This window comes from Phyllobacterium sp. 1468 (assembly GCF_031455525.1).
GTDB lineage: Bacteria > Pseudomonadota > Alphaproteobacteria > Rhizobiales > Rhizobiaceae > Phyllobacterium.
The window spans coordinates 1029429-1086722 of record NZ_JAVDSX010000001.1; the positions used below are offsets into that span (position 1 = coordinate 1029429).

General features: G+C 57.4%; 53 protein-coding genes and 1 riboswitch (1 of these 54 cut by a window edge). Of the genes, 34 read left to right on the top strand and 19 right to left on the bottom strand.

What is annotated here, in order from left to right; translation table 11 throughout:
* The first annotated feature begins 301 nt into the window (after window positions 1-301).
* From gyrB to thiD, 12 genes are all read left to right on the top strand, one after another.
* Window positions 302-2743 carry a DNA topoisomerase (ATP-hydrolyzing) subunit B gene (gyrB, locus tag J2X72_RS04910; RefSeq protein ID WP_209998325.1) on the top strand — a complete coding sequence of 814 codons (2442 nt, stop codon included), beginning with the start codon at window positions 302-304 and terminating at the stop codon, window positions 2741-2743.
* A gap of 704 nt (window positions 2744-3447) precedes the next feature.
* Window positions 3448-4503 carry a dipeptidase gene (locus J2X72_RS04915; RefSeq protein WP_209998323.1) on the top strand — a complete coding sequence of 352 codons (1056 nt, stop codon included), beginning with the start codon at window positions 3448-3450 and terminating at the stop codon, window positions 4501-4503.
* A gap of 36 nt (window positions 4504-4539) precedes the next feature.
* Complete coding sequence (locus J2X72_RS04920) at window positions 4540-6150, top strand: ABC transporter substrate-binding protein (protein WP_209998322.1); 1611 nt, start codon at window positions 4540-4542, stop codon at window positions 6148-6150.
* Between the two features lie 31 nt (window positions 6151-6181).
* Window positions 6182-7234 carry an ABC transporter permease gene (locus J2X72_RS04925; protein WP_209999784.1) on the top strand — a complete coding sequence of 351 codons (1053 nt, stop codon included), beginning with the start codon at window positions 6182-6184 and terminating at the stop codon, window positions 7232-7234.
* 130 nt (window positions 7235-7364) lie between these two features.
* Window positions 7365-8282, top strand: a complete 918-nt coding sequence (gene nikC / locus J2X72_RS04930) for a nickel transporter permease (RefSeq protein ID WP_209998321.1) — start codon at window positions 7365-7367, stop codon at window positions 8280-8282.
* Window positions 8279-9112 carry an ABC transporter ATP-binding protein gene (locus J2X72_RS04935; protein WP_310069025.1) on the top strand — a complete coding sequence of 278 codons (834 nt, stop codon included), beginning with the start codon at window positions 8279-8281 and terminating at the stop codon, window positions 9110-9112. Before nikC ends, J2X72_RS04935 begins: the two co-directional genes overlap by 4 nt.
* Window positions 9109-9885 carry an ABC transporter ATP-binding protein gene (locus tag J2X72_RS04940; RefSeq protein WP_310069027.1) on the top strand — a complete coding sequence of 259 codons (777 nt, stop codon included), beginning with the start codon at window positions 9109-9111 and terminating at the stop codon, window positions 9883-9885. Before J2X72_RS04935 ends, J2X72_RS04940 begins: the two co-directional genes overlap by 4 nt.
* 144 nt (window positions 9886-10029) lie before the next feature.
* Complete coding sequence (locus J2X72_RS04945; RefSeq protein WP_209998318.1) at window positions 10030-10992, top strand: TadE/TadG family type IV pilus assembly protein; 963 nt, start codon at window positions 10030-10032, stop codon at window positions 10990-10992.
* A gap of 57 nt (window positions 10993-11049) precedes the next feature.
* A riboswitch (TPP riboswitch) is annotated at window positions 11050-11152 on the top strand.
* Between the two features lie 118 nt (window positions 11153-11270).
* A complete protein-coding gene (locus J2X72_RS04950) occupies window positions 11271-12014 on the top strand; it encodes an ABC transporter permease (RefSeq protein WP_310069031.1) in 744 nt (247 codons plus the stop codon).
* Window positions 12015-12076: 62 nt separating this feature from the next.
* Complete coding sequence (locus J2X72_RS04955; protein ID WP_310069344.1) at window positions 12077-13003, top strand: ABC transporter substrate-binding protein; 927 nt, start codon at window positions 12077-12079, stop codon at window positions 13001-13003.
* A 25-nt stretch (window positions 13004-13028) separates the two neighbouring features.
* Window positions 13029-13688 carry a thiamine phosphate synthase gene (gene thiE / locus J2X72_RS04960; RefSeq protein WP_310069034.1) on the top strand — a complete coding sequence of 220 codons (660 nt, stop codon included), beginning with the start codon at window positions 13029-13031 and terminating at the stop codon, window positions 13686-13688.
* Window positions 13685-14485: a bifunctional hydroxymethylpyrimidine kinase/phosphomethylpyrimidine kinase gene (gene thiD / locus J2X72_RS04965; protein ID WP_310069036.1), complete on the top strand. Its 801-nt coding sequence runs from the start codon at window positions 13685-13687 to the stop codon at window positions 14483-14485. The genes thiE and thiD overlap by 4 nt, the downstream gene beginning before the upstream one ends.
* Here the strand turns inward: thiD and J2X72_RS25045 are convergent.
* Window positions 14427-15209, bottom strand: a complete 783-nt coding sequence (locus tag J2X72_RS25045; protein WP_405044641.1) for a transglycosylase SLT domain-containing protein — start codon at window positions 15207-15209, stop codon at window positions 14427-14429. The two genes, thiD and J2X72_RS25045, sit on opposite strands and share 59 nt — an antisense overlap.
* 512 nt (window positions 15210-15721) lie before the next feature.
* Here J2X72_RS25045 and J2X72_RS04975 point away from each other — a divergent pair.
* The 9 genes from J2X72_RS04975 to J2X72_RS05015 all read left to right on the top strand — a co-directional run bounded on the left by J2X72_RS04975 (window position 15722) and on the right by J2X72_RS05015 (window position 23484).
* Complete coding sequence (locus J2X72_RS04975; RefSeq protein ID WP_209998311.1) at window positions 15722-16471, top strand: FadR/GntR family transcriptional regulator; 750 nt, start codon at window positions 15722-15724, stop codon at window positions 16469-16471.
* A 23-nt stretch (window positions 16472-16494) separates the two neighbouring features.
* Window positions 16495-17472: a sialic acid TRAP transporter substrate-binding protein SiaP gene (locus tag J2X72_RS04980; protein WP_209998310.1), complete on the top strand. Its 978-nt coding sequence runs from the start codon at window positions 16495-16497 to the stop codon at window positions 17470-17472.
* Window positions 17473-17541: 69 nt separating this feature from the next.
* The gene (locus J2X72_RS04985) at window positions 17542-18114 is read left to right on the top strand and encodes a TRAP transporter small permease (protein ID WP_112531077.1); all 573 of its coding nucleotides are present in this window, start codon (window positions 17542-17544) and stop codon (window positions 18112-18114) included.
* Between the two features lie 3 nt (window positions 18115-18117).
* Complete coding sequence (locus J2X72_RS04990; RefSeq protein ID WP_209998309.1) at window positions 18118-19524, top strand: TRAP transporter large permease; 1407 nt, start codon at window positions 18118-18120, stop codon at window positions 19522-19524.
* Window positions 19521-20567 carry an L-idonate 5-dehydrogenase gene (locus J2X72_RS04995; RefSeq protein WP_310069043.1) on the top strand — a complete coding sequence of 349 codons (1047 nt, stop codon included), beginning with the start codon at window positions 19521-19523 and terminating at the stop codon, window positions 20565-20567. Before J2X72_RS04990 ends, J2X72_RS04995 begins: the two co-directional genes overlap by 4 nt.
* A 153-nt stretch (window positions 20568-20720) precedes the next feature.
* A complete protein-coding gene (locus tag J2X72_RS05000; protein ID WP_405044653.1) occupies window positions 20721-21578 on the top strand; it encodes a D-alanyl-D-alanine carboxypeptidase family protein in 858 nt (285 codons plus the stop codon).
* Between the two features lie 175 nt (window positions 21579-21753).
* Window positions 21754-22335: a hypothetical protein gene (locus tag J2X72_RS05005; protein WP_310069048.1), complete on the top strand. Its 582-nt coding sequence runs from the start codon at window positions 21754-21756 to the stop codon at window positions 22333-22335.
* A complete protein-coding gene (locus J2X72_RS05010) occupies window positions 22236-22916 on the top strand; it encodes a hypothetical protein (RefSeq protein ID WP_310069051.1) in 681 nt (226 codons plus the stop codon). Before J2X72_RS05005 ends, J2X72_RS05010 begins: the two co-directional genes overlap by 100 nt.
* A gap of 1 nt (window position 22917) precedes the next feature.
* Complete coding sequence (locus J2X72_RS05015) at window positions 22918-23484, top strand: hypothetical protein (RefSeq protein ID WP_310069054.1); 567 nt, start codon at window positions 22918-22920, stop codon at window positions 23482-23484.
* Here the strand turns inward: J2X72_RS05015 and J2X72_RS05020 are convergent.
* The gene (locus J2X72_RS05020; protein ID WP_310069056.1) at window positions 23474-24736 is read right to left on the bottom strand and encodes a hypothetical protein; all 1263 of its coding nucleotides are present in this window, start codon (window positions 24734-24736) and stop codon (window positions 23474-23476) included. The genes J2X72_RS05015 and J2X72_RS05020 overlap by 11 nt on opposite strands.
* 73 nt (window positions 24737-24809) lie before the next feature.
* Window positions 24810-25994, bottom strand: coding sequence for an MFS transporter (locus J2X72_RS05025; protein ID WP_310069057.1), 1185 nt, complete (start codon window positions 25992-25994; stop codon window positions 24810-24812).
* A gap of 145 nt (window positions 25995-26139) precedes the next feature.
* Between J2X72_RS05025 and J2X72_RS05030 the strand changes: the two genes are divergently transcribed.
* Window positions 26140-27057 carry a LysR family transcriptional regulator gene (locus tag J2X72_RS05030; protein ID WP_310069059.1) on the top strand — a complete coding sequence of 306 codons (918 nt, stop codon included), beginning with the start codon at window positions 26140-26142 and terminating at the stop codon, window positions 27055-27057.
* Window positions 27058-27242: 185 nt separating this feature from the next.
* Window positions 27243-28109 (top strand): methyltransferase domain-containing protein, encoded by an 867-nt coding sequence (locus J2X72_RS05035; RefSeq protein WP_310069060.1) that lies wholly within the window; start codon window positions 27243-27245, stop codon window positions 28107-28109.
* Between the two features lie 56 nt (window positions 28110-28165).
* Here the strand turns inward: J2X72_RS05035 and J2X72_RS05040 are convergent, their stop codons facing one another.
* The 7 genes from J2X72_RS05040 to J2X72_RS05070 all read right to left on the bottom strand — a co-directional run bounded on the left by J2X72_RS05040 (window position 28166) and on the right by J2X72_RS05070 (window position 37422).
* Entirely contained in the window at window positions 28166-30373 is a 2208-nt protein-coding gene (locus J2X72_RS05040) for a xanthine dehydrogenase family protein molybdopterin-binding subunit (protein WP_310069063.1), read from the bottom strand.
* 3 nt (window positions 30374-30376) lie between these two features.
* Window positions 30377-30832: a (2Fe-2S)-binding protein gene (locus J2X72_RS05045; RefSeq protein ID WP_209998296.1), complete on the bottom strand. Its 456-nt coding sequence runs from the start codon at window positions 30830-30832 to the stop codon at window positions 30377-30379.
* 161 nt (window positions 30833-30993) lie between these two features.
* A complete protein-coding gene (locus tag J2X72_RS05050; RefSeq protein ID WP_209998295.1) occupies window positions 30994-32544 on the bottom strand; it encodes a SpoVR family protein in 1551 nt (516 codons plus the stop codon).
* Window positions 32545-32557: 13 nt separating this feature from the next.
* Window positions 32558-33880: a YeaH/YhbH family protein gene (locus tag J2X72_RS05055; protein ID WP_310069065.1), complete on the bottom strand. Its 1323-nt coding sequence runs from the start codon at window positions 33878-33880 to the stop codon at window positions 32558-32560.
* A 22-nt stretch (window positions 33881-33902) separates the two neighbouring features.
* Window positions 33903-35852 carry a PrkA family serine protein kinase gene (locus J2X72_RS05060; RefSeq protein WP_114427936.1) on the bottom strand — a complete coding sequence of 650 codons (1950 nt, stop codon included), beginning with the start codon at window positions 35850-35852 and terminating at the stop codon, window positions 33903-33905.
* Between the two features lie 271 nt (window positions 35853-36123).
* A complete protein-coding gene (locus J2X72_RS05065) occupies window positions 36124-36957 on the bottom strand; it encodes a DMT family transporter (RefSeq protein WP_310069071.1) in 834 nt (277 codons plus the stop codon).
* 51 nt (window positions 36958-37008) lie between these two features.
* Window positions 37009-37422 carry a VOC family protein gene (locus tag J2X72_RS05070; protein ID WP_310069074.1) on the bottom strand — a complete coding sequence of 138 codons (414 nt, stop codon included), beginning with the start codon at window positions 37420-37422 and terminating at the stop codon, window positions 37009-37011.
* 175 nt (window positions 37423-37597) lie between these two features.
* Here J2X72_RS05070 and J2X72_RS05075 point away from each other — a divergent pair, with 175 nt between their 5' ends.
* The gene (locus J2X72_RS05075; protein ID WP_209998290.1) at window positions 37598-37759 is read left to right on the top strand and encodes a Thivi_2564 family membrane protein; all 162 of its coding nucleotides are present in this window, start codon (window positions 37598-37600) and stop codon (window positions 37757-37759) included.
* A 38-nt stretch (window positions 37760-37797) separates the two neighbouring features.
* Here the strand turns inward: J2X72_RS05075 and J2X72_RS05080 are convergent, their stop codons facing one another.
* The gene (locus J2X72_RS05080; RefSeq protein ID WP_310069077.1) at window positions 37798-38679 is read right to left on the bottom strand and encodes a LysR substrate-binding domain-containing protein; all 882 of its coding nucleotides are present in this window, start codon (window positions 38677-38679) and stop codon (window positions 37798-37800) included.
* Between the two features lie 118 nt (window positions 38680-38797).
* On the opposite strand from J2X72_RS05080, the gene J2X72_RS05085 reads away from it, so the two are divergent.
* A complete protein-coding gene (locus J2X72_RS05085) occupies window positions 38798-39037 on the top strand; it encodes a hypothetical protein (RefSeq protein ID WP_310069079.1) in 240 nt (79 codons plus the stop codon).
* A gap of 8 nt (window positions 39038-39045) precedes the next feature.
* Here the strand turns inward: J2X72_RS05085 and J2X72_RS05090 are convergent, their stop codons facing one another.
* The 3 genes from J2X72_RS05090 to J2X72_RS05100 all read right to left on the bottom strand — a co-directional run bounded on the left by J2X72_RS05090 (window position 39046) and on the right by J2X72_RS05100 (window position 40205).
* Window positions 39046-39234 carry a hypothetical protein gene (locus J2X72_RS05090; RefSeq protein WP_112526856.1) on the bottom strand — a complete coding sequence of 63 codons (189 nt, stop codon included), beginning with the start codon at window positions 39232-39234 and terminating at the stop codon, window positions 39046-39048.
* 197 nt (window positions 39235-39431) lie between these two features.
* Window positions 39432-39833 carry a cupin domain-containing protein gene (locus tag J2X72_RS05095; RefSeq protein ID WP_310069083.1) on the bottom strand — a complete coding sequence of 134 codons (402 nt, stop codon included), beginning with the start codon at window positions 39831-39833 and terminating at the stop codon, window positions 39432-39434.
* Window positions 39834-39836: 3 nt separating this feature from the next.
* Window positions 39837-40205, bottom strand: a complete 369-nt coding sequence (locus J2X72_RS05100) for a helix-turn-helix transcriptional regulator (RefSeq protein WP_310069086.1) — start codon at window positions 40203-40205, stop codon at window positions 39837-39839.
* A 122-nt stretch (window positions 40206-40327) separates the two neighbouring features.
* Here J2X72_RS05100 and J2X72_RS05105 point away from each other — a divergent pair, with 122 nt between their 5' ends.
* Window positions 40328-41500 carry an MFS transporter gene (locus J2X72_RS05105; protein ID WP_310069090.1) on the top strand — a complete coding sequence of 391 codons (1173 nt, stop codon included), beginning with the start codon at window positions 40328-40330 and terminating at the stop codon, window positions 41498-41500.
* Window positions 41501-41523: 23 nt separating this feature from the next.
* On the opposite strand, the gene J2X72_RS05110 is transcribed toward J2X72_RS05105, so the two are convergent.
* Entirely contained in the window at window positions 41524-41976 is a 453-nt protein-coding gene (locus J2X72_RS05110; RefSeq protein WP_310069093.1) for a pyridoxamine 5'-phosphate oxidase family protein, read from the bottom strand.
* A gap of 291 nt (window positions 41977-42267) precedes the next feature.
* Window positions 42268-43299: a fatty acid desaturase gene (locus J2X72_RS05115; RefSeq protein WP_209998278.1), complete on the bottom strand. Its 1032-nt coding sequence runs from the start codon at window positions 43297-43299 to the stop codon at window positions 42268-42270.
* Window positions 43300-43721: 422 nt separating this feature from the next.
* Here J2X72_RS05115 and J2X72_RS05120 point away from each other — a divergent pair, with 422 nt between their 5' ends.
* The gene (locus J2X72_RS05120) at window positions 43722-45893 is read left to right on the top strand and encodes an adenylate/guanylate cyclase domain-containing protein (RefSeq protein WP_310069096.1); all 2172 of its coding nucleotides are present in this window, start codon (window positions 43722-43724) and stop codon (window positions 45891-45893) included.
* Window positions 45894-45903: 10 nt separating this feature from the next.
* On the opposite strand, the gene J2X72_RS05125 is transcribed toward J2X72_RS05120, so the two are convergent.
* Both J2X72_RS05125 and J2X72_RS05130 read right to left on the bottom strand, forming a co-directional pair.
* Window positions 45904-46947 carry a FecR domain-containing protein gene (locus J2X72_RS05125; RefSeq protein ID WP_310069099.1) on the bottom strand — a complete coding sequence of 348 codons (1044 nt, stop codon included), beginning with the start codon at window positions 46945-46947 and terminating at the stop codon, window positions 45904-45906.
* A 229-nt stretch (window positions 46948-47176) separates the two neighbouring features.
* The gene (locus tag J2X72_RS05130) at window positions 47177-47563 is read right to left on the bottom strand and encodes a DUF6632 domain-containing protein (RefSeq protein ID WP_310069102.1); all 387 of its coding nucleotides are present in this window, start codon (window positions 47561-47563) and stop codon (window positions 47177-47179) included.
* 440 nt (window positions 47564-48003) lie between these two features.
* Between J2X72_RS05130 and J2X72_RS05135 the strand changes: the two genes are divergently transcribed.
* From J2X72_RS05135 to J2X72_RS05150, 4 genes are all read left to right on the top strand, one after another.
* Window positions 48004-49239, top strand: coding sequence for an MFS transporter (locus J2X72_RS05135; RefSeq protein WP_310069104.1), 1236 nt, complete (start codon window positions 48004-48006; stop codon window positions 49237-49239).
* 150 nt (window positions 49240-49389) lie between these two features.
* Window positions 49390-50184 (top strand): type 1 glutamine amidotransferase domain-containing protein, encoded by a 795-nt coding sequence (locus J2X72_RS05140; RefSeq protein WP_310069107.1) that lies wholly within the window; start codon window positions 49390-49392, stop codon window positions 50182-50184.
* 58 nt (window positions 50185-50242) lie between these two features.
* Window positions 50243-50998 carry an alpha/beta hydrolase gene (locus J2X72_RS05145; protein WP_310069109.1) on the top strand — a complete coding sequence of 252 codons (756 nt, stop codon included), beginning with the start codon at window positions 50243-50245 and terminating at the stop codon, window positions 50996-50998.
* A gap of 19 nt (window positions 50999-51017) precedes the next feature.
* On the top strand, window positions 51018-51326 hold the full coding sequence (locus tag J2X72_RS05150) for a putative quinol monooxygenase (protein ID WP_310069115.1): 309 nt from the start codon (window positions 51018-51020) through the stop codon (window positions 51324-51326).
* A 24-nt stretch (window positions 51327-51350) separates the two neighbouring features.
* Here J2X72_RS05150 and J2X72_RS05155 read toward each other — a convergent pair whose 3' ends face one another.
* A complete protein-coding gene (locus J2X72_RS05155; protein ID WP_310069117.1) occupies window positions 51351-54128 on the bottom strand; it encodes a winged helix-turn-helix domain-containing protein in 2778 nt (925 codons plus the stop codon).
* 527 nt (window positions 54129-54655) lie between these two features.
* Here J2X72_RS05155 and J2X72_RS05160 point away from each other — a divergent pair.
* From J2X72_RS05160 to J2X72_RS05170, 3 genes are all read left to right on the top strand, one after another.
* Complete coding sequence (locus J2X72_RS05160; RefSeq protein ID WP_310069120.1) at window positions 54656-55084, top strand: heme-binding protein; 429 nt, start codon at window positions 54656-54658, stop codon at window positions 55082-55084.
* A gap of 303 nt (window positions 55085-55387) precedes the next feature.
* Window positions 55388-55849 carry a 2Fe-2S iron-sulfur cluster-binding protein gene (locus J2X72_RS05165; RefSeq protein ID WP_310069123.1) on the top strand — a complete coding sequence of 154 codons (462 nt, stop codon included), beginning with the start codon at window positions 55388-55390 and terminating at the stop codon, window positions 55847-55849.
* 1 nt (window position 55850) lies between these two features.
* On the top strand, window positions 55851-57294 hold the 5' portion of the coding sequence (locus tag J2X72_RS05170) for a molybdopterin cofactor-binding domain-containing protein (protein ID WP_310069126.1). It continues 815 nt past the right edge of the window; the window shows 1444 of its 2259 coding nt (coding positions 1-1444); the start codon lies at window positions 55851-55853; its stop codon lies off the right edge, out of view.

The window sequence follows — 57294 nt, forward strand, 5'->3', positions numbered from 1 at the left end:
TGCGGGAATTGCCGGCTGCCCGTGCGCCTTAGGGGAACTGCCGGGCGGTAGGGGATACCGTTTGCCGCGAAATGAGACACACGCCAGGAAGTGCCAGTCTGCTTTCATGCGGTGTGGCCTGAAGGCACGTCGCGCCGCCCTGGGCAAAATCCCGCCATCATCCGTGGATATCAAGCCCTCCAGAATTGGAAAAACCTGCATTAATCACTATATCTAATGCGGTAATGGGGCCATGATTCGCCCAAGCTATGCTATAAGGACGGGCGCGCCAGTTCAGGCGTCAGGAAAGATTGAATTTTATATGAGTGATACACCCGAGATGACAGTCGAATCCTCACCGGAATACGGTGCGGAGTCCATCAAAGTCCTCAAGGGGTTGGATGCTGTACGCAAACGCCCTGGAATGTATATCGGTGATACGGATGACGGATCCGGCCTTCACCACATGGTCTACGAAGTCGTCGACAATGCGATAGACGAAGCCCTCGCGGGCCACGCGACGCGTGTCACCGTCACATTGAATCCGGACGGTTCCTGCACGGTGACCGACAACGGCCGCGGCATCCCGACCGATATGCACTCGGAAGGTGTCTCGGCGGCCGAAGTCATCATGACCCAGCTGCACGCCGGCGGTAAGTTCGACCAGAACTCCTACAAGGTTTCCGGTGGTCTGCATGGCGTTGGCGTTTCCGTCGTCAATGCGCTGTCTGTCTGGCTGAGACTGAAGATTCGCCGCCAGGGCAAAATCTACGAGATGAGCTTCACCCATGGCGTCGCCGATGCGCCATTGAAGGAGACGGGCGATTCCGATGGGTTGACCGGAACGGAAGTTTCGTTTCTGCCGTCGACCGACACATTCACCATGGTGGAGTTCGATTTCAAGACACTCGAACACCGGCTGCGCGAACTCGCTTTCCTGAATTCGGGTGTGCGTATCCTGCTCTCCGATCGCCGCCATGCCGATCCTGTCGATCTCGAACTTTTCTATGAGGGTGGACTGACAGCCTACGTCAAGTATCTCGACCGCGCCAAGAAAGAGCTGATCAGCGAGCCGATCTATATTCGCGGCGAGCGTGACGACACGGTGGTTGAAGTCGCTATGTGGTGGAATGACAGCTATCACGAGAATGTTCTCTGCTTCACCAACAATATTCCGCAGCGCGATGGCGGCACACACCTTGCCGGTTTTCGCGGTGCTCTGACCCGTCAGATGACCGGCTATGCGGAAAACACCGGCCAGGCCAAGAAGGCCAAGGTGACGCTCACTGGCGATGATTGCCGTGAGGGTTTGACTGCAGTTCTTTCCGTCAAGGTTCCAGACCCGAAGTTTTCCTCGCAGACCAAGGACAAACTTGTTTCGTCGGAAGTGCGCGCAGTGGTTGAGGGCCTCGTCAACGAGGCGCTTTCGACTTGGCTCGAAGAACATCCGGCCGAGGGCAAGGTGCTCGTCGAAAAGGTCATTCAGGCTGCGTCCGCTCGCGAGGCTGCTCGTAAAGCCCGCGACATCACCCGCAAGAATTCGCTGAGCATCAGCTCGCTGCCGGGCAAGCTTGCCGATTGCCAGGAAAAAGATCCGGCCAAGTCGGAAATCTTCATCGTCGAGGGTGACAGCGCCGGTGGCTCCGCCAAGGGCGGGCGTTCGCGCCAGAACCAGGCGATCCTGCCGCTGCGTGGCAAGATTCTCAATGTCGAACGCGTCAAGCTTGACCGCATGTTGTCATCCGACCAGATCGGGACGCTGATCCTGGCACTCGGCACCAGTATCGGCAAGGACGAGTTCAATCCTGACAAGCTGCGTTATCACAAGATCATCATCATGACCGATGCTGACGTGGATGGCGCGCATATTCGTACATTGCTCTTGACGTTCTTCTTCCGCCAGATGCCTGAGCTGATCGAGCGCGGTCATATCTATATTGCGCAGCCGCCGCTCTATAAGGTTTCGCGCGGGAAATCCTCCCAGTACATCAAGAACGAAGTCGCCTATGAGGAATTTCTGATCGATTCCGGGCTGGAAGAGGCTGCGCTGGAGCTGGACTCCGGCGAGGTTCGCACGGGTCCCGACCTGCGCTCCGTCATCACCGATGCATTGGCTGTTCGTCATCTGCTGCAGGGTTTGAACACCCGTTATGATCGCGCGGTCGTTGAACAGGCGACGATTGCCGGTGCGCTCAACCCGGAAGTCATTTCCGACACGGCGAGAGCCCAAGCGCTCGTGAACGAGGTTGCCGGGCGTCTTGATCTAATCGCAGAGGAAACCGAAAAGGGCTGGAGCGGCCGTCTGGCGACGCCAGACGACGGCGTCGACGGTTACGTCTTCGAGCGTTCGCTGCGCGGCGTCAAGGAAACTGTCACGCTCGATATGGCGCTGATCGGTTCGGCCGATGCGCGCCAGCTCGACCGCTATTCGGCGCGTCTGCATGACATCTATTCCAAGCCGCCGGTTCTGCGGCGCAAGGAGAAATCGGACTCCGTTGCAGGACCGATTGCCCTGCTGGAGGCTGTGTTTGCCGCCGGGCGCAAGGGTCTCTCCTTGCAGCGTTACAAGGGCCTCGGCGAGATGAATGCAGACCAGCTCTGGGAAACGACGCTGGATCCCAATGCGCGCTCACTGCTGCAGGTGAAGGTGAATGATGCCACCGACGCCGACAGTCTGTTCTCAAGATTGATGGGCGACGATGTCGAGCCCCGCCGTGATTTCATTCAGGATAACGCACTGAGCGTGGCTAATCTTGATGTCTAGAGCCTTTCATAGTTAGCTGGAAGCAGTTCTGTTTCCCGGATGGCGAGACAAACCACGCGGAACGTGGCGAGGTCGATGTCGTTCCATCGTCCGACGCCGCCTGACAAAGTGGTCGGCCGCCAGCCGGAAACCCGTCCGTTGGTTTGCTTTGCAAACCAACAAGCTTTCAAACCCCGCTGGTCGAATTACCCGCATTTCGAGCGAAATGCGGTTCGACCAGTGGGCCGGGTGAATTTGACCCAAATCCTTCGGCTTCGGCATCGCCCGATGGAAAGGCATCGCCCTCGCCAAATCCCTCGACCTTGAACCAATTTCCCTCCGGCAGAACGTTTCCATCCAGCTATGGAAGGCTCTAAGTGACATCGTAAGTTTGAGACGGCCTCGAGAGATTCTTGCCTATCTTTCCCAAGGAGAGATGAGGTCCAGGCCGGTTGTGCTGAAATCGGCACATTCCGGGCGGCCAAACGGCCGCCATTCACCCGGACAATGGCTTCGATGCAGGCCCACGACGATCTGTAAGTTGCGCCAGTTGGGCGTCGGCCTCGGCAAGCGCCTTTTTATTATACTTTTGTACAACAACTCTCTTGCCTGTTCGCGGGCATCATGATCTTTTGTCGAAAAAGGGCGATGGGCGCCGACGGGTAGACAGAAGATTACCCGGCGAACATGGGACCTTTTTCAAGTCAATCTGATCGGGAATTGAAATGCAGCCTGTCTTCGATGGTCACAACGATGTGCTTTACCGGTTGTGGAAACATTCGAAAGACGGAGCAGATCCGGTTCAGGAGTTCATCGAAGGCACCACCTCCGGGCACATCGACAAGATCAGGGCGCTCAAAGGCGGGTTGTTTGGCGGGCTCTGCGCCATCTATGTTCCATCCGGTGATCTCGCTTTCAAGGCGCCAGACGCCAATGGCCATTATTCTACGCCGCTCGCCGCGCCGTTGGAGCGGGCCCCATCCCTCGACATTGCGCTGGAAATGGCCTCGATAGCGCTGAAGCTTCAGCGGTCCGGCGGTTGGAAATTGTGCCGCAGCACGGCCGAGATTACCGAGTGCATGGAAAGCGACATGTTCGCTGCGGTGCTCCATATGGAGGGCTGCGAGGCGATTGGCGCTGATCTTGCCGCGCTCGATGTGTTCTACGCCGCCGGCTTGCGTTCGCTCGGTCCTGTGTGGAGCCGCAACAATATCTTCGCCCATGGCGTGCCCTTCGCCTATCCGATGAGCCCGGATACGGGACCCGGACTCACCGCGGTCGGCGAAGAGCTGGTCAAGGCCTGCAATCGTCTCGGCATCCTCATCGATCTCGCGCATATCACCGAAAAGGGATTCTGGGATGTGGCGCGGATCAGCGATCAGCCGCTTGTCGCCAGTCACTCCAATGTACACGCGCTGACGCCTGTCGCGCGCAATCTGACGGACAAGCAGCTCGACGCCATACGAGACAGCCGGGGTCTCGTCGGGCTGAACTATGCGGTCGCCATGCTGCGCCCCGACGCGCGTGAGAACGCCGATACGCCGCTGACCGATATGGTCCGCCACATCGACTACATGGTCAACCGCATGGGTATCGATTGCGTAGCACTTGGCTCTGATTTCGACGGTGCTAAAATCCCCGGCGAGATAGCCGATGCGAGCGGCAATCAAAACCTTGTCGCGGCGTTGCGGGACGCTGGTTATGCCGGAGATGACCTGGCAAAAATATGCCGCGAAAACTGGCTGCGGGTCTTGCGGTCGGCGTGGCACGAAGAAAACTAAAAAAATCGAATTGCTCATAAACAGGGAACCAGAACAATGTTGATGAATCAGATAAACCCGAAATTCCGGCTTCTGCTCGGCAGCGCGGCGCTGTCCACGATGTTGCTTTCCGGCGTACCGGCCTGGGCCGAGACGCCAGCCGATACCCTGGTCGAAGCCTTCGCCATCGACGATGTGATAACGCTCGATCCCGCTGAAGCCTTCGAGCTCACCACCGGTGAGATCAACGGCAACACTTACGACAAACTGGTCCGGCTCGACATCAACGATCCTTCGAAGATCATTGCCGATGTCGCCGAAAGCTGGACGGTTTCCGACGATGGCCTGACCTATACTTTCAAATTGAAGCCGGGTCTGAAATTCGCGTCGGGCAATCCGGTAACGGCCGACGATGTCGCCTGGTCGTTCGAGCGTGCCGTCAAGCTCGACAAGAGCCCGGCGTTCATCCTGACCCAGTTTGGCCTGAAGCCCGACAATGTCACCGAAAAGGCCAAGGCAACCGATCCTTCGACCTTCGTGTTCACAGTTGATCAGCCCTACGCACCGAGCTTCGTCCTGAACTGCCTGACGGCGACAGTCGCCTCGGTTGTCGACAAGAAGCTGGTTTCCGAGCATGTGGTCAATGATGATTTCGGCTGGGCTTGGCTGAAGACCGCCTATGCCGGTTCGGGGCCGATGAAAATCCGCGACTGGCGGGCCAACGAAATCATCGTGCTTGAACGCAATGATAACTACTGGGGCACCAAGGCGCCTCTCATGCGGGTCATCTACCGGCACGTCAAGGAAAGCGCGGCGCAGCGTCTGCTGCTTGAGAAGGGCGATATCGACATTGCCCGCAATCTCGAGCCCAATGATCTGGAGCAGGTGGTCAAGAACAGCGACATCGCGACCACCAACGCGCCGAAAGGCACCGTCTATTACATCAGCCTTAACCAGAAAAACGCGGATCTTGCCAAGCCAGGCGTGAGCGAGGCGCTGAAGTATCTCGTCGACTACGACGCTATCGGCGAAAAGCTGATCAAGGGCATTGGTGAAATCCACCAGACATTTTTGCCAAAGGGCATGCTTGGCGAACTCGACGAGAATCCTTACAAGCTCGATGTCGCGAAGGCCAAACAACTGCTTGAGAAGGCAGGCCTGAAGGATGGTTTCACCGTTACCATGGACGTGCGCAACAATCAGCCGGTGACGGGCATTGCCGAATCCGTGCAGCAGACATTCGCGCAGGGCGGCGTCAAGATGGAGATCATTCCGGGCGATGGTAAGCAGACGCTGACCAAGTATCGGGCTCGAACCCATGACATGTATATCGGCCAGTGGGGCGTCGATTATTGGGATCCGAACTCGAACGCGGACACCTTCACCAACAACCCCAACAATTCCGACGAAGGCACAAATAAGACATTGGCGTGGCGCAACGCCTGGGATGTGCCGGACCTGACTAAGGAGACCAAGGCTGCGCTGCTTGAGCGAGATGGTGCCAAACGGGCAAAAATGTATCAGGAGCTGCAGAAAAAGGTTCTCGCAACCAGTCCCTTCATCATGATTTTCCAGCAGATCGAGGTCGCGGGCTATCGTTCTAACCTCAAGGGCTTCAAACTCGGACCGTCATTCGACACGAACTACGTTTTCAATATCTCGAAGTGATCCGGGGTTCGGACCGTTGACCAATCCCGACATGCAACTGGAGTCCAGGCGCTCGGGCGCCTGGGCTTCGAACTTCGCTTTGGCCGCCGGCAGATTCGTTCTGATCGGCATCATCACCTTTCTGGGGCTCATTGCCGTCACATTCTTTATCGGACGGGTCATTCCGATCGATCCGGCTCTGGCCATAGTTGGCGACCGGGCGCCTGCCCACGTGGTCGAACGGGTGCGAGAAGAACTCGGTCTTAATCTGCCGCTTTACCGGCAGTTCTTCATCTATATGCAAGGCGTGTTGGAAGGCAATTTCGGCAGTTCGGTTTTGACTACCAACCCGGTCATGCAGGACATAAGACGCGTCTTCCCCGCCACGATGGAGCTTGCCACTTTCGGCACGCTCATCGGGGCGGTTTTTGGGGTGCCGCTAGGCGTTCTTGCGGCGGTCAAACGCGGCAGCATTATCGATCAGATCGTTCGCGTCATCGGCCTCATCGGCTATTCCGTCCCGATCTTCTGGCTTGGAATGATCGGACTAGTCGTGTTCTACGCCAAGCTCGGCTGGACTTCCGGTCCAGGCCGCATCGATGTCGTCTATGAATATACTTTCACGCCGATCACGGGTTTCTACCTGCTCGATGCGGTTCTGCAGCAGAACTGGGAAGCGTTTCGCAACATTTTCAGCTTCATCATTCTGCCCGCCTCGCTGCTCGGCTACTTCTCACTGGCCTATATCAGCCGGATGACGCGATCATTCATGCTCAATGAACTGGAGCAGGAATATATCGTGGCGGCGCGAGCCAAGGGTCTTTCCGAAACGCGCATCATCTGGGGCCATGCCCTGCGCAATGCCGCGGTGCCGCTGGTAACCGTGATCGCGCTGTCCTATGCCGGGTTGCTCGAAGGTTCGGTGCTGACCGAGACGGTTTTCTCATGGCCGGGGCTCGGGCTCTACATCACCAATTCATTGCAGAACGCCGACATGAACGCAGTGCTGGGCGGCACAATCATCATTGGCACTGTCTTCGTCGCCATCAACCTTTTGTCCGATCTTTTGTATCGGGCGCTTGACCCACGGACGCGCGCACGATGAAAAATTTGCCAGAGCGGGTCGCCAACGTCAATTTTCTGTGCTCCGGTGCACACGTACCCAGACGTACTGCGTTCCGGTGCTATAAAATCCATGTTTTCGCCACCCTCTGCCCAATTGCATGGGTATTGAGATGACAGCACGTCCCCTTTCTCGCCGCGAATGGCTGATGAGTGACCGGCCGCAATCGCGCATGCAGGCACGACTGGGCCGGGCCTATCTGGTCTGGAGCCGCTTCGCCAGCAACAAGCTGGCGGTCGTTGGTCTCGGTATCATCATTGCGCTTCTGCTTGTCGCAGCTTTTGCAAATGTGCTTGCGCCGCATTCTCCGGTGGTCGGCGATTTGCGCAATGCGCGCCTGTTGCCGCCGGGAGGTGAATATCTGCTCGGCACCGACGACCAAGGCCGCGATATTCTTTCGCGGTTGATTTATGGCTCGCGGCTGACGCTCTATGTGGTCATCCTGGTTGCCATCATCGCAGCGCCTATCGGGCTTCTGGTTGGAACCATCGCGGGCTATGCCGGGGGCTGGACCGATTCAATCCTGATGCGCATCACCGATATCTTCCTGGCGTTTCCCAAGCTTATTCTTGCCTTGGCCTTTGTCGCCGCGCTCGGGCCCGGTATCGAGAACGCCGTCATCGCCATTGCGATCACCTCATGGCCGCCTTATGCGCGTATCGCGCGCGCCGAAACGCTGACCGTGCGCAACTCCGACTACATTGCCGCGGTGCGGTTGATGGGTGCGTCGCCGATCAGGATCGTGCTGCGTCACATCATGCCGCTGTGTCTCTCATCACTGATCGTGCGCGTAACGCTGGACATGGCGGGTATCATCCTGACTGCCGCCGGGCTTGGCTTTCTCGGCCTCGGTGCGCAGCCGCCCTTGCCGGAATGGGGTGCGATGATCGCATCAGGACGCCGCTTCATCATGGATCAGTGGTGGGTTGCGGCAGCGCCGGGCTTTGCCATCCTGATCGTCAGCCTCGGCTTCAATCTTCTAGGCGATGGCTTGCGCGATGCACTCGACCCGCGGGGCAGCACCCAATGAGCACGATGCTGACCGTAGAGGACCTTCGCGTGCAGTTTCCAACCCGCACCGGCACCATCGATGCGGTGCGCGGCGTTTCCTTCACGCTTGGCCGCGAGCGGCTCGGGATCGTCGGCGAGTCCGGTTCAGGCAAATCCCAGACCGGCCGCGCCATCATGGGGCTGACACCACCACATGCGAAGATCACTGCACAGAAGCTCAACTTCGACGGCATCGACCTGCTTGACGCGTCGGTGAAGCAGCGGCGGAGTCTTCGCGGCAACCGCATTGCCATGATCCTGCAGGATCCGAAATATTCGCTCAATCCTGTCATGAGTATCGGCCGCCAGATCGTCGAAACGCTCAGGACGCACGAGAAGGTCAGCAAAGCCGAGGCGCGCAAACGGGCGCTCGACATGCTTGCCGCCGTACAGATCCGTGATGCGGAGCGGGTCTACGATTTGCATCCGCATGAGGTTTCGGGCGGCATGGGGCAGCGCGCAATGATTGCCATGATGCTGATCACCGGGCCGGAATTGCTGATCGCCGATGAGCCAACCTCGGCGCTGGATGTTACCGTGCAACTCGACGTGCTGAGGATTCTCGACAATCTGGTGCGGGATCGCGGCATGGGGCTGATCTTCATTTCGCATGATCTGCGGCTCGTTTCATCGTTTTGCGACCGCGTCATCGTCATGTATGCGGGCCGGATCGTTGAGGAAATTGCCGCCACCGACTTGCACAATGCCAAGCATCCCTACACGCAAGGCCTGCTCAATTGCATGCCGCAGATCGGGGCCGACCGGCATCCGCTGCCAGTACTCGACCGCAAGCCGGAGTGGACCGCATGACACCAACCCGGTCCCAGGCATTGGTCATTGAAAAGCTTGAAGTGAAATTCGACCGCTTTCTCGCCCTGCGCGGCGTCAGCCTCGATGTGGCACCGGGCGAATCCTTCGGTCTCGTCGGGGAATCCGGTTCGGGAAAATCCACATTGCTGCGCGCTGTCGCAGGTCTCGCGCCGGTCAGCGCCGGAACGATTACCGTCAACGGCAAAACGCTGGGTTCGTCCCGCACCAAGACGTTCTACCGTGAAGTGCAGATGGTATTCCAGGACCCTTACGGCTCGCTGCACCCACGCCAGACCGTGGATCGGTTATTGTTGGAACCGCTGGTGATTCATGGTTTCGGTGATATCGAAAAGCGCATCTTGCGCGCACTCGATGAAGTGGGATTGGGATCGAGCTTCCGTTTCCGCTATTCCCACCAGCTATCGGGCGGTCAACGTCAGCGCGTCGCCATCGCCCGGGCGCTTATCCTCGAACCGTCGATCCTGCTGCTCGATGAGCCCACCTCGGCGCTCGATGCCTCGGTTCAGGCTGAGGTATTGAACTTGCTCGAGCAGATCAGGCGCGACCGCAAACTGACTTTCCTCATGGTAAGCCATGATCTGGCCGTGGTCACCCATATGTGCGACCGGCTGATGGTCATGCAGAATGGTGCCGAAGTGGAGCGGCTGACGGCATCAGAACTTGCCAAACGCAAGGTCACGCAGGACTACACACGCAATCTTCTCGTCGCGAGTCAAGGTTTCGTCCGGCCGGATATCCAGCCTGGGCTCTAACAATCTTCATTGGTTTTTTACCATTCCGACAATCATTTTACACAAATCGTGCTGCCCCAGCATGATCGTGAAAATGTGAACGAATTTCCTAAGCACGAATTTACGCCGCAGATTCAAAGGTCCATGTAACGACGGAGTGGGCCAATGAAAAAAATTCGAGATTTCCTGAAAGACCGCAGCGGGGCAACAGCGCTAACCTTCGGATTGCTGCTGATACCCATCATGGGGATGACCGGGCTGGCCGTGGATTACAGCCTCGCGAGCAATGAGCGGTCCAAATTGCAGAACGCCGCTGACTCAGCAGCATTGGCCGGCGCTTCGGTTTTCACCGGGTCGAATTCTGCGGCGGCAGAAGCGCGTGCAAAAGCCTACCTCAAGGCCAATCTCGGTGCGGAAGCGGACAAGGTTACCATCAAATTCACTGCGGCCGATCAAAAGGTCAACGTCGCAATCAGCGGCGGAACAAACACAGTGTTCATGCATCTGCTGAAGCAGGACAAGGTGGCGATCGGTGTGAATGCAACGGCTTTGGCGCCATTGAAACCGACAACGGCGAAATTTATTCCCGGTGACATGTACGGCTGGTACTTCAAGAAGGTTTCCATTGTGGTCGTGAAGAACGGCCAGGAAACCGTGGTGGGAACCATAACCTACACTAGTGCCTACAGAAGTGGACCCAACAGCGCGAATGGTCGTGGTACGGGTGTCAAAACCCAGGTGCCGCCAGACAATACGACCATTAATCTTGGAGATTACGACAAGTTGTATCTCAAGATGGAAGTCAAAAACGATGGTTGCGACATTGGATACAAGTACACAGCCGATCCTGCGGACTCCAATCATACTCTTTGCGTACCGAGCGCTTCCTCCAGCAGTTATAACCTGACGTTGCGAACCGACGATCCAAATACGGTAGATTATCTGTTCGTCGAGGGCGTGCAGCTAAAGAAGGGTTCCACGCCTCCACTGGACTCGTTGTTCAACTGCGGTGGCAAGCAAGATCACGCCTGGGAAGATGGTGGTGGCTTTGCACAGCAGGACTTTTTCTACCAGGTTGAGGCCGCCTGTAAATCCGTGGATGGCGAGAACGTCCGTCTGACAAACTAGGTTCGTAAACAACCACAGCGGCGCAATTGACTTTGTCCTTGCGCCGCTCCATCATGATTTCATTCCGAGGGGGGCACTGTACAGTGCTGAGATAGCGTCGAGCTGGACCCTTGAACCTGATCCGGGTTATGCCGGCGTAGGAACGGGAATTGAGCTTTCTTCGCACATCTCAAGTCTTGTCTTCGCACATATCCGGATCTCCGATCATGATGGAGTCCAGACCGTGCCCGTTCCCTTAAATACGCTCCGGCAGAAACGGTAGTGGCGTGAACAGCGCCATGCGCCTGGTTTTACAGATAACCGCAGCTTTGCTGGCGGTGGTCCTTTGCTGGCAAGTAATCGTCTGGGTGATGGTGCCTCCGCGTTTCATCCTGCCGGGACCATTGACGGTTATTGCTACGCTGGCCGACGAGCAGAACTATCTGCTGGCCAACGCTGTCATCACCCTGATGGAAATCGTCCTCGGGCTGATGTTCGGGGCGCTGGCAGGCATCCTTACCGCGCTCCTCGTCAGTGCCCTGCCCGGTTTCCGGCAGATCGTCTGGCCTCTGATGCTCGTGCTGCAGGCCCTGCCAGTTTTCGCGATCGCGCCGCTGCTGGTGCTGTGGTTCGGGTTCGGCCTTGCCTCCAAGGTCGTCATGGCAAGCCTCATCATCTTCTTTCCAGTCGCCTCGGCCTTTGCTGACGGTCTGCAGCGTACCAATCAGGATCTGCTCGACGCGGCAGCGCTGACACAGGCATCTCCCCTCGCGACACTGTTCCTTGTACGTGTGCCGAGCGCCTTGCCCGCACTGGGTTCCGGCTTGCGCGTCGCGGCGGTTTTTGCCCCGATCGGCGCTGTCATCGGCGAATGGGTCGGCTCGTCGCGCGGTCTCGGCTTCGTCATGCTTCAGGCCAATGCACGCATGCAGACGGATACGCTGTTTGCTGCCCTCATCATTCTCGCCACGCTGACTATCGCCCTGCGCTTCCTTGTGGATGCGCTGGCAAAACGGCTGACGCCATGGGCGCGTGAGGCATGACAATTCCCCATTCACAGCATGTAAAAGGACCTTCGATGTTTCGCATTCATCCCCTGATCTTCATGATCTGTCTCGCCATTTCTGCGATCGGCATTTCCGGCCCGGCCATCGCGGCCGACAAGCTGACGATTCTTCTGGAATGGTTCGTCAATCCCGACCATGCGCTGCTGGTCATCGCCAAAGAGAAGGGCTACTTCGCGGAAGCCGGTCTGGATGTCGAGCTGATCCCGCCGGCCGATCCGGCAGCACCGCCGCGCCTCGTTGCGGCAAAGCAGGCGGACATCGCCATCCATTATCAGCCCACACTTTTTCTTGACCATGATGAAGGCCTGCCGCTGGTTCGGTTCGGCACGCTGGTCGAAACACCCCTCAATACGGTCATGACGCTGGCGGATGGGCCAATCAAGAGCCTGAAGGATTTGAAAGGCAAGAAGGTTGGCTTCTCGGTCGCAGGCTTCGAAGATACCATGCTGGGCGCCATGCTGAAGGAGGAAGGCCTGTCGACCAGGGATGTCGAGTTGATCAATGTCAACTTTGCCCTCTCCACCGCGCTGATTTCTAGGCAGGTCGACGCGACCGTCAGTGCCTATCGCAATTTCGAGCTGACGCAGATGGCGCAGGAAGGGCACAAGGGGCTCGCCTTCTTCCCGGAAGAACATGGCGTGCCTCCCTATGACGAGCTTATTTTCGTTACGCACCCGGACTTGCTGAAGGACGACCGGTTACAGCGCTTTCTCGCTGCCGTGGAGAAGGGCGCGATCTTTCTGACCAACCACCCGGACGAATCCTGGCAGCTTTTTATCCAGGCCTATCCGGACCTGGACAATCCATTGAACAAGCAGGCCTGGATCGACACGCTGCCGCGCTTTGCCAAGCGGCCGGCTGCGCTGGATCGGCGCCGCTACGAACGGTTCGGCGGCTTCATGCACGATGCGGGGCTGATCAAGAGCGTCCCAAAGATCGAAGACATCGCTGTGGAATTAAACTGAATATTGCAACTCAAAGAGAGAACTTATGCCAAAAGTAGATTACCGGCTGAACGCCATTGTCGATGTCGATGCTATCGGCGGGAGCAGGGACCTGGGCCAGCTTGCGCTTAGCGCTGCGCGTGGTGGCGCTACGATCATCCAGTATCGTGACAAGAACTCGCCGACGCGCCTTATGGTCGAGCGGGCGAGAACGATCCACGCGGCTTTGAACGGGACCGGGGTGCCGCTTGTCGTCAACGACCGTATCGACGTGGCGCTCGCCGCCGGCGTCGAAGGCGTGCATGTCGGGCGCGAGGACATGCGCGTGGCAGACGTGCGTCGTCTGCTAGGACCGGACGCGATCATCGGCCTGACGGTCAAAGACGAAGCAGACGCCCAGGCGGCCATCGAGGCTGACATCGACTATGCCTGTATTGGCGGCCTGTTCGAGACACCGGCAAAGCACAATCTGCAACCTATCGGCTTTGAAGGATTCAGCCGTCTGGCACCAATCATTCGTAAGGTAAAGCCCGACCTGCCGATCGGCGCGATCGCCGGCATCGATCTTGCGCGAACGCCGCCGGCCATTGCCGCGGGAGCCGATGGCGTCGCGGTAATTTCGGCTATCTTCCGGCAGGACGATCCGCAAGGCGCAACCGCTGCATTGCTGGCGGCGGTCGATGAGGCGTTGAAGGAACGGGCATGACTGCAATTGCATTGACGATTGCCGGTTCGGACAGCGGCGGAGGCGCAGGCGTCCAGGCGGACTTGAAGACATTCTCGGCGCTTGGCGTTTATGGCACCAGTGTTTTGACGGCGATCACCGCCCAGAACACACGCGGGGTGACTGCTATAGAGAACCTCTCGCCTGGCATCGTCCGCGCGCAGATCGATGCTGTCCTGTCGGATATCGACGTGCAGGCGATCAAGATCGGCATGGTCGGCGTGGTCGAAACGATCGAGGCAATCTCCGGCGCGCTGGAGCATTGGAACCGCAGGGTGGTACTGGACCCGGTTATGGTCGCTACATCAGGCGACCGCCTGTTGCAGCCGGAGTCTATTGAAGCATTGCGGCAGCTGCTTCTGCCGCGCGCCTTGATATTGACGCCCAATCTGCCGGAAGCGGCGTTGCTGACGGGTGAGTCCATGGCAGAGGACGAAGCCGCGATGGCCCGGCAGGCAGAGAAACTGCTGGCGCTTGGCGCCGCGGCGGTGCTGGTCAAGGGCGGCCATGCGAAATCCGAGATGAGCACCGACCTGTTGTTCGACGGTGCCGCGATGCGGCGCTTTTCAACCCCGCGCATCATCACGAAAAATGACCATGGCACGGGCTGCACTCTGGCCGCTGCGATAACCGCCGGATTGGCCAAAGGTCTCAGTGTAGGTGAGGCTGTAACTGAAGCGAAAGACTATCTGACGGCGGCGATTGCCGCGGCCGAAACACTTAAAGTGGGGCGGGGCCGCGGACCTGTGCACCACTTCCACCGCTGGTGGCCGGCATGACGGCGTCGATCATTTCGGGCCGCTCGAACGGCAAGGGGACCATCGCGGGGAGAACGACTTGATCGCTCGCATAAGCGAGTTGCGCGGTGGCCGGAGATGCTGGTGGGGACGGTTGGGTTGCCGTTGGAGCTGTCACAGCCACCGCAGCATTGCCCGCAACCGGAGCAGGATCGGAAGCGGCAGCGGTTTGAACCGGCGATGCCGGCTCGAGCACGTCGAGCATGCCCTTGCGCTTGGCCTGGAAATAATAGCCGCGTGAATAGAGCCGCACAGCCTGGTCCGGATTGTAATCAGCGACCTTGTAGGCCCCGGCCAGATATCTCACGCCATATTTGAGATTCGTCTCGGCATCGAGAAGATCCTTGGCGCTGCCGTCATGTCCCATACCGCGCGCGGTCGCGGGCAGCATCTGCATCAAGCCCCAATACGGACCGTTGCGGGCAGCCGGATTGAATCGGCTCTCGCGCTGCACGACACGGCGTACCAGCGATTCCGGGACGGCATAGGCGACGGAATATTTCGAGATCAGACCGTCGACGGACGACCTGTCCGAAGATTTCGGTAGTGGCTTGGCGTCTACGGCATTTGCAAGCCGCGGCGATGGTTCGGGAAGCGGAATGGACGCTGCATTGGGCAATTTCGGATCGGCTGTCGTGCAAGCGCCGAGTACCAAAGCCAGGCTCAGGCAGGCAAAGGCGCGCGGCAATCGAATATCAAAAAGCATTGGTCACCGAATGGACGAGGCAGATGTTAAGCTGTCATAGCTTGTTCGCAGGCGCGTGGGGCAATCACTTTCCAATACAACGAGTAACAATATGATACAGCACTCCATTTTACAGTGCACCTTTGGAGTTTTCGTCGAATCAAGCCTGCCTTGACTCCAGCATATATATCAATGTATCAGTTGTATATTGGTAAGGCCAGTTTACCAGTCGAGTGCGGAAGGGAGAGCCGTGCGGGGAGGACTAGGCCGTGAACTCATAAATCTGATGGAAATGGTATGAGGCCATCTTTTCGGATACGAGGAGCAAGGGCGAAGACAATGTTTATCCACTTTCAAGTCCCTTGCGACGCTGTTGCCGGGAAGATGGACCATATCCTGCGGACACTGATCCGGCTGCAAGCTGCAGTGTCGAACCGCTCGGCCGGGGGAAAGACCCCGCCCTTCGCGCTTCTCCTCGCATCTTCTTGCCGTATCAGGCGCCATTTCTACCAGATTTGTGAGTTTACGGCCTGATGTTTGCAGCGATCCAGCCGCGCCGCTTGTACCGGCAGGTGGCAGACCAGATACGCACGCTGATCGAAAGCGGCGAGTTTGCCGTGGGTGAGCGGCTGCCCGGTGAGCGCGAACTTGCGGAAAAACTAGGCGTATCCCGTCCGACCATCCGCGAAGCGCTGATTGCGCTTGAGGTTGAAGGGCTTGTGCATATTCGCATGGGTTCTGGCATCTATGTCACCCGCCGGCCCGAGAAGCCTGCACCTGCACAAGCGGAAGATCTGGAAGGACCATTCGAACTGCTGCGCGCCCGTGCGTTAATCGAATGTGCGATCGCGGAAGAGGCGGCCAAGGCAATTATGCCCGCCCATATCGATGCGCTGGATGATGTGCTGACGAAGATGGCGAGTACCTTCAACGATCCACGCACATCCATCGCGCTTGACCGGACTTTTCACACGACGATCGCCGGTATTATCGAAAATGCCGCGCTCAATCGATTTGTCGGTGAGCTCTTCGATCAGAGGATGACGCCCTATTTCGAGAAGCTTGCTAGCTATTTCGAAAGCCCCGCTTCCTGGCGCGAAGCGTTCGAGGAACACCGGGCCATCCGCGACGCCATCGCTTCGGGCGACCCGGCGCGCGCCAAATCGGCGATGCAGCATCACCTGCTGCAATCGCAAGTGAGATTTTCCAAGAGCTTCGATGAGGAATTGGAAAGTGAGAAGGGCCATCCCGCGGGAGGCCGGAGCAGAAGTACCAAGATCTGAATTCAATCTGGGAGGACTAGGATATGAAGATCAAACTGACGACAATTCTGGGGGCGGTTGCCGCTCTCGCGCTATCGGCCGTGGTGGCGCAGGCGCAAACGACGCTCAAATGGGCGCATGTGTACGAAACGTCGGAGCCGTTCCATACGGAGTCCGTCTGGGCGGCCGAAGAGATCGCCAAGCGGACCAATGGACGTTACAAGATCGACGTTTTCCCGGCTTCACAGCTGGGCAAGGAAGCCGATATCAATCAGGGGCTTAAGCTTGGCACCGTCGATATCATCATTTCCGGATCGAGCTTTGCCGCCCGCGACTACAAGCCGATCGGCGTCACCTATTTCCCCTATATCTTTCGCGGGCCTGATCATCTGATCGCCTATACGAAAAGTGACGTCTTCAAGCGTCTTGCTGCTGGCTACGAGGCAAAGTCCGGCAACCACATTGCGGCGGTCAGCTACTATGGAACGCGCCACACGACTTCTAACCGGCCGATTGCCAAGTGTTCGGATATGCAAGGTCTGAAGATCCGCGTGCCGGATGTGCCTGCCTATCTCGCCATGCCGCGTGCCTGCGGCGCCAACACCACGCCGATTGCATTCGCGGAAGTCTATCTGGCGCTGCAGAACGGCACAGTCGAGGCGCAGGAAAACCCGCTGACGACGATCGAAGCCAAGAAGTTCTTCGAGGTGCAGAAGAACATCATTCTGACCGGTCACATCGTCGATCATTTGAACACGGTGATTTCCAAGCAGCTCTGGACCAGTCTTTCCGATGAAGACAAGAAGATCTTCGGTGACGTGATGCAGGAAGCTGCCGAACGCACGACCAAGAAGATTGCCGAAAAGGAAAAGGAACTCGTCGCGACATTCAAGGAAAAGGGCCTCAACGTAACGGAAGTCGACAAGGCCGACTTCGAAAAGAACGTGGTGGAAAAGGTCAAGTTCGAGGATTTCGGCTATGAGAAATCCGATTGGGAAGCCATTCGCGCGATCAAGGAATGATCCGACGGGGCCGGGCGGTGATGCTATCGCCCCGCCCCCTCCCATGCTGACGCCAACCGGAGACGGAACATGTCAAATGAAATTCATACCCCGGTAACCGCCGAAGAGCTTGCCCATTCCTTTGAAGATGCTGCGCCGGTGGCTGATCTGTCGGATTATGCCATTGAAGATTGGCTGACGCTGATCGTCTTCTGGCTGATGACAGGATGCGTCTTCCTTCAATTCTTTACGCGATACGTCATGAACGACAGCTATGCCTGGACCGAAGAAATCGCGATCAATTGTCTGATCGGTGTCGTGTTTCTCGGTTCTGTGATGTGCGTGCGCGTCTCGCGGCATATTCAGGTGGACGTGCTCTATCATTACCTGCCGGCAGGTGTCGCTCGCGCGCTGTCAAACTTCGTCGATATCGTGCGCATCGGCTTCTTTGCCTATGCGGTCTGGTTGATGTGGCGATACGTCGAGATCGTTGCTGAAGAACGCATGGTGACAGTCGATCTTCCGCGCAACATCGTTTTTTACAGCGTGCTCGTCGCATTCATATTGATGCTGATCCGCGCCGTTCAGGTTTTCATCCGCAATGTTCGCCGGGGCTATTCCGTCCTGGAGCGTCCCGAAGAATTCCAGAAGATCGAGGACTGATCAATGTTATTGCTTGTTGGAACTTTCCTTATTCTTATGCTCGTCGGTGTGCCGGTCGCCATTTCCATGGCCGTCGCCTCGGTGCTCTATCTCGTTTTCTTCGGAGTAGCCCCGGATATCATCGTGGCGCAGCGCATGATCGCCGGTGTCGAGAGTTTCCCGCTTCTTGCGGTGCCATTCTTCATCCTTGCCGGCAATCTCATGAATTCAGCGGGCGTCACCGGCCGCATCTATTCGTTCGCCGTCGCGCTCGTCGGCTGGATGAAGGGTGGTCTGGCGCAGGTCAATATCATCGGCTCCGTGATCTTCTCGGGAATGTCCGGAACTGCTCTCGCGGACGCGGCAGGTATCGGCACTATCGAAATCAAGGCGATGAAGGACCACGGCTATCCCGTCGAGGCGGCTGTCGGCGTTACCGCGGCTTCCGCGACGCTCGGACCGATCTTCCCACCGTCATTGCCCTTCGTCATCTATGGAATGATGGCCAACGTCTCCATCGGCGCACTCTTCATGGCTGGCATCCTGCCCGGCATCGTCATGACCGTGCTGATGATGGTCACCGTTGCCGTCTTTGCCTATGTGAAGCGCTGGGGCTCCGACGCACCGTTCGAGATAAAGCAACTTCTGGAAGCTTCGCTCGAGATCGTGGTGGTCGCTTGCGTTCCCGTGGTCATCTATCTGCTGATGCTCACCGGCCTTTCCATCAACGCATCAGTCGGTATCGCGCTGGTGCTGCTCCTCGCCGCCGACTGGTATTTTGATTTCTCCGCCGTTATGGCGTTGATGACGCCGGTCATCCTCATCGGCGGCATGACCATGGGCTGGTTCACACCGACAGAAGCGGCGGTCGCGGCCGTCCTTTGGTCGCTGTTCCTCGGCTTGGTGCGCTACCGGACAATGACCTTGAAGAGCCTTGCCAAGGCGAGTTTCGATACAATCGAGACAACCGCTTCGGTATTGTTCATCGTGACGGCGGCCTCTGTCTTCGCATGGCTTTTGACCGTGAGCCAGGCGGCTCAGCTCCTGTCGACGGCAATCCTGTCGATTACCGAGAACAAATGGGTGTTTCTGATCCTGGTAAACTTGCTGATGCTGTTCGTCGGCTGTTTCCTCGATACGATTGCCGCCATCACCATCCTCGTCCCGATCCTGCTGCCACTCGTGCTCAAATTCGGCATCGATCCTGTGCATTTCGGCTTGATCATGACATTGAACCTGATGATTGGCCTGCTGCATCCGCCGCTTGGCATGGTATTGTTCGTCTTGTCGCGCGTTGCGAAGCTCTCGGTCGAGCGCACGACAATGGCAATCTTGCCCTGGCTCGTTCCACTGTTCATCGCGCTGATCGCCATCACATTCATTCCGGCCATCACCCTCTGGCTGCCAACACAACTGGGTCTGATCAAATGAGTACCATGGGCATTGCTGCAACTCTCTTCGGCCCCGAAGATCTTCGTGTCGTCGATATCGAACTTGGCGAGCTCGCGCCGAACATGGTGCGGGTTCACTTCGGAGCTGCCGGGATATGTGGCTCCGACATGCATTATTTCCGTCATGCGAGAACCGGCGATTTCGTCGTTACCTCGCCGCTCATACTTGGTCATGAGGTAGCGGGTGAGGTCGTCGAGATCGGGAGCAACGTGACCGGAGTAGCGGTTGGTGAACGGGTTGCGGTCAATCCGTCGCGCTGGTGCGAACACTGCGCCTATTGCCATGAAGGTAGGCCAAACCTTTGCGAGAACATTTATTTCATGGGCTCGGCTTCGAAAACCCCGCACATGCAGGGCGGGTTCGCCAGTCTGTTCGATGCGACTGCATCGCAATGCGTCAAGGTCCCAGCGGACCTGCCCTATCAGGCAGCGGCCCTCGCCGAACCGCTGGCCGTCTGCCTGCACGCCGTACGCCGTGCCGGCCATGTCAAAGGAACGTCGACCATCATATTCGGTTCGGGCCCCATCGGTCTGTTGACCATGCTGGCACTGAAACATGCGGGTGCAGGTTCGGTCGCCATGGTCGACGTTGCCGCCGCACCCTTGAAATTCGCAGAAGAACTTGGCGCTGACCAGACGATAGACCTGTCACAAGGCGAGGAACAGCTGGCGACGTTTGCAGCCGCCACGCCTTACGATATCGCCTTCGAAATTTCCGGAACGGCGGCGGGACTGGCCTCAGCCATTCGCACGGTCAGGCGCGGCGGAACAGTGGTTCAAGTCGGTAATCTTGCGGGCGGATCTATTCCCGTTCCTGCAAATGCAGTGATGTCGAAAGAGCTCGATCTGATCGGGACATTCCGCTTTGGCGAGGAGTTTTTCGAAGCGGTCGAACTGATCGTCGAGGGCAAGATCGATGTGCTGCGGCTGGTAACCAGCGAGTTCAAACTCGCGGATGCCCCTGAAGCGTTTGGTGTGGCTCTGGACCGCTCGCGCAGCGTCAAGGTGGTGCTCACTGCGTAGAACGCGACAATTTGGTGTGAGAGACTACGCTTGGCCGATGCACGCAAATCGGCTAACAAGCGGGCTAAGCTGAATTATTAACTTCTCCTGCGCTAGACATCTTCTCTTTCGCATAAGCATTATGTCCGGAATTTAAACGTGCCGCGAGTTCTTATGTCGTTCTATTCGTTTTCGAAAGTAGTGGCGTTGATAGGGGTGATCCTTGGCACTGCCAGCGGTTGTACTACCGCTGCAACGCTGAGCACGGTTACCCCGACGGTTGCTCCGGTGTCAGAAAAATCCGCATCCATCGTGGTCGATGGCAGCACGGGCGCGGTTCTTTATCAGGCAAGCGCCGATCTACCGCGGATACCTGCCTCGCTGACCAAGATGATGACTCTCTACCTCACTTTCGAGGCGCTTAAATCCGGTCGGATCTCCAAGACGACTCTCCTGCCGGTCTCCGCTCATGCTGCATCACAGGCGCCGAGCAAACTCGGTTTGAAGCCGGGTCAGACGATCGACGTCGATACTGCGATCAAGGCGATCGTTGTCAAATCCGCCAATGATGTCGCCGTGGTTCTAGCCGAATATCTCGGCGGCACGGAAGACCAGTTCGCAGCGCAGATGACGGCAAAGGCACGTCAACTCGGGATGCGGGGCACGAACTTCCACAACGCTTCCGGTCTGCCCGACCCGCAGCAGATCACGACGGCCCGTGACATGGCACTGCTTGGTATGTCGCTGCGCAGGCACTACCCTGAACAATACTATTATTTCATCACCCAGGATTTCGTCTATAACGGCAAGTTGATCCGCGGGCATAACCGCGTTCTAGCGCAGTTGAACGGCGCGGATGGCATCAAGACCGGGTATGTGCGGGCTTCCGGCTTCAATATCGTCACATCCATCAGCGACAATGGACGGCAGCTTGTGGCAGTGGTCATGGGCGGAGAGACGGCACGAAGCCGCGACGCACAAGTTGTAAGTCTGGTCAACGCTTACCTACCTCAGGTTGCCTCACGGTTCTGAGGGACGTGACGCGATTTCCTTCACTCACCTAGCCTGCGGGGACGCGCGCTTGCCTTCAACAAGTTGCCGCGCGTTAACTCCCAAGACTTGAAATTCTCCCCGCAAACATTGCATGGTGCGTGGCGACAGCGACTCATCATTGAATCCGAAGATCGTGAGGAGAACGACCGGGCCGATGCGATCCCGTTTCCTGAACCTGCGCACCAAAGCAATCGCCTGGCTGACGGCGGGCATCGGCTCATTTGCAGCACTGGCAACTGCATTCGCCCTCGGGGCATTCGAGGCAGCGGACAAACCGGAACTGCCGCAAATCACTGCCGGCGAGTCGCTCGATGCGGGCAAATGGCTGATCAAACCCTTGAAAGCTTGGGTGACCGACCAGAAGATCTTCAGTGTAACGCCGAAGGAAGGGCAGAAGGCCGTCGTTTTCGCAGTCGAATTGATGAACCGTACGATCCAGTCCGACAGCGGCTATGCCAATACGTTTCATCTGCTTGGGAAATTGCAAGCAATCGCCGAGCAGCCACTTGCCTATCTTGATCGGGATGGATCGTCGTTGCCCGATTTGCAGCCCGGAATGCCCGAGAAGATTACTTACGTCTGGGTGGTGCCAGCCGATGCCGTTCCGACCGGCACGATTGAACTTGGTATCGAGGCATGGAAGTTCAAGCTGCGCAACAATCTGACCGGCACGCCGGGCTGGTGGAGCAAGGCTCCGGCGGGCACCGTAAGCCTGCCGCTCTCGGAGGAAGGCTAGTGCGCCGGCTCGCCAATATTTTCGCCTTGATCCTTGCGGTCGCCGTACTTTACGGCATGCAACAAACCAAGCCGCGCTTCGGTGAACTGACGGCGCCGATTCCCGTCTACGGCAAGATGCACGACCGAGTTCATACTCGCGAGTTCGATGTGACGCTGGATCAGGTCGTTTTCGCGCGCCAACTGGACTTCACCCGGTATGGCGAGAAGAAAACGCTGACGACTTCGGGTCTTTGGGTGATTGTCACCGCGCAGCTTGCGGCCACGACCAGCAGTACAAGCGTTGCAGCGGCGACCTGGCTCGGGCCGACAGGTTTGAAGTTCACAACGTCCGGCCGGATCGGCTGGGCGCCGGGCATGCCGCCGCACCTGCTTGCTCCGGGATTGCCCAAGAAGGTGCGATTCATCTTTGAGACAACGCCGGATCAGGTGAACGGGGCAACGCTGGTTCTTTCGGGCAAGGTAGAGCCGGCATTGGATTCCGAAGCGCGCATTTCGATCGATGATCTCAAGACGTTCAATGATGGGCAGCCTCTGGTTATCGACAGTTACGATCCGCTGCGGCCGCTAACAGGAACATGAGATGTCGGACTTGATTGAGGAAAAGCAGACTGCTTTGGAGCGGCGATGGCGCAAGCGCAGCCTGTGGGCCCTGCTATTCCTCGTTCCGATTTCGCTGTTGTCTATCTCGTACAGAGACATTGATGAACTCATCCGGTACCGCGATATGCTGCCTGTCGACGTCGCTGCAGGAGAGACCAAACGCTATGGCGGCAGCGACTGGCAGTTTCAGGGATTGCGCAGGGTGGAAGGCATAAGACCCGGCCGCCTTCCCGCCGGTTCAGTGCCAATCATCGCGCGTTTTGTGGTCGAGATCGGTGATCCCGACCTTCAAAATCTCTGGCTTATGTGTGCTATCAAGCTGACAGATCGTGCGGGACGCACCTGGTATCCCTCCAGCGTGCCGGGAATACCTTCGCCCCAACCGGGCATTGAAACGTGCAGTTCCACCGCGTTTTCCGGGGCGCAGAAGGGGGAGCGTAGAGTGATCGAGGAGAATTATCTCGTTCCAGCAGATGTCGCAGACGAACTCGTCCCGACGTTAGGGATGCACAGCGAGCGGCCCTTCTATCTCAGGTTTACGACCTAGCTCTCTTTGTCATCGAAAAGGCTGTTTCGAGGACGGCCGCCAGAAAACAGATACGCAAGGGTTCTACGAGAATTCCGGTTGATGAATCCTGGAGCGGACTGCCAAACAGGAAAGTTACCCCATTCGCAAGGACTTCCCACACGGCGATCGAATGCGGGCCTATCAGGTGCGCGGTGCCGAGCCATAACCAGGCCGCAGCCCATTCGATGAAACGGTAGCCGAGTATCAAGGTGATAATGAGCAGCAGTCCGGAATTCAGCGTGAGCCTTACACCATTCGCGATGGGCAAATATCTTGAGCGATAGCCGCTGATGAAATGCTCGATGAAATCGCGCAGGAATTTCGGAATGGCCTGATATCGCTCGCCAAAGCGTTCGACGCGATGGTGAATGCGCATGAGTTCTTTTTGATCGCGGACGTCATAGCCGTAGACAAGCGCGACCATGACCAGCCAGATCACCGGCAGGAGTGCGTGGAAGAACAGATTGACCACGACCGCACCGAGGTTCTCCGGAACCTGTTCGACCGGGATCAAGGTGGCGGCAAAGGCCGATGAAACCGGCAAGGCGAGTGCCGCGAAGAATTGTTCGAACCACGACCACAACCGCCCTTCGACCAGTGCCTGCAACCAGTCATCCTTCCAGCGGCTGATGATATACAGACCGATGAATATCCAGTTGGTCTCGCAAACGACCATGATGATATCCCAGACCGAGCGCTTGGTGCGTTCCTTCATGGCCTTTGCGAAACTGCGCACGATCCACGAAATGGCAACTGACAGAAGGATCCATTTCGAGTCGAGGACATCGAGCACGCTGCCGCCGCCACCTTCAAATGGCCGCAGCTCAAGTGCGAGGCGCGAATATTGGCGTACGGTGTCGCCAAGAAAACCCCAGGCTGCGTAATAGGCAAAGAACGGGAGCAGCGCGACGGCAATGATCGTGGTGAGGCGAGACAGGCCGAATTCGCTCTTAGCCGCTTGCTGATCCGCCCGGGTTTGTGCGGCGTTGACGGAGGGCAGCCCCGGTCGCACGATCTGGATCATGGAAACCGTCGTTACGAGCTGGGTGAGCGCAACGAGGGTCAACAGTCCAAGACCGGCATAGTGGTTGATATAGGCGGCTTTGACCGCCACCCACATCAGCAAATCCGAAAGGGTGAGCCCTAGGAGGACCACAGCGACGAGCTGTGGCCAGAAGCGCAACCAGAGCCTGAATGTCAGCTTGATGGGCAATGCCACTTCGGCCAGCATGGAAAACCTTTCGCGAATCTCATGCCGACCTTAGCAAATTATCCTGTTCTGTCACCCGCCCATCATTTTCCCTTTAGCAGGCGGCTACCGCTTGGGTCGATGCGCGGCGGTCGAGCATCTGACTCCAGAGCGTCAGGCCGAGTGCGCCAGCCACCAGCAGCGAACCAACCCATGGTGTTGCTCCGAGCCCAAGCGGCGAGGCGACGATGATACCACCGAAGAAGGCGCCGCCAGCGATGCCGAGATTGAAGGCGGCGATGTTCAGTGCCGAGGCAACGTCGACCGTTTCAGGCGTGTGGATCTTGGCCAGTTGCACGACATAGAGCTGGAGGCCGGGGACATTGGAAAAGGAGAGCGCACCGAGGGCGGCAAGCGTCACCAGAGACCAGAGAGGCGAGACCGAGGTGAAGGTGAAAATCGCCAGCACTGCCGCTTGCAGCGTGAACATGACCGCAAGGGCACCGACAGGATTGCCGTCGGCGACGCGCCCGCCGACCATGTTGCCCACAGCAATGGAAAGACCGTAGAGAACAAGGATCAAGCTGACGGTCGAGCCGGCATAGCCTGTGATTTCCTGCAGGACTGGCGCAAGGAACGTGAACATGACGAAGGTGCCGCCATAACCGAGCGCAGTCATGGCAAAGGCGAGAAGCAGGCGGCCACTGGCGAGCACTCGAAGCTGATCGATAAGCCGCGCAGGTTCTGCTTTGGCGATCTTCGACGGTAACAGGAATGCGATGGCGAGCAAGGCGATGACACCCAGTCCGGATACGGCCCAGAATGTCGCGCGCCAGCCAAGCTGCTGGCCTATGAAGGTGCCAAGCGGTACCCCGGTAACGATCGCGACGGTCAGACCAAGGAACATCATGGCAATGGCGGAAGCGCGGCGGTTTGGCGCCACCAGATCGGCAGCGATGGTGGCGCCGACCGAGAAGAATACGCCATGGGCAAAAGCGCTTAGCACGCGGGCGACGAGCAAGAGTTCATAGCTCGGCGAGAGTGCGGCAGCGGTATTGCCAATGATGAAAAGCCCCATCAGACCAAGCAGCAGCGGCTTGCGCTCGATACGGCCTGTCAGAGCGGTGAGGATCGGCGCGCCGAAGGTAACGCCGAGTGCATAAACGCTGACGATAAGACCGGCGAGCGGCAGCGTAATGTGGAGATCGTCGGCGACTGTGGGCAAAAGACCAACGATGACGAACTCCGTGGTTCCGATGGCGTAGGCGCTGATAGTCAACGCCAGAAGAGCGAGAGGCATTGTCTTGTCCTTTGATTTGCGGGCTGCTCGGGAGTCAGCCGGAGAATTGATGAAAGCTGACGGGAATATGGCTCATCGTCATTACCTTGATAATCGCCGCATACTGCTCAATACTTATGAAACGAATTCATAGGTGGCAGCGAACATGGACAATCGAGCCGGTGAAATGGAAGTTTTCGTTCAGGCGGTCGACCTCAACAGCTTTTCCGCCGCGGGGCGACGCCTGGGCCTTACGCCATCAGCCGTCAGTAAAATCATCAGCCGTATCGAAGAAAGGCTTGGGACCCGTCTGCTCGTGCGCTCGACCCGCACCCTCAGACTGACGCCGGAAGGTGAAATATATCATCAGCGAGCGCTGCGTATTGTCGCCGAGATTGACGAGGCGGAACGGGCCGTCGCTTCAGGGGCATCGGCGGCACCGCGCGGATTGTTGCGCGTGAACTCTTCCGTGCCCGTCGGGACGATGTGCATTTTGCCGCTCGTTCCCAAGTTTCTGCGGCGCTATCCCGAGGTGGAACTCGACGTTTCGCTGAGCGACGGTGTGGTCGATCTGATCGAGGAGCGGGCGGATGTCGCCATTCGCGTCGGTCCCATGCGCAGTTCGAGCCTGAAGGCGCGCAAGCTCTTCGAGAGCCGGGTGGTTGTCATCGCTTCACCAGCCTATCTGGCCGAGTACGGGACCCCGGTACACCCGCGCGACCTTGAGCATCACAACTGTCTCAATTTCAATTTTCGCCGAATACTGAATGAGTGGCCGTTTCGAGACCCCGAAACCGGGGAGATCGATACGACCGCGGTCGCCGGAAATTTCCTTTCGAACAATGGATCGACCGCACAGCAGATGTGCGTGGCGGGGCTTGGTATCGCCAGACTGGGCCTCTTTCATGTCAGAGCCGACATTGAGGCCGGGCGGCTGGTCCCGTTGCTTGAGGACTACAACCCGGGTGATATTGAACTCGTCCATGCGGTGTTCGTCGGTCATGAGTACCTTGCAGCGCGTGTCCGGAGCTTCGTCGATTTTTTGACCGAGAATTTAGGAACGCAAACGGGACCGCGTGAATGACTTTCCCTTGACGTTATATCAAAAATATAACGAATGAGCGCGAGCCCGATCATCGGGCGAAGCCCGAAATGCCGTGCCGACAAGCATTTACCGGCGCTGGCCAACGAGCTGTGATCATTGAAGTTGAACCTTCCGGCATGACAAGACTACAATAGCTATGTCGTAGTCCAACCGGAATGCAATGGATGACCGATCCTGACGAACTGAAGATCGTTCGCCGCTCATTCGCCAAGCAGATATTGGCGAGCGTTGGCGTTGAGGATCACCGTATCGAAAATGCCTTTGCGGACGTTCCGCGTGAGGATTTTCTCGGACCCGGGCCGTGGCCGATGCGCCGTTTCGGTATTGGCTATGTCGATACGCCAAACGCCGATCCCGTTTACCTCTACACGGACGATCTGGTCGGGATATCGCCGGAGCGGCACATCAACAATGGTGAACCGTCATTGCATGCGCATCTATTATGGTGCGCCCATCCAGTTGCAGGCGAACACATTGTCCATGTCGGCGCGGGGGTCGGCTATTACACTGCGATCATGGCACATCTGGCGGGGCCGTCCGGGCACGTTACGGGAATTGAGTTGGAGACTGACCTCGCGGCACGCGCCAAGTCCAATCTTTTTGCCTACCCAAATGTCGAAGTGATTGAAGGCGACGGTACGAAAGTCGAGTTCGAACCGGCGGACATAATCTATGTCAACGCGGGGGCAACGCGCCCCGCCGATATTTGGCTGGACCGGCTCAAAGATGGCGGGCGGCTGATTCTGCCCATGACCACCGACGATGTATATTCCAGCCAAGGCCGGCGCAGCAGGCCGCGCGGTGCGGTGTTCGTTATCACGCGTGAAGGCGAAAATTTTGCGGCGCGTTGGGTGTCAGGCGTCGCCATCTATCCATGTGCCGGACTGCGCGACGAAGAATCGGAAGATGCACTCGCAATGGCCTTTGCGAATGGCGGCTGGGATCGCGTCACGCGCCTCCACCGTAGCGGCGACATCGAGGATGATCGCTGCTGGCTCAAGGGTGCCGGCTGGGCATTGGCCTATGATTGAGTAACATCTTGTCAATGCATCGGGAGAATTACCCCCGATGCATTTGTGCAGTCGTTCTAGCTGGATGATTTCAGCATTTCCGGATCGACAGGCAGTGTGCGGACACGCTTGCCGGTGGCGGCAAATATGGCATTCGTCACGGCCGCGCTGACAATGGAGGTCGGCACTTCACCAATACCGCCAGGCGCCTCCGAGCTTTTGATGAGATGGGTCTCGACCACAGGCACCTCATCGATCCGCATGGGAAGGTAATTGTCGAAATTACTCTGCTCCACCCGGCCATCCTTTATTGTGATCAAACCGTGCAGGGCCGCGGTAAGGCCGAAGATGGAGCCGCCCTCGATCTGCGCTTTGATCGTATCGGGGTTGACCGACATACCACAATCGAGTCCGCAGACAATGCGATGGACCTTTACGGCTCCGTCAGGGCCGACTTCCACCTCGGCCACCTGGGCCACATAGGAGCCGAAAATGAAGGCTACCGAAACGCCGCGGCCTTGGCCATCGGGCAAGGGCGTGCCCCATCCGGCTTTCTCTGCAGCCAAGGTCAATACGCCGAGCGCACGCGGGTTGTTTGCGAGCAGCGCCTTGCGGTATGCAACCGGATCCTGTTTGGCAGCATGGGCGAGTTCATCCATGAAACTCTCGACCACGAACACATTGTGGGTAGGGCCAACACCCCGCCAGAACGCGGTAGGTACACCGGGAGGCTCCACCTGAACATAGTCCACATGGATATTCGGCAAGGCATAGGGCGGTTCGGCTGCCGCCTCGACGGCGTCGGGGTCAAGCCCGTTGACGAATAGTTGCGGGACATAGCGCGCAAATATGGAGGAACCGGCGATACGATGGGTCCATGCGACCGGCTTGCCATCAGCATCCAGTCCGGCTGACATCCTGTCATAGTAATACGGGCGGTACATGTCGTGCTGGATATCCTCTTCGCGACTCCAGACGACCTTGACCGGGCCATCCACATGCTTTGCAATCTTCACGGCCAACACCGTACCATCGGGCTCGAGACGCCGGCCGAACCCTCCACCGAGGAGATGGTTGTGGATCCGGATTGCTTCCTTTGGGAAACCTGTCACGCCGGCGACGAACATCTGCGTTAATGTTGGAACCTGTGTCCCGACCCAGATATCGCAGCTGTCCTTTTGCATATGGACTGTGCAGTTCATCGGTTCCATTGTCGCATGGGCAAGGAAAGGCACCTGATAGATGGCATCGATGCGCTGTGCCGCCGATCCAAGTGCCTTTTCCGCATCGCCTTCATTGCGTGCGACCGCGCCGGGCTGTTTCGATTTTTCTTCGAGCTCCTTGACGATGTCCGCACTGTTTACCTTGGCATGGGGCCCGTCATCCCATTCTATGGCAGCGGCTTCCAGCCCTTTCTTGGCCGCACCCAGATGATCGGCGACCACCGCTACAGCCTCGTCGATCTTGACGACCTGGTGCACGCCCTTCACGGCGAGGGCCGCCTTTTCGTTGACCGCCTTCACCTTGCCGCCAAACACAGGGGAAATTGCAATTGCCGCGACCTTCATACCAGGCAATTTGGTATCGATGCCATAGATAGCCCGCCCGTCGACCTTCATGGGCGTGTCGACTCGCTTGGCAGGTGTGCCGATCAGGGTGAAATCTTTTGGTTCCTTCAGCTTGACGCTGTCAGCCGCCGGTACGGGCAGCTTCGACGCGGCCTCCGCCAGTTCGCCATAGCTCAGGTGCTTCGAGCCGGATGCATCTGTGACCACGCCATGTGCCGCTTTACAGGTCGCAGGTTCAGTGCCCCATTCCTTGGCCGCAGCGGCGATCAAAAGCGTGCGGCCGACGGCGCCCGCCTGACGAAGGGGTGTCCAGAACGCTCGCACCGATGAAGAAAGGCCCGTTGACTGGATATGCAAGATCGAATTGGCGTAGAGCGCGTCATTGGGCGGTGCATGCTGCACCTGGATTTGATCGAGATCAACTTCCAGTTCCTCGGCCAACAGCATGGCGAGGGAGGTATATGTACCCTGGCCCATTTCAACCATCGGCATGATCAGTGTGACCGTACCTTTGGGGTCTATACGAATGAAGCCATTCGGCGCGAAGGGTGCCTTTACTTCATCTTCGGTCACTTGCGCCGGGTTTGCTGCAAACACCGATGTCGTCGTGCTGCCAAGCAGGGCAAAGCCGAGAAGCAGTCCGCCTCCTTTCAGGAAGGTGCGGCGCGAGGTGGTGTTCTGTCCGGAGGTTGGTGCGTCGAGATTAAGGGTATCCATGGCTCAGGCCTCCGCTGCTTGCTTGATGGCGGCGCGAATGCGCTGATAGGTGCCGCAACGACAGACATTGCCCGACATGGCGCTATTTATGTCCTCGTCGGTGGGCTTAGGGGTTTCCGTCAACAGGGCGGCGGCCGACATGAGCTGGCCGGACTGACAGTAGCCGCATTGAACGACCTCAAGGTCTAGCCAGGCTTTCTGCAATGCCGCTCCTTGCGGCGTTTCTCCGATCGCTTCGATTGTCGTGATGGCGCTGTCGCCGATGCTGTCGACGGTGGTAATGCAGGATCGTGTCGCTATGCCGTCGATATGGACAGTGCACGCACCACAAAGGGCAGCGCCGCAGCCGAACTTTGTGCCGGTCATGCCGAGCACGTCGCGTATTACCCACAGGAGTGGAGTGTCGTCATCGACGTCCACGCTGTGAGCGGTTCCGTTAATCTTAAGACTATAGGCCATGGCTTCCTCGAGGGTGGCTGGGGCAGGGGGAAAGATGGAGCTGACACGAGCTAAAAAGTCGGGGGAGAGCATCTGCGCTCTCGTCAAATCCTCAGCGAAGATACGCCGGATGTTTCGCCGTGTCCACGGGTTGCAGTCGAGGTCACGACCCGGTCCTGACCCTACTCCGCGAGCTTGGCAGAGGAGGTTTCGTAAAGGATCTTATCCGAGCCCGCTTCGACCCCGGAAAGACTGACATCATAACCCCAAAGGCGGCGGACATGCCGCAAGGTGGCGCTGCGCGCGTGCTCGTCGAGAACAATGCCATCTCGCACCGTGTGTTGCAGGTGAAGATGCCGGTTGCCGCGGAAATCCACATCAACGACCTGGATGTTCGGCTGGTTCACGCCAATGTCATAGCTCCGCGCCAAGGTGCTGCGGATACTCTCATAACCACGTTCATTGTGGATGGATGCGACCCTGTAGTGATTTTCCTTGGTCTCGTCCTCAAGAGCAAACAATCGAAACTTGCGGATGAGCGCCGGGCTCAAATATTGCAGGATAAACGATTCGTCACGGTGATTGGCCCAGGCGTCGAGCAAAGTCCCGCGCCAGTCGCCATTGCCGGCAAACTCTGGAAACCAGTCGCGGTCCTCCGCAGTGGGCTGGGTGCAGATCCGTTCAATATCCTGCATCATGGCAAAACCAAGCGCATAGGGGTTGAGACCGGAAAAGCGCGGGTCATCGAAACCGGGCTGGAATACGACGTTGGAATGGCTGTGCAGCATCTCGAGCAGATTGCCCTCGCTGAGCTGTCCCTTGTCGAACATCATATTCATGATCGTGTAGTGGACGAACGTGGCACAGCCCTCGTTCATCACCTTGGTCTGGCGCTGCGGGTAAAAATATTGCGCGACGACACGAACAATACGCAGGATTTCCCGCTGCCAGGGTTCGAGGACAATGCTGTTTTTCTCGATGAAATAGAGAAGGTTTTCCTCTGGAAGATTGAGTGTCTTCTTGCGCTCGGATAGGTCCCGCTCTGTTTCGGTAGGATCCTCGTCGGCCTTGCGCTGCGGCAGGGTGCGCCATAGGTCGCTGAAGGCGCGCTCCTCATACTCCAGCCGGTCGCGGACCCGCGCACGCTCTTTCATGGGCGAATTGCGCGGAGGCCGGTTATACCGGAACACCGCCTGTTCCATGAGTGCATGGGCGGCATCGATAATGGGCTCCACCGCGGCGAGGCCGTATTTTTCCTCGCAGCGTGCGATATAGCCTTTGGCAAACTCCATGTAATTCAAAATGGCATCGGCATCCGTCCACTGTTTGAAAAGATAGTTGTTCTTGAAAAAATGATTGTGGCCGAAGGCGGCATGTGCGGTCACCAATGTCTGCATCGACATGGTGTTTTCTTCCATCAGATAGGTGATGCAGGGATTGGAATTGATCACCAATTCGTACGCAAGTCCACGATGCCCCTTGCGATAGTGATGCTCTTCATAAACGAAATGTTTGCCGAACGACCAGTGCCGATAAATCAGCGGCATGCCATTGGAGGAATAGGCATCAAGCATCTGCTCGGATGAAATGATCTCCAGCTGGTTGGGATAGACATCAAGATTGAGCTCATCCAGCGCGATTTCCTTGATCGCGTCATAGGTGCGGTACAGCGTGTTGAAATTCCATTCGGAACTCTGAAACAGAAGGTTCGAAGTGTCTGCGCGCTTGTTCATCCGCCGTCGCCCTTTAACCGCTTTTCGCTGTTTTTGGTTGCTTGGCAAAAAGCTGATGGAACACCGGATATATATCCCCGGGCTTGGCTATTCGCGTCATCTGGAAGTTGCGCCAGTTTTTTCCGACAAGGCGATACGAGCGCCAAAGCGAGGTACCATTATCGGTCGATCTGAAAATCGCGCTTTCCCTTTCATCGAGAATCTCGACATAGGCATAATATTGGCAAAGTTTCATCAGCTCGTTATTCAGAAGATTGACGCAATTTTCGGAATCGCCCGTCAGATTATCTCCATCCGAGGCCTGAGCCGCATAAATGTTCCAGTCCCTGCTGGGATAACGTTCCTCGATGATACGCTGCATCTCCTCCAACGCTGTGGATACGACCGTTCCGCCGCTTTGTGTGCTGTGGAAGAATGTCTCCTCATCGACTTCATGGGCCTGATGGGTGTGACGGATGAAGACGATGTCGATGCGCTCGTACCGCCGCTTGAGGAACAGGTGCAGGAGGACGAAAAATCGCTTGGCGAGGTCCTTTTCGCGCTCGCCCATGGAACCGGAAACATCCATCAGACAAAACATGACCGCATTGGCGTTCGGCACCGGCATGGGCTCGAAGCGGTTGAAGCGAATATCGACGGGATCGATATAGGCCACCAATTTGCGTCGCCGTTGCAGGACCTCAAGGTCTTGGCGCAGTCCCGCGAGGCGTTCGCTTGATACCGCACTAGGTTTAGCCTCCGCCTCCAGTACGGCTATCTCGTCTGCGATGGCGTCGAGATCGGCTTGCTTCGGTCTCCTTAGGGCAATGCGCCGGCCGAAACTGTTGCGCATGGACCGTCCGACATTGATGTTTGTCGGTGCTCCGGCGGTCGTAAAGCCAGCACGCCGAGGCTTGAATGCGATGGCTTCCTTCAGGCTCGACTTGACCATGTCCGGCAGTTCCAGGTCCTCGAAAAACAGGTCGAGGACCTCCTCGCGCGACAGCACGAAACGAAAATCGTCTTCGAGTTCAAGATCGGCCGCGCCGCCTTTGCCTGCACTCGCGCCGCCACCGGCGCCTGGCTTTGGCAAGCGATCGCCTAGAACGAACTCCCGGTTGCCTGGCAGGACATATTCGCGTCGGCCGGTAGCACGGTCCGGTGCGAAGCTCGGTTCACTTGTGCCGCTCACCGGCAGAGAAATAGCGTGCCCGGCATCGACATCCGTTATCTTCTCAGTCGATATCTTCTCGTTGATGACCCGCTTCAGCTCCACGCGCGCGCGCCTCAGAAAGCGCTGGCGATTGCTCAGGCTCTTGTCTTTCGGGTTCAGGCGGCGATCAATGAAGTTCGGCATTCACGCACCTCTCTTCGGCGGGTCAGCCGGCCTTGTTTACCCGCATATACCAATCGACCAGACGGCGAACCTGCCGCTCCGTATAACCGCGTTCGACCATACGCTGGACGAATTCCGTGTGCTGCTTCTCGGTGGCGCCGTCCTTCTTCGAGCCGAAGCTGATAACCGGGAGCAAATCCTCCACCTGACCGAACATGCGTTTCTCGATGACTTCGCGCAATTTTTCGTAGCTTGTCCACGATGGATTGCGGCCATTGTTCTTGGCTTTGGCACGCAGGGTGAACTTTACCACTTCATTGCGGAAATCCTTTGGATTGGCGATGCCCGCAGGCTTTTCGATCTGCGACAATTCGCTGTCGAGAATGCCCCGGTTGAGTATCTGACCCGTGTCGGGATCCTTGTAGTCCTGATCTTCGATCCACGCATCGGCATAGGCGATATAACGGTCAAACAGGTTTTGGCCGTATTCACTGTAGGATTCCAGATAGGCTTTCTGGATTTCGTGGCCGATGAATTCGGCATAGCGCGAGGCGAGTTCAGTTTTGATGAAATCGAGGTAGTTCGCCTCGATCTCTTGGGGAAACTGCTCCCGTTTGATTGCCTGCTCCAGCACATACATGAGATGCACCGGATCGGCTGCCACCTGCTTGGTATCGTAATTGAAGGTTTCCGAAAGTACCTTGAAGGCAAATCGCGTGCTGATGCCATTCATGCCTTCGTCGACACCGGCCGCATCGCGATATTCCTGCACGGATTTGGCCTTCGGATCGGACTCCCTCAGGTTCTCGCCGTCGTAAACGCGCATCTTCGTGTATAGCGGCGAGTTTTCATGCTCGGCCATGCGGGTGGAGACCGTAAACCGACTAAGTATCTCCAGCACTTCCGGCGCACATGGGTTGTTCAAGAGCTCGCTCTCACGCAGCAGCTTTTCGTAGATCTGCTTTTCCTCGGTGACCCGCAGGCAATAGGGAACCTTGACCACCGACATGCGATCAAGGAATGCTTCGTTGTTCTTGTTGTTCTTGAATTGCAGCCATTCGGATTCGTTCGAGTGGGCAAGAATGATACCCTGGAACGGGAAGGCACCGAAATTCTCGGTCCCGTTGTAATTACCCTCCTGCGTCGCCGTCAGCAAAGGATGCAGCACTTTGATCGGCGCTTTGAACATTTCGACGAATTCAAGCATGCCCTGCGTCGTCCGGTTCAACCCGCCACTGAAGGAATAGGCGTCAGGATCGGCCTGGCTGAAATTTTCGAGCTGGCGAATATCGACCTTGCCGACCAGCGAAGAGACATCCTGGTTGTTGTCGTCGCCGGGTTCCGTCTTGGCAATGCCGATCTGGCGCAATCGCGACGGCATGATCTTAACGACGCTGAATTTGGAGATATCGCCGGCAAACTCGTCAAGCCGCTTCGTGGCCCATGGCGAGATCAGACCATTGAGACGACGACGGGCTATTCCATATTTGTCTTCGAGCAGGCCGGACATTCGTTCCGGGTGGAAAAGACCCAGCGGAGATTCGAAGATGGGGCTGATCTGGTTTCCGGCCTTCAGCGTGTAGATGGGCCGGTGTTCCATGAGTTGCTTGAGCCGCTCCGCCAGCGAAGACTTGCCGCCCCCGACGGGGCCGAGCAGATAAAGTATCTGCTTGCGCTCCTCGAGACCCTGGGCAGCATAGCGGAAATAACCGACGATCCTTTCGATCGTATCTTCCATGCCGTAGAAATCGGCAAAGGCTGGATAGATCTTGATGGTGCGGTTGAGAAAGATCCGGCCGAGGCGTTCGTCGTCGCTGGTATCGACCAGGGTCGGCTCGCCAATAGCGTCCACCATTCGTTCGGAAGCGGTGGCAAACATCTTTGGATCATTGCGGCAAGCAAGGAGATATTCCTGCAGGCTCATTTCTTCCTGCTTCTCGCTGCTATAGATCTCAGAGAAGAGGCTAAATACGTCAGAAGCTTGCGTAGTCATGTTTACCTCCAGCCACGTGCAAATTCAGTGGAATCTGAGCTGAAGGGGCCGCCCCTCGCTCAGAGGATTGCATGCCGAATGGACACAGTGTCGGATGAGTCGCTGCACTGCGCAAGACACTGATTGCTATAATATTGTATATATCAATCAAGATATTGAGATGTGTCCGCCGTCGAACGATTATCATCCCGCATATTTATGTCCTTCCTATGGCTATGTAGGAAGTCCTATTGCCTATAGTAACGGGTAAGACGAAAGAATTTGCGGGAAATTACGCCCCTATCGGCGCAGGGGTGCGATTTTTGAGATTAAGAAGATTGCCCGAAAGGATAAGCGCCGCACCAAGAGCGGTGAAAATATCGATCCGCTCGGAATAGATCAGCCAGCCGAGCACGGCCGTCAGCGGCACACGCAAGAAGTCCATGGGAATGACAACGGTGGCATCGGCGTATTGCAAGGCCTTCGCCATGCAAAAATGCGAAAATGTACCGGTGAAAGCGATGAGCACCACCCACGGCATGACATGAGGTGAGGGCCAGTGCCAGACGTAGATGGCGGGCAGAAGGCCTATCGCCGACTGGATGATCAACATCCAGAAGATGATCTTCACAACGCTGTCCGTTCGGGTCAAAGATTTGACCATGGTGAACGATATGCCGAAGGTGAGGGCAGCGCCGAGCACGATGAGCTGACCTACCTCCACCGTGCTTATGCCAGGCCGGACGATGATGATGACGCCGATGATACCGAGGGCAATCGTCAGGACCCGCCAGATGTTCAATCGCTCGCCGAGAAAGGCCACAGCCATTACGGCTGTCCAGGCCGGCGTTGTGAATTCGATGGCGATGACCTGTGCGAGCGGGATCATCGACAGCGCCTGTAACCAGGCAAACTGCCCGGCATAATGCGCCGTGTTTCGTCCGAGGTGCTGCCAGATACGCGCGGTCTTCATTGCCCTGAAACCACCCGATGAGCGGATCAAGGGATAGAGCATCGCAAGTCCGATGACCGAGCGCATTTCCATGATCTGGAAAACGTTGAGCTCCCTCGAGGCTTCGCGGCCGGAAATCGCCATGAGCAGGATGGCGGTGAGCGAACCGGTCATCCAGAACGCTGCTTTCAGGTTGGACTGCTGTACTTCCACGATGAACGGGCGTTATTTCGCGTAGACGCTGGCGAAATCGGCAAAACCCTTGACCTCGATTGGATTGCCCGAGGGGTCGCGGAAGAACATCGTCCACTGCTCGCCGGGCTCACCCTTGAATCGCACAACCGGCGGCATGACAAAATCGACGTCCGCTTGTTCCAGCCTGTCGGCCAGGGCATTCCAGTCATTCAGCGGCAGGATGACGCCGAGATGCGGCATAGGCACCATGTGGTCGCCGACCTTGCCGGTGTTCGTTGTTTCGAAAGGCTTGCCCAGATGCAGTGAAATCTGATGGCCAAAGAAGTCGAAATCCACCCAGGTGTCGGTGCTGCGGCCCTCTTCACATCCGAGAACTCCACCGTAAAATTGCCTTGCATCGTCGAGATCAGTGACGTGATAGGCAAGATGAAACAATGAACGCATTGAAGATATCCTGGTGAGGCGGGAGTGCGCTGGAACCTAGCAGCAGATATCCAAGCAGACAATGAAAGGTTGCAGAAAATACAAGGTTTCAACTTCTGCTCAGGGGAACCAAATCACCCAACTGTGAGTTGTATTGAGCTACACTTGCCTTTATCCCGAAAACAGGAAGTTTGAAATGTCCATATTGATCAGTCTCCTGATCACCGTTCTGGTGATCTTTCTTGTTCTTTATCTCGTACAGATGCTGCCCCTGGACGCGCGGGCAAAACAGATCGCCCAGGTCATCGTCGTCGTCATCGGAATAATTTCATTGTTGCGCTATCTCGCCGTTTTTTAAGTTTTTCAGCGGGCGGGATATTTTGTTCCGCCCGGCTTTTATTTATCCGTCACCTGTTCCAGCAACCAGTCGCGAAACGCCCGGACCTTCGGCGTATTTCTCCGCGCTTCCGGATAGACCAGCCAATAGAAATGATCGTCATTGCCGACAATATCGAACGGCTGAATCAGCAGGCCTGATTTGAGCTCCGTTTCGAAAAAGGCCGGCGTGAGAATGCCCACTCCTTGGCCTGCAATGACTGCCTTTCCCTCAAGATGCTGATCGCCAAAGCGGCCGCGTGGATTACCGCGCAGGTCTGGATCCGCCACTCCGACCGCGGCAAACCAAATTTTCCACCACGGATCGCTTGGATCGACAATTGGCAACTGGAGAAGATCCATCGGGGTGTTTACCCCGCCAATCGTTGCGGCAAGCACGGGGCTGAGCATGGGCGCGAAATCGGCTCCAAAAATCTTGTGAGCGACCATGCCCGGCCAATGCCCCCCGCCCGAGCGTATGCCGATGTCGGCGTCCTGACGGGCGAAGTCGATCACCTCGCGCGTTGCCTGCAACCGCACCGCAAGGGAAGGGTGCGCCAACTGGAACGAACCGAGACGGGGAACAAGCCAGTTTGCCGCAAATGTCGGAATGGTCGTGATCGTAAGAATACCATCGGCGTTTTCACGAGTGGCGGCAATTGCCGCGCGCATCATGTCAAACGCCTCGCTGATTGCCGGTGAAAGCCGCGCTCCAACTTCAGTCAGGATCACTTGGCGTGGCCGCCGCAGGAAAAGTGACGCGCCTATCCGCTCCTCCAGAAGCTTGATCTGATAACTCACTGCCGCCTGCGTCATCCCGAGTTCTTCTGCCGCATTGGTAAAACTGCCGTGCCGCGCGGCAGCTTCGAAGACGCGAATGGCGGCTAGGGGAGGCAGGTTCATCGATAATCTCGCATAAGCTGTCCTTATGCATGCTACTCGGCGTTTTGTTGGAAAACAAGCGCAGAAGGGCGCATCTACAACGGGGACGCAAAACGTCACAACATTTGGAGTCGAAGTTATGAACCCTGTAGCATCCACATCGCGCTTATCAAGCCATGCTTCATGGTGGAGCCGAATTGCAAATCCATGGAAGCCCGATAACGACGAAAGTCAGCCTGCCAATATGGATACCGAGGATTTTTCCGATCACATGCTCAGGGACATCGGTATATATGATGGCCGGGCCATAAGAGGCCAACGAACAGACCATGACGATCTGAGCGATCTGCTCAAAGACCGTCCCAAGCGTTTTTTATAGCGCGATGTTCAAGAATCGAAGTCGGTTTCCAAGCGTTTTTCAAGCGCAACAAGGTCATCGGGCAGTGGCATGCCCATGGCCTTCAACTCGTTGAGGTGTTCGCGCAGCGTCTCGTGAATCTCATGAGCATCCGTTGGCCGTCGCACCATCTCTTCGACCAGAAGCGCGATCCGGGCCTTGATGTCTTCGAACGCCATGGTGGTTCCTTTCACATGCACTGCAGATATTACATTACCAGATAAGAGCCCCGGACGACAATATTGACGCGTTCTGCGGGCGGCAATTCGTGGACAAGGTCAAGGGGTTTGGCGAGGCCGATGTTTATCCATCGGACGATGCCGGAGCCCGATGGATTTGGCCCAAACTCACCCGGCCAATATGATCCCCGGAGGCTCTAATCCTGGCCGGAATATTGCGTGTCGGAGACCTTCTCCAGCCATTCCACGGTTTTACCGTCCAGGGCTTCCTGCATCGCGATATGGACCATGAAATTTTCGGGACCAGCGCCGTGCCAGTGTTTTTCGCCAGGCGGAATCCATACGGTATCGCCGACCTTGATCTTTTGTATCGGTCCACCCCAGACCTGGGCTAAACCCGATCCGGATGTCACGTGCAGTGTCTGGCCGAGCGGATGCGTGTGCCATGCAGTCCTCGCGCCGGGCTCAAAGCGCACGAGGGCTGCTTGCAGTCGTGCAGGTGCGCCCGCATCGATAATCGGCTCCATCCAGACGGTGCCCGAGAACCAGTCGGATGAAGCGCGGCGCGTCGGGACCGACCCGGATTGCTTGATGTCCATTTCCTATTCTCCTGCAAATTGAGCCGCTTCCGGCGTGCCAAGGTTGTCGTATGGCAGTGTTGCTGCGGTGGAGGCGATCACCGTATCGAGGAAACCGGGAAATCGGCTTTCCAGATCGCCGCGTCGAAGTGTCAGTAGCCGTTTTGTACCTTCGGGGCGAACATGGATGATACCGGCCTCACGTAACTTGGCGACGTGATAGCTGATGGCTGTCTTTGAGCCGAACTGCAGAAATTGGCCGCAAGTCATCGCCCGTTCGCCATTGCGGGCGAGAATGGCGATGATCGCCAAGCGCGTTTCATCGCCAAGTGCGCTCAACACGGCAGGCAGCGCGATGTACTCGACCGGCGGATGCGGGAGGTAATCAGTCATGGCAGTTCTCATAGCAATTGTCAGGAGAGATTTCAATGTTCAATGTTTGTTGAACTTTATTCTTGACACCCGAAGAGAGTGGGTTCATTAGTTCAAGGATCATTGAACATTAAGGTGCTCCCATGGATATTCGTCTCGTCGGATTGGCTCTCGGCACATTTGCGATCGGCATTGAGGGTTTCGTTGTCGCCAGCCTCCTGCCACAGATCGCCGGGGACACGGGTGTTACCTTGGTGCAGGCCGGCTACCTCGTCGTGACCTATGCCTTGGCTTATGCAATCGGCGCTCCGATCGCTGCTGCACTCACGGGTGCATTCGAAAGGCGCAACGTTCTCACAGGCAGCGCCCTCATATTTGTGGCGGGAGCAATTCTTGCCGCCGTTTCACCGACATATCGCCTCCTTATGGCGGCACGTATATTGATTGCTGTGATGGCGGGTCTTTACGCAGCGACGGCTCAGGCAACGGCAGTCGCCATTTCCGAGCCGCATCACCGCGCCCGCGCCATCGCCGCAATTGTCGGGGGCACGACGCTGGCCGTTGCCTTTGGCGCACCGCTTGGCGCCTTCATCAGCGACTTGGCAGGGTGGCGCGGCACCTATTTCTTCATCGCTTCGATAGGAGCGTTGGCCACTATGATCGTCTGGTTCCTCGTACCGCGCGGACTCTATGCGGATCGATTGAGCCTGACGCAACGTCTGGCGGTCATTCGTCATCCCGGGTTGGCACCGGCGCTCTTGACGATGCTGCTTTATATGACCGGCGCATTTGCGGTTTACACTTATGTAGCGGCAATCGCCGTCGAAGGCGTCGGCCTCAGCCATTCGATGATGCCAGTGGTATTGCTGACGTTCGGGATTGGTGCTGCTCTTGGGAACATCCTCGGGGGACAGCTCTCGGATCGTCTCGGGGCGAAGAAAACGGTCGTTACGGCGTCCGTGCTCAACGCCATCGTGCTGATGGCCGTCAGCTGGATCATGCAATTGCCTGACAATATTGCCGGTCCGGCTCTCATCGCAATCATGGTGGTCTGGGGCGTCATCGCCTGGATGTTCCCGCCAGCACAGGCGAGCCGGGTTCTGACCATTGCACCGGAAAGCGCGCCATTGGCTCTGTCGCTCAACTACTCGGCACTTTATCTCGGCGTTGCCCTCGGTTCGATGATCGGCGGGCTGATCATTGCCAATGCCGGCCTCGCATATCTTGGCTGGATCGGCGGTATATTTCCGCTCGTGGGGCTGGTTGTCATGCGGCTGGCCGGGTCGCCCAACAAGCGGCAACTGTCCATCGCCTGACTGAACAAGCTTTACCAGCAGGCCTATTCGCTTTTGACCGCTTTGTGCCCGGTGGTTTGCAGTATCGAAATACGGAAGTAAACTGGCTCCAGGGCTCGTTCATGGTCTCCAATGACGGTCTTCACATAAGCAGGCTGCCACCATTCGGGGCTCTTGTTCAAAAGTGCATGAGCCGTGTTTCTGCCGTCGATGTGAGCGGGTTCCGTCGTAAGTTCCTCGAACTTGCCCGTCACGATGACACTCTGCCAATTGTTCGTCGCGGATATCTCATCGAATTCAACGCAGACATGCGGATTTGCGCGCATGAAGTCGACTTTCTGCCCGGCGGTCGTGAATGAATAGAGAAATACGGAATGATAGGCGAAAGTCAGCGGCACGATGTAAGGCCGATCGTCCTTGGCACACGCCAACCTGCCGATCGTCGCTCTTTCGAGCAATTCCCGGATTTCCTGCTGTGTCATCTCTTTGATAATCATTGGCCCACCGTTTCCAGGGTTAGAATTTCAGCATCCGGACCAACCGTCAACATTCTTCTGTCTCATCCAGACCGCCGCGGACTGACTGGAACAGACGTTTTGGGGTTTTAAGGGCTTGGAAGGAAAGCGTGGACCGGATGGGACAGGCGCTCGTCTGCCATTTCGTTGGCCAGGATTGGAAACCGGAAAAACGTTCCTGTCCGCCTTGCCATCGCGTCCGGTTGACACGGTTCACACTTTCCAGAAGGTCAACGGCCCGGCTGTAGCATGGTTCCGAGCTTTTTTCTCACTTCAAGCCAGTTTTTTGGCCTCGCGAAACGAGATGAGCTTGCGACGATGTTCGTCCCAAAGGACGAGGTCAACGCAGCGAAGACTTTCCATAATGGTGATGCGGCCGACATCGCCGAGCTCCGGATAGTCTTTCAGCACCTCCGGAAGCCGGTAACAGGGAACTCTCGACGACAAATGATGCACGTGATGAATGCCGATATTGCCGGTCATCCAGCGCAGCACGCCCGGCAGCACATAATGCGAAGAACCATGCAGCGCGGCCTCTGCAAATTGCCACTCGGGGCCGGATGACCAATGCGTTTCTTCGAACTGATGTTGCACGTAGAACAGCCAGATGCCGGCAGCGCCGGCCAGAGTGACGATCGGCAGATGGATCAGGAGAAACGGACCGACGCCAACCAGCCACATAAGGACTATCGCCAGAACGGCTATTCCGAGATTGGTTGCCATCGTCGAAACCCACGGCTCCAGGCCGGAGCGCATCATGCCGAAGGGTAGTCGCTGCTTGAATATGAAAAGCCAGATGGGCCCGATGCCAAACATCACGGCTGGATGGCGATACAGCCTATACCCAAGCCGGCCCCAACGCGACAGGGCGCGATATTCCGCAACGGTCAGCGTCGTAATGTCACCGTCGCCGCGCTCGTCAAGATTGCCGGCCGAAGCGTGATGCAATGCGTGGGTACGACGCCAGTAGTCATATGGGGTCAGAGTCAGAACGCCGATCACCCGGCCGGTCCAGTCATCGGTGTGACGATGTGCAAAAAAAGAGCCATGACCGCAATCGTGCTGGATCATGAACAGGCGAAGCAGGAAGCCGGCAGCGGGAACAATCAATATCAGACCCCACCAATATCCGTAGTGCACGGCGGCCCAGGTCAATGCCCAGAAAAAAGCGAACGGAATGACAGTAACAGCGAGTTCGAAGGCGCTGCGCCCTCTGTGCGGTTTACGGTAGCTGGAAAGGATCTTGAGCCAAGGACGATCGCCCGAGCCAATTGCAGGTAAGGTTTTAGCGGAAGTGGTTTTCATCGGCTATCATACCCTTGGCGCGCCAGCGCGCGCAAGATGTTTCGACAAGAAACATTTGGTGAATTCACAGCCTGAGATTTCTGTCTGGTCGTATGCACGCTACCAACCGTGCGATGTCATTTTCGGTTCATGGCTGGCTAGAGGCGAGGCCCCGCCGAAAGACCTTCTTGACCGTGGGTCAAGCGCCGAACCCTCCGTACCAAAGGGAGGGCGGCGGGATATTCTCGGCGACCCTTTCGTCAAATCACATCCGGGTGCGCGCCTCCTTGCAATTTGGCAAATGATGTCCCGATTGCATAGAAGCTAAGAAAAATGCAGCATACCATTTCGGGCGCGGCGGCAGGCCATCGGATCGGACTTACTCCTCCGGATGAGGACTCCTTGTCGTCAGGCTTTCGGTAGAAGGGTCTGATACGGCATCCATGACGCGCGCGCAGCAAGTTGGCGTACTTATCGGCTTAGCGATCGTAGCGGCGCTCACGATCCTGCGGGCAAGTGACCCGCCGCTTCTGAAGCAGGCCCGCGACCTCACATTCGACGAATACCAGCGCATCGCGCCACGGACGTACGAAAACCTGCCCGTCAAGGTCGTCGATATAGATGAAGCCTCGCTGAGGGAGTTCGGTCAGTGGCCGTGGCCGCGCGACCGGCTCGCCACCCTGGTCGATAGGCTCACTGAAATGGGAGCATCTGCAATCGCGTTTGATGTCCTTTTCGCTGAGCCGGACCGTCTGTCGCCGCGTACTGTCGTGCGAGACGTTGCCGGAATTGATCCCTCGCTGCTCGGTCAACTGCCAGATAATGATGAAATTTTTGCTCAAGCGATTGCCGGCAAACCGGTCGTCCTGGGATTTGGCTTGTCCAACGAAGGGAATTATCGCCCACAGGTGAAGGCCGGCTTTGCCTTCACAGGGGAAAACCCTGCCGGCGCGCCTCCCCGCATCAAGGCTGCGACACCGTTGCGACCGGAATTTGAAGCGAATGCAGCCGGCATTGGGCACATCAGTCTCAATCCCGGTGATCCATCGGCTGTCGTTCGCGCGGTTCCGCTTTTCCTGAGCGATGGCGAGCAACTCTATCCAAACCTCGCGCTTGAAGCTTTGCGCGTCGCCCAAGGCGCTTCCACCTATGTGCTGGCAGGCGCAACCAACGTGCCTAATACCATAACCATGGTTAAAATCGGGGAATTCATGGTTCCGGTGACTGCCGAGGGCGAACTATGGCTCTATATCACTCCCGATACTGCCGAGAGATATATTTCAGCCAAGCAGGTATTGGCACCTGGAGGCGCCGCTCCCGAGATAAGGAATGCTATCGATGGCAGTATCGTATTTATCGGGACATCCGCTGCCGGGCTTCAGGACATCCGTACCACTGCCCTTGGACAGAACGTACCGGGCGTTTCGCTGCACGCTCAAACCGTCGAGCAGATATTGTCGGGACGGTTTCTCTCGCGTCCCGATTGGGCAAATGGTCTCGAAATCCTGTCGATCGCAGTGATGGGAAGTCTGCTTGTGATATTGACGACGTTCGTTAGTCCGGCCGTCGCCTTGGTTTGCGGGCTGCTGATCACGGTCATGGCGCTTGTCGCGTCGTGGCTCGCCTTTTTCTACGCCGGCCTTTTATTTGATCCGCTGGCACCCATCGTCAGCGGGTCGATAACGCATTTCGCAGCGACGTCGTTTCGCTTTCTGGTGATCGACCGCGAACGCCGGGCTGTCAGACGCGCATTTGGCCACTATCTTTCGCCTTCGCTGCTGTATCGAATCGAGCACACGCAGAATGCATTGCGCCTTGGAGGAGACGACCGGGAACTGACGGTCATGTTTGTCGACGTCCGCAACTTTACTGAAATCAGTGAGCGCCTGACTCCGGCAGAAGTCGTTTTGTTCCTTAATACGCTTCTTGATGCGCTTAGCCGTCATGTCATCGCCAACGAAGGGACTCTCGACAAGTTTATCGGCGACTCGATAATGGCTTTCTGGAACGCCCCTGTGGATGTGGCCAATCATGCCAACAAAGCGGTTCATGCCGCATTGGCCATGCGTGAGACACTCGCGCGCCTCAATCAGGATAATGCGTTTGGCTTTGGAGACGAACAGAAGGTCGGAATAGGTATTGGAATCCATACGGGACTTGCATGCGTCGGAAACATGGGCGCGGAAACACGCTTCAATTATTCCGCCATTGGCGATGCGGTCAATATTGCTGCGCGCATCGAATCCTCGTGCAAGGAGGTCAGCTTTGATATTCTTGTGTCAGACAGCACCGCCGAAATGCTGCCGGGTTACGCCTTGCTTGAAGCAGGCGCCCTTGCCTTGAAAGGGAAAAGTATGCGGACCAGGCTTTTCGCGGTTGTCGGTGATGAAAAGATCGGCGGAACTGCCGAATTCGTGCGACTGCGGGCTGTCCATGCCCAACTCATCGAAGCCTTGCGGTTGCGGTCTCCAACCAGTCGTAAATTCTTGCGGATCGTGAAATTGCAGGCGGTGGAACTCACAAGTGGTCTGCCGGAATTCTATCGCCGGATATCGCGCCGATCCGATCACTTTGTTGATCAGCCGGCGGCGAAGGACCGGTCCCCTGACCTTTGATCATATTTGGTTAGTTGTTGTTCCAGCTTGACCCATTGCCGCTCCGGTTGTTGCGGCCTCCATCGTGATCGTGACGATCTCTACCGCGCCGATCATCATCATGCCTGTCGTGGTGATGACGGTCTTTCCCATCGTGCCTGTCGTGATAATGGTGCTTGTCATGCTTAGGAGGCTGATCCGGGTCGTCCGGCTTGGATGGCGCATCGGGCGTCCTTGGCGTAGCCGGTGGCGCGGGCGGATCGGGTGGGGCTGCAGCAGGCGGATCAGCGGCCCGGAGGCTCTGAGGAGCAGGCGGATCAGGAGCTCGCGGACTTTGCGGGGCAGGACCGGGTGCCCTGGCTGGAGGAAGCGAGCCTTTATCCGCGGGCTCGGCTGCTGCCATCGAAAGGCCGCACCCTGTGCCGGTTATTCCCAATCCTCCCGCGAGCTTCTGACTACCCGACAGGAAGGGGAGTGCCTTCGTACTGCCCAATGTCTTGAATATGTTCCGATCGACGCGGCGGGTGTCGGTTATTTGACCATTGGGCTTGGCAACGACACAATCGCAACGACGCTTCATTTCCTTGCAGCCGCCCGCGCCGCAAAATCGCGCCGAACCATTCAACAGGACGACCGCTGTGGTTCCGTCCGGGCCCACGTAGAAGTCGAATGCGGTGCCACGTACGCCGATCGTTCCGGCCGGGGTCAAGATATTATAGGCCGACGATTTTGAATTGCCGCTAACCCAGCGAAACGTTCCTTTGGCAGCTTTGATCGTCAGATTTTTGACCGAGCTGGTATCGTCATAGACGAATTTATCGATCGTCACTGACGAGCCCCAGCCCACCGCCAGCTTGGTACCATCACGGAACAGGAATTGACCAAGACCTGACTGAGAGGTCTTGATCTTTTCGTCCCGATGGACTGGCGTATCCACAGCGATAGGGCCACCTCCGCCAGTTACTTCCGTTTTGATTAGGACAGCCTCGCCGACAGGCTCCGCCGCCATCGTCGGCAGCGGGCTTGAAAGGATCATACTGAGCGCCGCTACGGCGGCAGCACGCGAGTACGGCATCGGACCCCCATCTGAAGCCGAACATAGTACATGCGATAGGGACAAGTGTCCCTTCATCCTTATTGGTTAGAGAGATTCCTGATCGGGACCGCTCTGATCTTGCATTGGAGGAGGCCGGCAGGGGGCGATCGGCGAGCGTCGGCCATTCAACCGGGATTGGCGCAGTGACGTCAGATTCCGCAAGTCGCGGTTAGATGTAGACGGACGTGCGATGCCGACGTTCCGGCCTCTAGCCGTCGTTCGCTGCAGTGTGAGTATAGGTCAACCAGGCGAGTACCGCTGCCACGAACAGCAAGGCCGGCACGTCGCCCAGCATATGGCCCATATGCGCGCCGGGGCTGTAGGATTGGACCGCCATGATCAGCGCGTGCACGACACTCGACCAAATCGTAAACTCTATCAGGGACTTATGCGCCATGGGATTGCGCGACGCACGGACCAGAAATATCCCCAGCGTTGCGTATATGCCCACGATCATCATGAAATATTGCGAAGCGCTGGGCGGGCCATCATGCCAGGCCCAGCCTGACGGCCAGATAATCGCGAGCGGATAAAGCAGGCAGAATACGACACCGAAGGCAAACAAAACGATCTGCAAAAGTTTTAGCCGGGACATGGGCGCTACTTTCTTGAGAGGCCGAAGCGCATTCTTCGTCAGAAGTATATTTAAGACAAGCCATCCATGAAAGCATTGTCGAAAGTCGGCGGAAGCGCCGCAGGAATTTCCGCGATTGATGCAATGGACATCGGTCTGATCAATCGAAGTTTGGACGGCGCGCGACAGCGCAGGTCGCACCTCCGAAGCAATTGACGAAGCTTGTCACCGACGGGCCGTGTTGCCGCACTGGACATCATCGTCGCGTGATAGCGGCTTACTTCAATCGATGCCCAAGGATTGTGGCATCGCACTGCGCAAGGGTGCATTGATCGCGTTCACGTTGCTTGGAGGATTGTCGCGAAACTTGCATGGGTTGCAGACCGGGCTACATTGCGCATAGTGCCTTTGCCAAGCGACGCGATTGCCGAACTTTGGGTTCCGGCAAAAGGAAGTGCCCGTTGAAAGAAATAGACTTTAACGAGTTCGGAATTGGATGGCGCCTGGTGTTGGCCGGCTTGCTCGGAACGGCGTTGGGCATGCCCGCCATTCCGTTCTACACGATTGGCGTCTTCGCGCCGATCTTCGCCGAGGAATTCGGCTGGTCCTTTGCGATTATTTTTGGCGGTCTGTCGTTGTTGGCCGGTGCAATTCTGATCGTCGGTCCATTTTTTGCGACGTTGATCGACAAGTTTGGTGCGCGCCTGGTGGCGTCGGTCTCGCTGCCGTGCCTCGGCCTGAGTTACATGACGCTCGCGGCATCGAACGGCTCTATCGAACAATACTATCTGTCGTGGCTGGCTATCGCGATCTTCGGGTTGGGAGCGACACCCGTCGTCTTCACGCGGGTGATAAACAATGCGTTCGAAGAACGCCGAGGTCTTGCCCTTGGCATCGCGCTGTCTGGCGCGGGCCTGTTCGCGTTCGTGGTGAAACCGCTGGCACAACTGTTGATCGAAACTGGTGGATGGCGTGTGGCTATCTTGGTGATCGGGGCACTGCCCATATTTATCGCGTGCCCAATGGTCCTCTGGGGCTTTGCCAGGCTGCCAAGTAAGAATGCCAGCACTGAGTTGGCGATGAACGAGGTGTCGGATGGCATGACCGCTCGTGAGGCCTTCCAGTCCCGCTATTTTTGGATCTTGGCGATCGTTTTTGTGCCGATGTCGCTCGCTATCGCCGCGCCATTGCCCAACATCGAAAACATACTTCGCTCGTTGAGCCTCTCGCCAAGCGAAATCGTCCAACTCGCCTCGCTTGTCGGAATAGCGGCCGTGGTGGGCCGACTGCTTGGCGGTATTCTTGTCGATCGCTTCTGGGCACCGGCGGTCGGCACGGTCATATTGACCCTCGGAGCAGTCTCCTGCCTCATCCTTTCGCTAGGCCAGGTGAACTTTCCCATGGCGTGCATCGCTATAATATTGCTCGGCCTAACTTCTGGGGTGGAATTCGACCTCATGGCCTACCTGGTTGCCCGATATCTCGGTATGCGCAGCTATGCCACGACCTACGCCACGTTGTACGGAATTTTTGTGGTGGGCGCTTTTGTAGGTCCCAGCCTGTTCGGCTACGCGTTCGACAGTACGGGCACCTATTCGGGACTACTTAAGGCCTGTGCGCTGCTGCTTGTGGCTGGCGCGGCAACGATTCTTCTCCTAGGGCCCTATCCGAACCGCAAGATCCAGGCGTTCGCCTAGATCGCCGGATCAATTTTGGCCGTCAGGACCACCCATGTGAGTTTTAACCTTTCTTAACCAGCCAGCAGGGAAGCGCCGCGCTATCATGCCTGCAGTCCGGATGGCTTGCTTCGCTCCGCCATCCGCCGTGAAACATCAGGAGGCGGGTTTATGAGCAAAGGAAAAGTGCTGGTGATGGGCTCAAACGCCACACGTATCGAAATTCGGGGAGGCGGCACCGGGCCTACGGGACAATATCTCAATGAAACAGTGGTGCCTATGTTGGCGCTTGTCGGTGCGGGCTATGAAGTTCTGCTTGCCACTCCCTCGGGGGCCAAGCCTTACATTGACCCGGCATCGGACGCGGTCCAGCATTTCGACGACGAGACAGCGTATCTTCGCGGCAAAGAGTTCTTCGCCAACGATCCCTCAACGAACACGGGCCGCACCCTGAGATCTGTGATCGAGGAGGGGCTGGACAAATATGCTGGGGTGTTCGCGCCCGGAGGCCAAGGCCCCGTCGTCGATCTCATGCAGGATCCTGACGCGGGAGAGATCCTTCGGCATTTCCACGCGGCCGGAAAGCCCACCGCCTTGCTCTGCCACGGCCCGATCGTCTCAATATCCGCAATGCCTCAGGCGAAGGAATTTCGCGCGTCGCTGATCCAGGGTGACCGAGTTAAGGCCGCAGAACTTGCGAAGGGATGGCAATATGCGGGCTACAGGATGACGGTCTATTCAGCGAGCGAGGAAAAACCCATCGAGGATAACATCCTGCACGGCAAGCTTTATTTCAATATGCCCGAAACCTTGGACCTGGCTGGCGCCAAGACGACGGTTGGTCCAGATTTCGAGCCCCATGTGGTCGTCGATCGGGAGCTCATTACGGGCCAGAATCCTCGCTCCGATCATCCGATCGCGGCAAAGCTAATCGAAGCACTCGATCGCGCCAATCCGGCGTTGTGAAGCATTTGGGGCGTAGTATCTCGTCGTGTAGATCCCTCAATCAAATGGAGCTGGTTTTATGGTGCGCATTGCTTTAGTCCTCCTGTTGTCCTTGATCGCTCCTGCCGCCGCGTTGGCGCAGTCTGGCGAAAAGCCTGTGTCGATTGTTCTTGTGCATGGCGCGTTCGTCGACGGCTCCGGCTGGAAGGCGGTATTCGACACACTGACTAACGAAGGATACGAGGTGCTGGTCGTCCAGAATCCGACGATCAGCCTCAGTGGCGATGTTGCGGCCACGCATCAGGTGATTGCCGCGGCAAGACATCCGGTGATCCTCGTTGGCCACTCCTATGGTGGAATGGTCATCACGGAGGCCGGTGACAATCCGAAGGTACGAGGTCTGGTTTATATCGCTGCTTTTGCGCCAGACTCAGGGGAGTCGGTGGCATCGCTTGCGGAACAGAAGCCGCCGAAGGGGGAAACGGCCGCGCCGCTGCTGCCGCCCCACGACGGTTATCTGCTCGTGGACCCGTCAAAATTCCCGGGTGCTTTCGCGGCCGATGTCGATGCTTCGATCACGCGATTTATGGCCGCCGCGCAGGTGCCGTGGGGGCTAGAAGCAGTGCAGACAAAAATCACCAAGGTCGCGTGGAAGGCCAAGCCGTCGCATTTCATGGTAACCACCAAAGACTCCATGATTCCGCCTACCTTCCAGCGGGCATTCGCGAAGCGGGCTGGCGCTACAACCATGGAGATTGATAGCAGCCATGCCGTGATGCTCTCCCATCCGCGCGAGGTTGCAGCCTTCATTGAAACTGCCAGCCGTACGAAATAGCCGACTGAGAGATCTGATCATGGCTCACATCAAGATTATGGGGACGTTGCTTGCAAAACCTGGGAAAGCGGGAGAGCTTGAGGCGTTGCTCTTCAGCATGGCGCCTCACTGCAGAGCCGAGCAGGGTAATCTGCGATGGGACATCTGGCGGGATCAAACAAAAGCCGACCGGTACGTGCTGGACGAGCTCTATCTCAACAATGCAGCGGTAGAGGCTCACCACGAGACGCCGCATTTCAAGAACTATCTGTCGAAAATCCACGACCTTGCCGACCGCAACGCCATTGTGCTCGAGCCCGCACTGGTAGCGAACAAGAATGGCTGGTAAGACCCACCATCGACCGGGCTGGGTCTATCGCCTAAGTGTCTCGAGCAGATGACGCGCCTTCGCGATGTTCGCACAGGGCGGTACGTTATCGAACTCGGCGCAGATGGGCGACAGGAGATCGGCTGCTGCCACGCGGCGATCGGTTTCGGCCCAAAGTTGGGCCAGAGCCGTCGAGGCCCGAAGCTGGAAGAAAAGCGCGCCGCTTTCTCGCGCGGTTTCCGCGGCCAGCATCAACGTTTCCGAGGCGCCAGGCAAATCGCGATCCCACCATTGCAGCAACCCGCGTACGCGCTGCAACTCGGGCTGGGACCAGTACTCACCTTGGCGGTCGGCATGATCGAAGGCAGCGCTCAGGCTGTCACGGGCGAGCGGGATGCGCTTATTATGGAGTGCGGCTTCCGCCAGCACAGCGAGATAGAAAGGCACCCGGACGAGGAAATTATTGGAAATGAGCTGGCCTATCGCCAGGTGCATGATGTCAACGCCTTCGCCTTCGCCGTCCATGCTCCTCACGGCGCCCTCATAGAATTGACAGACGGGTCGCCAGATGGCGATATCGCGCAAGCTAAGGTTGCGCGTTAGCATCGCAACATGTCGGCGCGCAGTTTCGCTCTCGCCGGACCACAGCGCGATAGGCAGCGCCGCCTGTGCGAGGGCGTTGGAATGCGAAACCAAGTGATCGAGCGCAAGGCTGTGATCGAGCGCCTCCTGAAGTGCCGTCGTCGCTTCGCTTCGATCGCCACACACCCAGGCCGCCGTCGCAAACGCCACCCGGATCGACACAAACCGGTCCATCTGGAATCGGGTGACGGCCGATCGTTTCGCGGTGATCGCATGCTCGCGCAAGAGCCTCTTCAGGTCATGGTACGCAAGCCGGACGTCGCCGCAGTAAAAGGCGGCCGTTGACCTTACGCGCTCGCCCTCCGCTACGACCGCCTGTTCATTTTCCCGTTCGGCGAGCTGGGCGAACTGTTTGAGAGTCGCGATTGCCTGCCGGTGCCGTCCGGTGAAGCTTTGCAGGATACCGAGTCCCCACAATGTACGCAGCTGGTAGTCGACATTGCCGATCTCGCACGCCAATTGGTTGGCCTCCATCCACGCCGCATCGGCTTCGGGGCCCAAATGATCGGAGAAATTGAGGCCCGAGGCGTAGGACGCTATCAGTTTCATTTTGACGGCGGGGTCGCACCGCGACAGCGCTTCAACCGATTCCAGTGCCCGTTCCACGCGACGGCGACTTTCCGCTACGGTCGACAACTCGTCCCAAAGCGGGATTGCCGCGCTGGTAAGACGTACACCGACCTCGGGATCAGCACCGTCGCGGAAGGTCCAGTCGATCGCCTTCCGCAAGTCGTTCGCTCGCGGTTCATAGCAGGCAGTCCATTCGTTCCTCGGTTGCCATTGCCAATCCGCCTCGGCTTGCTCGAACAGTTGAAGAAGATGGCGCGCATGGCTGGATTGTGCTTCGGCGGATTCTCCACTCGTGCTTAGCCGCTCGGCCGCAAAGCTGCGAGTACTGTCGAGCAGGCGATAGCGCGGCACGCCCGCATCATACGCGACCGACAGGAGTGATTTCGCGGCGAGGCTTTCAGTGCACGCCGCTATCTCCTCGATCCCGCCGCCGATGCGACCGGCGACACCGATGACGTCGGATAGAAAGAAGCTTGCCGAAAAGACCGAAAGCAACCGCAGGAGCCGGGCCTCATCCCGGGAGAGAAGTTGGTAGCTCCAATCCATGGTCGCAAGCAGCGTCTGGTGGCGGGCTGAAGTATCGCGTGCTCCTGCGTTGAGAGGCTCGAAGCTGCGTTCCAGAAGACCGAGTAAGGTTGCCAGATCCATAGTCACCAGCCTCGATGCGGCGAGTTCGATGGCAAGCGCGATACCCTCGAGACGCCGGCAAATGGCCGAAACCTTAGGCGCATCGATGTCATTTAACTGGTACCCGCACGCCTCGTGCGCCGTCCTGACAAAGAGCTCCACGGCAGCAAAGCCCAAGGCATCTTCTCGGGTGGTGCCCCTGTTCTCGTCTGGATACGCGAGGGGGGACAAGCGATAGACGTTCTCGGAACGCGAGCGGAGGGGTTCCCGGCTCGTCGCAATGACGTGGATGCCGGGAGCCGCGAGTCTCAAATGCTCCGCAATGGCCGAGGCCGTGCTAAGAACATGCTCGCAATTGTCGAGCACAAGCAGCATTTCTCGATCTCGCAGTGTTTCGACGATGCCAGCAAGCACATTGGTCCACTTGCCGCTGATGCCCAACGAGGCTGCAATCGTGGCGTCCACAAGCTGTGGGTCGCCGATGGTGGCCAGATCTACGAAGCAAACACCATCGCCATAACGTCGGAGGAGACGGATCGCGGTGGCCAATGCGACGGTGGTCTTGCCGACTCCGGCCGGGCCGACAACAGTCACGAATTTTTCCGTCGGAAGCTTGGCTTCGAGCGCGGCGATCACATGATCGCGACCAATAATCGGCGCGATGTCCGGGAGTTCGCTCGCTGGCGCCTTGCCAGAATCGAAAGGCAACGGCGAGTGATCTCCTCCATAGACCCGCAGCGGCGCGACAAAGCGATAGCCGCGGCCGCTGACCGTGGCGATGCACGATAGTCCTGATGCTTCTCGCCGAAGAGCACGGCGCAAGGCGGCGATGTTTACCTTCAGGTTGCTTTCATGCACGAAGGTGTCCGGCCAGACGAAGCTCATCAGCTGATCCTTGCCGACGACGTCTCCCGCGTGGATGAGGAGCAGGTGGAGCAGATCGAGAGCTCGGGCTCCCACCCGCACCGGTTTGTCGCCAAGCATCAACAATTGTCGGTTTGGAATGAACCGATAGTCCCCGAAGCAATATATCTTACTGTCTATTTTGCCGGATCGTTCCATGCACCCCCGAATGACTCCGTCATGAACACGCTGTTCCGAGTAGCTACTCCTGGATCTGCCAGAACGTACGCCAGGCTCGGTTGGCGAGCTTTGGCGTGCCGGTTAATTTAACCTCTTAATCCGCTCGCGTATAGACAGGCGAGAGTGCGCGTCGTGGGCCGGTGATACTGGTAGCTCTCCGATTGTAGTGGTGGACCGTCCCTAGCCAATCCATGATTGATTGGTAGCTGTCCTCCGCACCCGATTTACCTCTTTTTACCACGCAGACGCTGACTGTGGTGGTAGTTTCAAATCATAGACGCCTATCATACCGCCTTTCGATTAATTCGACCGAAGTGCCCACCAATCTGAATAAGCGCCTCGATCTTCGAAGACGCGACTTCCAAAGGACTGTGCCGCGCATCCATCCCTGTTCAGTGGGAAGCTCGATCAAAGAAAGGTCGCATACGATGCCACGAAGGTTCAACTCCCTCACGCTTTCAGACGCGAAGCATATGCTCGAAGGAGGCGAGGCAAAAGCTGTCAGTATCGGCATTGCCTACAATATCGCCATCGTCGATGCAGGCGGTGCGCTCATTGCGTTCAGCCGCCAGGATGGTGCGCTGATCGGAAGCATCGATCTCGCAATCGGCAAGGCAGTGACGGCCCGTTTATTCGACAAGACAACCGCCTATCTGAGCGAACTGGCGCAGCCTGGCTCGCCCCTCTTTGGTATTGCGCACAGCAATGGCGGACGGGTCATCATCTTCGGCGGTGGCGCTCCGGTGCGCATCGGCGGTGAAATCATTGGTGCGGTGGGCGCGAGCGCCGGAACGGTCGAACAGGATATTTCAGTCACCGAGGCGGCGATCGCGGCACTCAATTCAAGCAACGCCTGAACGATTCATGGGTATTGAAAGCGGAGCGCATCGCTAATCGCCCGCCTCGGCGCGCCTTCTCCTTGCTACCACTAGGGGCCACTTCCAGACATCGTGCTTGGGCGCCCCCTGGTGCGAGCCCCGCTTCATAGAGCCTATCGAACGGCCAATAGCCGACCGAAGACGGACCCCTCGTTGACCGTTGTCGATACTGAACCGCCGGTTAAAAGAGGTAAATTCTGACCAACTGTTCTTTGCAGCTCCGGAAGCCGCGAGTACGGTTGATGCCATAGCGAAGTCCTGGAAAATTTGGGAAGGCTTGCGATGTTTGATATCACGGTAAATGGCATTAGGCACCGAGTCGATGTGGTTCCCGAGATGCCTTTGCTCTGGGTTTTGCGCGATGAGCTTGGCATAACCAGTCCAAAATATGGTTGTGGAATAGCCCATTGCGGCGCCTGCACGGTACAGATTGATGGGGCAGCCGTTCGCTCGTGCCAGGCGCGCATAGCTGATATTGCGGGCAAGGCGATAACCACGATAGAAGCCGTCGGCAATGGCAAGCTGCACCCGGTGCAAGAGGCCTGGATCGAGCATCAGGTACCGCAATGCGGCTACTGTCAGACCGGCCAAATCATCCAGGCGATCTCGCTCCTGGAGATGATCCCCAATCCATCCGATGAAGACATCAATGAGGTCATGTCGGGCAATCTCTGCCGATGTGGAACGTATGAACGTATTCGTGTCGCGATCCACGCGGCCGCCGAGAAGATGGGAGGGAAATGAGATGGGCGAGATCCCAGGTCTTTCCCGCCGAGCCTTCATTTTCAGCACTGTCGCCGTCGCTGGAGGTGTCGCTTTCGGATCGTATGCTCGGGCGCAACAGCCACCTTCTTCCACTAATGCCACGAATCCGTTGGCATCAGGCCTCGGTCCGGATTCGGTTACATTCAATCCATGGGTCGAGATCAGTCCGGAAAGAATCACGCTCATTGCCCAGCATGCGGACATTGGTCAAGGCGTTGGTTCTATCCAGCCGCTCATGATCGCCGAGGAACTGGACCTCGAACCGGGCCAGTTTGAGATTCGTTTCGCCGGACCTAGTCCTGCCTATTTCAATAGCGGGTTCGCCCACGAACTTGCTCCATTCATGGCGGCAGACCAAAGTCCCGAAGCAGAGAAGGCACGCGGGGCCGCACTGGAATGGCTCAGGCAATCAGGCCTGCAGATGACCGGAGGCTCCAGTGCGATCCCGGATACCTATGAAAAGCTGCGCGTAGCGGGCGCAATTGCGCGAGAAACCCTGAAAGCGGCTGCAGCTCAGCGCAGCGGAGCCGCCGTAGGTGACTTACGCACCGAGGCCGGCAACGTGATCCTGCCGGATGGTACGAAAATCCCCTACGTCGAGCTTTCGGCGGGCGCGGCGAAGATTCCACCGGTAACGGACGTCAAGCTTCGTGACCCGTCGCAATGGCGATTGATTGGCAAGCCTATGGAACGGCTCGATATCCGCTCGAAAGTTACCGGCGAAATGAAGTTTGGCATCGATCGGACAATGGACGGCATGGTGTACGCAGCCGTCAAGCTGAATCCCAACAAGGGTCAGCCGATCAAGTCGTATGACGCGAGCAAAGCTCAGTCGATGCCGGGGGTACAGAAGATACTCAAGATATCGAACGGCGTCGCCGTGATCGCGACAAACAGCTGGTATGCCATGAAGGCGGCCGAGCTTGTCGATTGCCTGTGGGAGCCGTCCAAATACCCGGCTGAGCAAGCTGACCACTGGGACGTCGTGAGCTCCTCCTTTGCTCCGGAATTCCTCGGCAAGCAATGGCGCAACGATGGCGACGTCGGCGCTGGTTTGAACGAGGGCGCGCTTGTTGAGGCAGAGTATCGCGCCCCCTATGTCGGGCATCAACCATTGGAGCCGCTCAATGGCATAGGCATCGTTACCGATAAAGGAATGGAAATCTGGGTCGGTCATCAAACGCCGCAATCTGTGCAGTACATTGCCGCAAAAGCGATCGACATGAAGCCCGAGCAGATCACCTTCCATAACGAGTGGTCAGGTGGAAGTTTCGGGCACCGCCTTGAATTCGAGAATGTCCGAGTGCTTGCAGAGATCGCAAAGCAGCTGCCCGGAACGCCGGTAAAGCTCATCTTCTCGCGTGAGGAGGATTTCCGGCAGGATATTCCGCGGCAGATAGCGATGGGCAGGTATAGGGGAAGTG

Coding starts and splice junctions, on each gene's coding strand:
- J2X72_RS05000 (WP_405044653.1), top strand. CDS start 20,721: ATGTCGTTCTATTCGTTTTCGAAAGTAGTGGCGTTGATAGGGGTGATC.
- J2X72_RS05115 (WP_209998278.1), bottom strand. CDS start 43,299: ATGAAAACCACTTCCGCTAAAACCTTACCTGCAATTGGCTCGGGCGAT.
- J2X72_RS05145 (WP_310069109.1), top strand. CDS start 50,243: ATGGTGCGCATTGCTTTAGTCCTCCTGTTGTCCTTGATCGCTCCTGCC.
- J2X72_RS05050 (WP_209998295.1), bottom strand. CDS start 32,544: ATGAACAAGCGCGCAGACACTTCGAACCTTCTGTTTCAGAGTTCCGAA.
- thiD (WP_310069036.1), top strand. CDS start 13,685: ATGACTGCAATTGCATTGACGATTGCCGGTTCGGACAGCGGCGGAGGC.
- J2X72_RS05055 (WP_310069065.1), bottom strand. CDS start 33,880: ATGCCGAACTTCATTGATCGCCGCCTGAACCCGAAAGACAAGAGCCTG.
- J2X72_RS05045 (WP_209998296.1), bottom strand. CDS start 30,832: ATGGCCTATAGTCTTAAGATTAACGGAACCGCTCACAGCGTGGACGTC.
- J2X72_RS04935 (WP_310069025.1), top strand. CDS start 8,279: ATGAGCACGATGCTGACCGTAGAGGACCTTCGCGTGCAGTTTCCAACC.
- J2X72_RS05160 (WP_310069120.1), top strand. CDS start 54,656: ATGCCACGAAGGTTCAACTCCCTCACGCTTTCAGACGCGAAGCATATG.
- J2X72_RS05155 (WP_310069117.1), bottom strand. CDS start 54,128: ATGCTTGGCGACAAACCGGTGCGGGTGGGAGCCCGAGCTCTCGATCTG.
- J2X72_RS05030 (WP_310069059.1), top strand. CDS start 26,140: ATGGACAATCGAGCCGGTGAAATGGAAGTTTTCGTTCAGGCGGTCGAC.
- J2X72_RS05125 (WP_310069099.1), bottom strand. CDS start 46,947: ATGCCGTACTCGCGTGCTGCCGCCGTAGCGGCGCTCAGTATGATCCTT.
- J2X72_RS04945 (WP_209998318.1), top strand. CDS start 10,030: ATGAAAAAAATTCGAGATTTCCTGAAAGACCGCAGCGGGGCAACAGCG.
- J2X72_RS05070 (WP_310069074.1), bottom strand. CDS start 37,422: ATGCGTTCATTGTTTCATCTTGCCTATCACGTCACTGATCTCGACGAT.
- J2X72_RS05020 (WP_310069056.1), bottom strand. CDS start 24,736: ATGCTGGCCGAAGTGGCATTGCCCATCAAGCTGACATTCAGGCTCTGG.
- J2X72_RS05095 (WP_310069083.1), bottom strand. CDS start 39,833: ATGGACATCAAGCAATCCGGGTCGGTCCCGACGCGCCGCGCTTCATCC.
- J2X72_RS05065 (WP_310069071.1), bottom strand. CDS start 36,957: ATGACCGGTTCGCTCACCGCCATCCTGCTCATGGCGATTTCCGGCCGC.
- J2X72_RS04915 (WP_209998323.1), top strand. CDS start 3,448: ATGCAGCCTGTCTTCGATGGTCACAACGATGTGCTTTACCGGTTGTGG.
- J2X72_RS05165 (WP_310069123.1), top strand. CDS start 55,388: ATGTTTGATATCACGGTAAATGGCATTAGGCACCGAGTCGATGTGGTT.
- thiE (WP_310069034.1), top strand. CDS start 13,029: ATGCCAAAAGTAGATTACCGGCTGAACGCCATTGTCGATGTCGATGCT.
- J2X72_RS05005 (WP_310069048.1), top strand. CDS start 21,754: ATGCGATCCCGTTTCCTGAACCTGCGCACCAAAGCAATCGCCTGGCTG.
- J2X72_RS04995 (WP_310069043.1), top strand. CDS start 19,521: ATGAGTACCATGGGCATTGCTGCAACTCTCTTCGGCCCCGAAGATCTT.
- J2X72_RS05110 (WP_310069093.1), bottom strand. CDS start 41,976: ATGATTATCAAAGAGATGACACAGCAGGAAATCCGGGAATTGCTCGAA.
- J2X72_RS05105 (WP_310069090.1), top strand. CDS start 40,328: ATGGATATTCGTCTCGTCGGATTGGCTCTCGGCACATTTGCGATCGGC.
- J2X72_RS05010 (WP_310069051.1), top strand. CDS start 22,236: ATGGAAGTTCAAGCTGCGCAACAATCTGACCGGCACGCCGGGCTGGTG.
- J2X72_RS04920 (WP_209998322.1), top strand. CDS start 4,540: ATGTTGATGAATCAGATAAACCCGAAATTCCGGCTTCTGCTCGGCAGC.
- J2X72_RS04940 (WP_310069027.1), top strand. CDS start 9,109: ATGACACCAACCCGGTCCCAGGCATTGGTCATTGAAAAGCTTGAAGTG.
- J2X72_RS05075 (WP_209998290.1), top strand. CDS start 37,598: ATGTCCATATTGATCAGTCTCCTGATCACCGTTCTGGTGATCTTTCTT.
- J2X72_RS04975 (WP_209998311.1), top strand. CDS start 15,722: ATGTTTGCAGCGATCCAGCCGCGCCGCTTGTACCGGCAGGTGGCAGAC.
- J2X72_RS04955 (WP_310069344.1), top strand. CDS start 12,077: ATGATCTGTCTCGCCATTTCTGCGATCGGCATTTCCGGCCCGGCCATC.
- J2X72_RS05040 (WP_310069063.1), bottom strand. CDS start 30,373: ATGGATACCCTTAATCTCGACGCACCAACCTCCGGACAGAACACCACC.
- J2X72_RS05060 (WP_114427936.1), bottom strand. CDS start 35,852: ATGACTACGCAAGCTTCTGACGTATTTAGCCTCTTCTCTGAGATCTAT.
- J2X72_RS05015 (WP_310069054.1), top strand. CDS start 22,918: ATGTCGGACTTGATTGAGGAAAAGCAGACTGCTTTGGAGCGGCGATGG.
- nikC (WP_209998321.1), top strand. CDS start 7,365: ATGACAGCACGTCCCCTTTCTCGCCGCGAATGGCTGATGAGTGACCGG.
- J2X72_RS05025 (WP_310069057.1), bottom strand. CDS start 25,994: ATGCCTCTCGCTCTTCTGGCGTTGACTATCAGCGCCTACGCCATCGGA.
- J2X72_RS05120 (WP_310069096.1), top strand. CDS start 43,722: ATGACGCGCGCGCAGCAAGTTGGCGTACTTATCGGCTTAGCGATCGTA.
- J2X72_RS05100 (WP_310069086.1), bottom strand. CDS start 40,205: ATGACTGATTACCTCCCGCATCCGCCGGTCGAGTACATCGCGCTGCCT.
- J2X72_RS05150 (WP_310069115.1), top strand. CDS start 51,018: ATGGCTCACATCAAGATTATGGGGACGTTGCTTGCAAAACCTGGGAAA.
- J2X72_RS05035 (WP_310069060.1), top strand. CDS start 27,243: ATGACCGATCCTGACGAACTGAAGATCGTTCGCCGCTCATTCGCCAAG.
- J2X72_RS05090 (WP_112526856.1), bottom strand. CDS start 39,234: ATGGCGTTCGAAGACATCAAGGCCCGGATCGCGCTTCTGGTCGAAGAG.
- gyrB (WP_209998325.1), top strand. CDS start 302: ATGAGTGATACACCCGAGATGACAGTCGAATCCTCACCGGAATACGGT.
- J2X72_RS05140 (WP_310069107.1), top strand. CDS start 49,390: ATGAGCAAAGGAAAAGTGCTGGTGATGGGCTCAAACGCCACACGTATC.
- J2X72_RS04990 (WP_209998309.1), top strand. CDS start 18,118: ATGTTATTGCTTGTTGGAACTTTCCTTATTCTTATGCTCGTCGGTGTG.
- J2X72_RS05080 (WP_310069077.1), bottom strand. CDS start 38,679: ATGAACCTGCCTCCCCTAGCCGCCATTCGCGTCTTCGAAGCTGCCGCG.
- J2X72_RS25045 (WP_405044641.1), bottom strand. CDS start 15,209: ATGCTTTTTGATATTCGATTGCCGCGCGCCTTTGCCTGCCTGAGCCTG.
- J2X72_RS04985 (WP_112531077.1), top strand. CDS start 17,542: ATGTCAAATGAAATTCATACCCCGGTAACCGCCGAAGAGCTTGCCCAT.
- J2X72_RS05085 (WP_310069079.1), top strand. CDS start 38,798: ATGAACCCTGTAGCATCCACATCGCGCTTATCAAGCCATGCTTCATGG.
- J2X72_RS04980 (WP_209998310.1), top strand. CDS start 16,495: ATGAAGATCAAACTGACGACAATTCTGGGGGCGGTTGCCGCTCTCGCG.
- J2X72_RS04950 (WP_310069031.1), top strand. CDS start 11,271: ATGCGCCTGGTTTTACAGATAACCGCAGCTTTGCTGGCGGTGGTCCTT.
- J2X72_RS05130 (WP_310069102.1), bottom strand. CDS start 47,563: ATGTCCCGGCTAAAACTTTTGCAGATCGTTTTGTTTGCCTTCGGTGTC.
- J2X72_RS04925 (WP_209999784.1), top strand. CDS start 6,182: ATGCAACTGGAGTCCAGGCGCTCGGGCGCCTGGGCTTCGAACTTCGCT.